Annotated in this window: 54 protein-coding genes (1 of these 54 only partly in view); 39 read left to right on the forward strand and 15 right to left on the reverse strand. The window is 35.9% G+C overall.

The genetic code is table 11. The features are described 5' to 3' along the window. From AC3EA5_RS01460 to AC3EA5_RS01475, 4 genes are all read left to right on the forward strand, one after another. Positions 1-573, forward strand: partial view of an amidohydrolase family protein gene (locus AC3EA5_RS01460; RefSeq protein WP_488606772.1) — the 3' end only. The gene continues 765 nt to the left of window position 1, outside the view; only the last 573 of its 1338 coding nucleotides appear in the window; the start codon falls outside the window, past its left edge; it ends in the stop codon at positions 571-573. A gap of 152 nt (positions 574-725) precedes the next feature. Then, positions 726-1187, forward strand: coding sequence for a GNAT family N-acetyltransferase (locus AC3EA5_RS01465; protein ID WP_488606773.1), 462 nt, complete (start codon positions 726-728; stop codon positions 1185-1187). Positions 1188-1782: 595 nt separating this feature from the next. Further along, a complete protein-coding gene (locus tag AC3EA5_RS01470) occupies positions 1783-2979 on the forward strand; it encodes a M14 family zinc carboxypeptidase (protein ID WP_488606774.1) in 1197 nt (398 codons plus the stop codon). A 58-nt stretch (positions 2980-3037) separates the two neighbouring features. Continuing rightward, positions 3038-4078, forward strand: a complete 1041-nt coding sequence (locus AC3EA5_RS01475) for a M14 family zinc carboxypeptidase (protein ID WP_488606775.1) — start codon at positions 3038-3040, stop codon at positions 4076-4078. A 151-nt stretch (positions 4079-4229) separates the two neighbouring features. Here AC3EA5_RS01475 and AC3EA5_RS01480 read toward each other — a convergent pair whose 3' ends face one another. Beyond that, a complete protein-coding gene (locus AC3EA5_RS01480) occupies positions 4230-4949 on the reverse strand; it encodes a hypothetical protein (protein WP_488606776.1) in 720 nt (239 codons plus the stop codon). 209 nt (positions 4950-5158) lie between these two features. On the opposite strand from AC3EA5_RS01480, the gene AC3EA5_RS01485 reads away from it, so the two are divergent. The 3 genes from AC3EA5_RS01485 (at position 5159) to AC3EA5_RS01495 (ending at position 7886) form a co-directional block, all read left to right on the forward strand. Next, complete coding sequence (locus AC3EA5_RS01485; protein WP_488606777.1) at positions 5159-5479, forward strand: hypothetical protein; 321 nt, start codon at positions 5159-5161, stop codon at positions 5477-5479. A gap of 432 nt (positions 5480-5911) precedes the next feature. Continuing rightward, on the forward strand, positions 5912-7228 hold the full coding sequence (locus tag AC3EA5_RS01490) for an ice-binding family protein (RefSeq protein ID WP_488606778.1): 1317 nt from the start codon (positions 5912-5914) through the stop codon (positions 7226-7228). Beyond that, the gene (locus AC3EA5_RS01495) at positions 7221-7886 is read left to right on the forward strand and encodes a class D sortase (RefSeq protein ID WP_488606779.1); all 666 of its coding nucleotides are present in this window, start codon (positions 7221-7223) and stop codon (positions 7884-7886) included. The genes AC3EA5_RS01490 and AC3EA5_RS01495 overlap by 8 nt, the downstream gene beginning before the upstream one ends. A 151-nt stretch (positions 7887-8037) precedes the next feature. Here the strand turns inward: AC3EA5_RS01495 and AC3EA5_RS01500 are convergent, their stop codons facing one another. Continuing rightward, complete coding sequence (locus AC3EA5_RS01500) at positions 8038-8334, reverse strand: hypothetical protein (RefSeq protein WP_488606780.1); 297 nt, start codon at positions 8332-8334, stop codon at positions 8038-8040. A 200-nt stretch (positions 8335-8534) separates the two neighbouring features. Between AC3EA5_RS01500 and AC3EA5_RS01505 the strand changes: the two genes are divergently transcribed. From AC3EA5_RS01505 to AC3EA5_RS01520, 4 genes are read left to right on the forward strand one after another with little or no spacing between them, the layout of a single operon-like run. After that, positions 8535-8876: a hypothetical protein gene (locus tag AC3EA5_RS01505; RefSeq protein ID WP_488606781.1), complete on the forward strand. Its 342-nt coding sequence runs from the start codon at positions 8535-8537 to the stop codon at positions 8874-8876. Then, the gene (locus AC3EA5_RS01510; protein ID WP_488606782.1) at positions 8866-9597 is read left to right on the forward strand and encodes a class I SAM-dependent DNA methyltransferase; all 732 of its coding nucleotides are present in this window, start codon (positions 8866-8868) and stop codon (positions 9595-9597) included. The genes AC3EA5_RS01505 and AC3EA5_RS01510 overlap by 11 nt, the downstream gene beginning before the upstream one ends. Positions 9598-9650: 53 nt before the next feature. After that, entirely contained in the window at positions 9651-10190 is a 540-nt protein-coding gene (locus tag AC3EA5_RS01515; protein ID WP_488606783.1) for a hypothetical protein, read from the forward strand. A gap of 44 nt (positions 10191-10234) precedes the next feature. Further along, entirely contained in the window at positions 10235-10843 is a 609-nt protein-coding gene (locus AC3EA5_RS01520; protein WP_488606784.1) for a zinc dependent phospholipase C family protein, read from the forward strand. A gap of 66 nt (positions 10844-10909) precedes the next feature. On the opposite strand, the gene AC3EA5_RS01525 is transcribed toward AC3EA5_RS01520, so the two are convergent. Further along, entirely contained in the window at positions 10910-12319 is a 1410-nt protein-coding gene (locus AC3EA5_RS01525) for a bifunctional metallophosphatase/5'-nucleotidase (protein ID WP_488606785.1), read from the reverse strand. Positions 12320-12623: 304 nt separating this feature from the next. On the opposite strand from AC3EA5_RS01525, the gene dnaN reads away from it, so the two are divergent. The 5 genes from dnaN to AC3EA5_RS01550 all read left to right on the forward strand — a co-directional run bounded on the left by dnaN (position 12624) and on the right by AC3EA5_RS01550 (position 18691). Then, a complete protein-coding gene (dnaN, locus tag AC3EA5_RS01530) occupies positions 12624-13757 on the forward strand; it encodes a DNA polymerase III subunit beta (RefSeq protein WP_488606786.1) in 1134 nt (377 codons plus the stop codon). A gap of 730 nt (positions 13758-14487) precedes the next feature. Next, complete coding sequence (locus AC3EA5_RS01535; protein WP_488606787.1) at positions 14488-15864, forward strand: MMPL family transporter; 1377 nt, start codon at positions 14488-14490, stop codon at positions 15862-15864. Then, positions 15851-17269, forward strand: coding sequence for an efflux RND transporter permease subunit (locus AC3EA5_RS01540; RefSeq protein WP_488606788.1), 1419 nt, complete (start codon positions 15851-15853; stop codon positions 17267-17269). Before AC3EA5_RS01535 ends, AC3EA5_RS01540 begins: the two co-directional genes overlap by 14 nt. Positions 17270-17273: 4 nt before the next feature. Further along, on the forward strand, positions 17274-17846 hold the full coding sequence (locus AC3EA5_RS01545) for a TetR/AcrR family transcriptional regulator (RefSeq protein ID WP_488606789.1): 573 nt from the start codon (positions 17274-17276) through the stop codon (positions 17844-17846). A 143-nt stretch (positions 17847-17989) separates the two neighbouring features. Next, on the forward strand, positions 17990-18691 hold the full coding sequence (locus AC3EA5_RS01550) for a YjjG family noncanonical pyrimidine nucleotidase (RefSeq protein ID WP_488606790.1): 702 nt from the start codon (positions 17990-17992) through the stop codon (positions 18689-18691). A gap of 287 nt (positions 18692-18978) precedes the next feature. Here the strand turns inward: AC3EA5_RS01550 and AC3EA5_RS01555 are convergent, their stop codons facing one another. Beyond that, positions 18979-19419, reverse strand: a complete 441-nt coding sequence (locus tag AC3EA5_RS01555; RefSeq protein ID WP_488606791.1) for a cell wall hydrolase — start codon at positions 19417-19419, stop codon at positions 18979-18981. A gap of 220 nt (positions 19420-19639) precedes the next feature. Between AC3EA5_RS01555 and AC3EA5_RS01560 the strand changes: the two genes are divergently transcribed. Together AC3EA5_RS01560 and AC3EA5_RS01565 are read left to right on the forward strand one after the other, a co-directional pair. Beyond that, positions 19640-19816 (forward strand): hypothetical protein, encoded by a 177-nt coding sequence (locus tag AC3EA5_RS01560; protein ID WP_488606792.1) that lies wholly within the window; start codon positions 19640-19642, stop codon positions 19814-19816. A gap of 102 nt (positions 19817-19918) precedes the next feature. Then, positions 19919-20554, forward strand: a complete 636-nt coding sequence (locus AC3EA5_RS01565; RefSeq protein WP_488606793.1) for a plastocyanin/azurin family copper-binding protein — start codon at positions 19919-19921, stop codon at positions 20552-20554. A 558-nt stretch (positions 20555-21112) separates the two neighbouring features. Here AC3EA5_RS01565 and AC3EA5_RS01570 read toward each other — a convergent pair. Beyond that, entirely contained in the window at positions 21113-22264 is a 1152-nt protein-coding gene (locus AC3EA5_RS01570; protein WP_488606794.1) for a YheC/YheD family endospore coat-associated protein, read from the reverse strand. Positions 22265-22522: 258 nt separating this feature from the next. Between AC3EA5_RS01570 and AC3EA5_RS01575 the strand changes: the two genes are divergently transcribed. After that, positions 22523-22753 carry a hypothetical protein gene (locus AC3EA5_RS01575; RefSeq protein WP_488606795.1) on the forward strand — a complete coding sequence of 77 codons (231 nt, stop codon included), beginning with the start codon at positions 22523-22525 and terminating at the stop codon, positions 22751-22753. A gap of 146 nt (positions 22754-22899) precedes the next feature. Here the strand turns inward: AC3EA5_RS01575 and AC3EA5_RS01580 are convergent, their stop codons facing one another. After that, entirely contained in the window at positions 22900-23484 is a 585-nt protein-coding gene (locus AC3EA5_RS01580) for a YdhK family protein (protein WP_488606796.1), read from the reverse strand. A 268-nt stretch (positions 23485-23752) separates the two neighbouring features. Here AC3EA5_RS01580 and AC3EA5_RS01585 point away from each other — a divergent pair, with 268 nt between their 5' ends. The 10 genes from AC3EA5_RS01585 (at position 23753) to AC3EA5_RS01630 (ending at position 32226) form a co-directional block, all read left to right on the forward strand. After that, positions 23753-24733, forward strand: a complete 981-nt coding sequence (locus AC3EA5_RS01585) for a c-type cytochrome (protein ID WP_488606797.1) — start codon at positions 23753-23755, stop codon at positions 24731-24733. Positions 24734-24976: 243 nt separating this feature from the next. Then, positions 24977-26248, forward strand: coding sequence for an ATP-binding protein (locus tag AC3EA5_RS01590; protein ID WP_488606798.1), 1272 nt, complete (start codon positions 24977-24979; stop codon positions 26246-26248). Positions 26249-26575: 327 nt separating this feature from the next. Further along, on the forward strand, positions 26576-27496 hold the full coding sequence (locus AC3EA5_RS01595) for a patatin-like phospholipase family protein (RefSeq protein ID WP_488606799.1): 921 nt from the start codon (positions 26576-26578) through the stop codon (positions 27494-27496). Positions 27497-27795: 299 nt separating this feature from the next. Then, positions 27796-28656 carry a hypothetical protein gene (locus tag AC3EA5_RS01600; RefSeq protein WP_488606800.1) on the forward strand — a complete coding sequence of 287 codons (861 nt, stop codon included), beginning with the start codon at positions 27796-27798 and terminating at the stop codon, positions 28654-28656. A gap of 64 nt (positions 28657-28720) precedes the next feature. After that, positions 28721-28990, forward strand: coding sequence for a hypothetical protein (locus AC3EA5_RS01605; RefSeq protein ID WP_488606801.1), 270 nt, complete (start codon positions 28721-28723; stop codon positions 28988-28990). A 115-nt stretch (positions 28991-29105) separates the two neighbouring features. Further along, on the forward strand, positions 29106-29504 hold the full coding sequence (locus AC3EA5_RS01610) for a hypothetical protein (protein WP_488606802.1): 399 nt from the start codon (positions 29106-29108) through the stop codon (positions 29502-29504). Positions 29505-29684: 180 nt separating this feature from the next. Beyond that, positions 29685-30125, forward strand: coding sequence for a MarR family winged helix-turn-helix transcriptional regulator (locus AC3EA5_RS01615; RefSeq protein ID WP_488606803.1), 441 nt, complete (start codon positions 29685-29687; stop codon positions 30123-30125). Positions 30126-30188: 63 nt separating this feature from the next. Then, positions 30189-30824: a nitroreductase family protein gene (locus tag AC3EA5_RS01620; protein WP_488606804.1), complete on the forward strand. Its 636-nt coding sequence runs from the start codon at positions 30189-30191 to the stop codon at positions 30822-30824. Between the two features lie 45 nt (positions 30825-30869). Continuing rightward, positions 30870-31166, forward strand: coding sequence for a putative quinol monooxygenase (locus AC3EA5_RS01625; RefSeq protein WP_488606805.1), 297 nt, complete (start codon positions 30870-30872; stop codon positions 31164-31166). Positions 31167-31428: 262 nt separating this feature from the next. Further along, complete coding sequence (locus AC3EA5_RS01630; RefSeq protein WP_488606806.1) at positions 31429-32226, forward strand: SurA N-terminal domain-containing protein; 798 nt, start codon at positions 31429-31431, stop codon at positions 32224-32226. Between the two features lie 449 nt (positions 32227-32675). Here AC3EA5_RS01630 and AC3EA5_RS01635 read toward each other — a convergent pair whose 3' ends face one another. Both AC3EA5_RS01635 and AC3EA5_RS01640 read right to left on the reverse strand, forming a co-directional pair. Then, positions 32676-32999 (reverse strand): YflT domain-containing protein, encoded by a 324-nt coding sequence (locus tag AC3EA5_RS01635; RefSeq protein ID WP_488606807.1) that lies wholly within the window; start codon positions 32997-32999, stop codon positions 32676-32678. Between the two features lie 459 nt (positions 33000-33458). After that, positions 33459-34823, reverse strand: coding sequence for an FAD-binding oxidoreductase (locus AC3EA5_RS01640; RefSeq protein ID WP_488606808.1), 1365 nt, complete (start codon positions 34821-34823; stop codon positions 33459-33461). A gap of 241 nt (positions 34824-35064) precedes the next feature. Between AC3EA5_RS01640 and AC3EA5_RS01645 the strand changes: the two genes are divergently transcribed. The 5 genes from AC3EA5_RS01645 (at position 35065) to AC3EA5_RS01665 (ending at position 39122) form a co-directional block, all read left to right on the forward strand. After that, a complete protein-coding gene (locus AC3EA5_RS01645; protein WP_488606809.1) occupies positions 35065-35544 on the forward strand; it encodes a hypothetical protein in 480 nt (159 codons plus the stop codon). Positions 35545-35890: 346 nt separating this feature from the next. Further along, on the forward strand, positions 35891-36526 hold the full coding sequence (gene trhA, locus AC3EA5_RS01650; RefSeq protein ID WP_488606810.1) for a PAQR family membrane homeostasis protein TrhA: 636 nt from the start codon (positions 35891-35893) through the stop codon (positions 36524-36526). Between the two features lie 45 nt (positions 36527-36571). Beyond that, a complete protein-coding gene (locus AC3EA5_RS01655) occupies positions 36572-37666 on the forward strand; it encodes a threonine aldolase family protein (protein ID WP_488606811.1) in 1095 nt (364 codons plus the stop codon). A 72-nt stretch (positions 37667-37738) separates the two neighbouring features. Further along, the gene (locus AC3EA5_RS01660) at positions 37739-38047 is read left to right on the forward strand and encodes a GRAM domain-containing protein (RefSeq protein WP_488606812.1); all 309 of its coding nucleotides are present in this window, start codon (positions 37739-37741) and stop codon (positions 38045-38047) included. A 283-nt stretch (positions 38048-38330) separates the two neighbouring features. Continuing rightward, entirely contained in the window at positions 38331-39122 is a 792-nt protein-coding gene (locus AC3EA5_RS01665; RefSeq protein WP_488606813.1) for an ion transporter, read from the forward strand. A 96-nt stretch (positions 39123-39218) separates the two neighbouring features. Here AC3EA5_RS01665 and AC3EA5_RS01670 read toward each other — a convergent pair whose 3' ends face one another. After that, positions 39219-39419 carry a hypothetical protein gene (locus tag AC3EA5_RS01670; RefSeq protein ID WP_488606814.1) on the reverse strand — a complete coding sequence of 67 codons (201 nt, stop codon included), beginning with the start codon at positions 39417-39419 and terminating at the stop codon, positions 39219-39221. 223 nt (positions 39420-39642) lie between these two features. Here AC3EA5_RS01670 and AC3EA5_RS01675 point away from each other — a divergent pair, with 223 nt between their 5' ends. From AC3EA5_RS01675 to AC3EA5_RS01690, 4 genes are all read left to right on the forward strand, one after another. Then, positions 39643-40581: an NADP-dependent oxidoreductase gene (locus AC3EA5_RS01675; RefSeq protein ID WP_488606815.1), complete on the forward strand. Its 939-nt coding sequence runs from the start codon at positions 39643-39645 to the stop codon at positions 40579-40581. Positions 40582-40982: 401 nt separating this feature from the next. After that, a complete protein-coding gene (locus AC3EA5_RS01680; protein ID WP_488606816.1) occupies positions 40983-42878 on the forward strand; it encodes a PrkA family serine protein kinase in 1896 nt (631 codons plus the stop codon). A gap of 129 nt (positions 42879-43007) precedes the next feature. Further along, on the forward strand, positions 43008-44171 hold the full coding sequence (yhbH, locus tag AC3EA5_RS01685; protein ID WP_488606817.1) for a sporulation protein YhbH: 1164 nt from the start codon (positions 43008-43010) through the stop codon (positions 44169-44171). Positions 44172-44225: 54 nt separating this feature from the next. Then, a complete protein-coding gene (locus tag AC3EA5_RS01690; protein ID WP_488606818.1) occupies positions 44226-45626 on the forward strand; it encodes a SpoVR family protein in 1401 nt (466 codons plus the stop codon). 370 nt (positions 45627-45996) lie between these two features. On the opposite strand, the gene AC3EA5_RS01695 is transcribed toward AC3EA5_RS01690, so the two are convergent. The 5 genes from AC3EA5_RS01695 to AC3EA5_RS01715 all read right to left on the reverse strand — a co-directional run bounded on the left by AC3EA5_RS01695 (position 45997) and on the right by AC3EA5_RS01715 (position 50401). Continuing rightward, complete coding sequence (locus AC3EA5_RS01695; protein ID WP_488606819.1) at positions 45997-46905, reverse strand: ABC transporter substrate-binding protein; 909 nt, start codon at positions 46903-46905, stop codon at positions 45997-45999. A gap of 17 nt (positions 46906-46922) precedes the next feature. Further along, on the reverse strand, positions 46923-47663 hold the full coding sequence (locus AC3EA5_RS01700) for an ABC transporter permease (protein ID WP_488606820.1): 741 nt from the start codon (positions 47661-47663) through the stop codon (positions 46923-46925). 4 nt (positions 47664-47667) lie between these two features. Then, entirely contained in the window at positions 47668-48660 is a 993-nt protein-coding gene (locus AC3EA5_RS01705; RefSeq protein ID WP_488606821.1) for an ABC transporter ATP-binding protein, read from the reverse strand. 18 nt (positions 48661-48678) lie between these two features. Beyond that, positions 48679-49332 (reverse strand): ABC transporter permease, encoded by a 654-nt coding sequence (locus tag AC3EA5_RS01710; protein WP_377732787.1) that lies wholly within the window; start codon positions 49330-49332, stop codon positions 48679-48681. A 430-nt stretch (positions 49333-49762) separates the two neighbouring features. Further along, on the reverse strand, positions 49763-50401 hold the full coding sequence (locus tag AC3EA5_RS01715; protein ID WP_488606822.1) for a hypothetical protein: 639 nt from the start codon (positions 50399-50401) through the stop codon (positions 49763-49765). A gap of 218 nt (positions 50402-50619) precedes the next feature. Between AC3EA5_RS01715 and AC3EA5_RS01720 the strand changes: the two genes are divergently transcribed. Next, positions 50620-50940 (forward strand): hypothetical protein, encoded by a 321-nt coding sequence (locus tag AC3EA5_RS01720; RefSeq protein WP_488606823.1) that lies wholly within the window; start codon positions 50620-50622, stop codon positions 50938-50940. Positions 50941-51521: 581 nt separating this feature from the next. On the opposite strand, the gene AC3EA5_RS01725 is transcribed toward AC3EA5_RS01720, so the two are convergent. After that, positions 51522-51611, reverse strand: a 90-nt coding sequence (locus AC3EA5_RS01725; RefSeq protein WP_488604258.1) for an IS3 family transposase, incomplete at its 5' end; no start/stop codon positions are given.

Below are 51611 nucleotides of genomic sequence, written 5' to 3' on the forward strand. Positions count from 1 at the left end.
GATCAGTTAAATCGAACTCCAAATGTGTGGAAACCAACTCGAGAAATGCCAATGTCATTACTAAATCCACAAAATCTTGTTGAACATTGGACAAGAATGGAGCCTTACAAAGAAGCATTCAATAAACAAGGAAAGCCCATACATATTATCAAACAGATAGTAAAAGTCTATCACGTACTTGGTGGGAAAATTGTGGCGGGTACAGATACGCCAGCAAGAGTTTGGACATTGCCAGGACTTGCTCTTCATCGAGAATTACAACTTCTAGTTGAATGTGGATTAAGTGAATTAGATGCACTTCAATGTGCAACTACACATGCAGCCACTTCATTAGGCCTTGAGAATGTTGGGGAAATTAAAGAGGATTTTATAGCTGACTTGCTAATATTAAATGAGAATCCCATAAAGGATATTGAAAACACATTATCCATCAATCGGGTCATTAAAGGCGGAACAGTATATGAACAGCAAGAAATTTTAGATTTAGTTCCAACAGATGAAGAAGATCAAACACTAATGGAGCAGTTTATTAATGATTTTCAAGACGGAAAGTTTACTGGAATTCTCGCCTAGTTCAATAATTAACTAAATTACATTAACGGGAGGCATTTTATGTTGTTATATCATTGATTTTTTCTGAACGTCCTTGGGCTTACAAGTTATCAGGAGCGGTCGGAAATAATACTTCGTCCGCTTACTAGTGTGTTTTTTAAGGAGTGTTTAGATTGAAGCTAAAATTAGAAAAAGTGAATGAAGAGGAATTTGATGAATATATGGAGTTTCTTATGCTAGATTATGCTCAAGATTTGTCTGAGAATTTTATTATTCCCTTAGATAAAGCAACAGAAGAATCTAAAGGCTTGATGAATGAGTTACTTTCGAATAAACAAAATTCAGATGATCAATTCTTATTCACTATTCATTGTCCAGAGAAACAAGAAAAAGTAGGAATGATTTGGTATAGTATACAGTCGGAAATTGATAGAGCTTATATTTATCATATCTATATTAATGAAGGTTTTAGAAAGATGGGCTATGCCAGTTCGGTACTTAAAGATTTAGAAGTGATGGTGAAGAGCTCAGGAATAACATCCCTAGGTTTAAGTGTTTTCGGAAATGGTGCTCACAGGCTCTATAAAAAGCTAGGATATCAAACATTTTCTATTTCAATGGGGAAGAACTTGTAAGTTAGAAGGGCAGGATTCGAAATAATATAACAACAATTGAATAATCAAAAAGACACCTCCACCCAATAAATTTATGGGTCTGGAGGTGTCTTTACGGACGATAAAGTAGACGCTGTTTTAGTGAGCTCCCTTGGCATATGTTACTTCATAACCGTGACTGTATACTTAGAAAATGATGCCGAACTGATCTTCTATGTAACATTTATTATTTACAATTATAAGAACCAACAGCTAGAAAACCATTGGTACTTTTTTGTGAATTTTCAAGCATCGTTCAGAATCAAGATGTTGCAAAGAGTGTGAAAAGCGCTGTTTTCTATTTTTTATGTAGTTCTAATGACTAAATACTTCGACCTACGAAGAAAACTATTTAGCAGGACGAAATGTTTATCGTTTGAGATGTCTTTTGGTATATACTTTATCAATTGGATTATAAATACATATTACGAAAGAACTGAATATTCAAAAAACATTTACTCTTCAAATTTTCTTTGCTATGATGTCTGCGAATCAATGACAAAAAATAGAAATAAGGAGGGGTGAATTAAGTACTAAGATTAATGAGGATTATTTCAATTTAAAAGGAGTGGATATTGTGAAGAATAAGTGGGCTAGTACAATTGGTATTTTAGGTTTATGTACGTTCTTGACTTTACCCGTATATGCGTCTGAGGCGGTTAGTAAACTAGAAACACATCATCACGACAATTCCATTTCAGGATTTATCAGCCACAGTGAATTACAAAAAACTCTTAGCCAAATTGAAGCAAGTAGCAAAGGAATTGTTCAAGTGGAAGTGGCTGGTCAGTCACATAATGGCTTGGATATTTTCACAGCAACGGTTGGCACTGGGGATAAAGTTATTCTTATACAAAGTGAAATTCATGGGAACGAAAAAACAGGTACGGTAGCACTCCTGAATATATTGAAAAATCTTTCAACTAACTCCAAACAAGCACAAGAAATACGTAAGGAATTGACACTTGTTTTTATGCCAATGATGAATCCAGATGCATCTGAGGCTGATAAACGGAGAAACAGCATGACATGGGATGAAGTACTAGACGATTTCCCACAACTCACTGATGCTAAACCATCATGGAATTATTTGGACCGAGGCATCAGCCAAAGTTATAACTATGGGGAAAATCCTGGTTTTGACGTAAACCGCGACTTCAATCCGAATCTAAATTATGTGCCTGAAGCACAAGACTTTCCTGGTGCTTCAAATACACCAGGTTGGTTCATTACACCAGAATCACAGACTGCTCGAGATGTATATAAATCATTAAAAGATGAGTACGGAAATGTAGATGTCTTCATCGATCTACATCATCAAGGTATGTACTACGTAGATGGTACAGATGATGAAGTAACGCTTTCCTTATCAGCACAGTTTGTTCCGGATCCAAATACTTCGGAAGGTGCTAAATACGCCGAATATGCGGAAAACTATAGGTACGATTATTCAAGACAATTAAATGTAGCTGCTTACAATGAACTGCAGTCTTACGGTGACTCTAAATTAACGAATATCTCACTTTATTCCCAAGGACTTGACCTTCCAGGAACAGCACTGGGTAGCTATGCATTAAATGGCAGCGGAACAGTACTTTTTGAAGTAAGAGGACAGACTCAAATGATGGGGCAGAAAGAAAAAGGACAACTTGTAAGATCAGTAGAACAAGGTCTTACTGGAATTATCGAAGCGGTAGCTGATGGTTCAGTTGAAACATTGAATCCGGAAGATTACGAGAATATTCCGCTTACATCTAATAAACCAACCAACTAATTATGAAAACGTTTGAATGATATTGGAAAAAATGATGAAAACAAAGGGAGGAAATTGTATGAAGAAAACGGTTCTTAATTTATCCATCGTTGGAGCGATGATGCTGAGCGTATCGTCTATCGGTACTCCTATTGCAAACGCGGTCGGAAATGGTCCTACTTATGGAGGGAATGAAACGATTAATACTTCTATACTCCATACCTATGATGAAATGGTAGACTACCTAAAAAAAGAAGAAGCAAAACAACAAGATATGGAACTTGAAGTAATTGGCCAAAGTATCAAAGGAAGGGATTTATATTTGGCGAAATATATGAAAAACCCTGAAAATCCTACGATTCTGTTTTTAACCCAACAGCACGGAAATGAACAACTTACAACTGAGGGTGCTCTTGAATTTATTAAACATCTAGGTACAAACAAGATGAAAGGTGTTACAGACGAGGTGAATATCTTAATTGTTCCTATGCTGAATGCAGACGGAGCTATGGGTGATGTGGACTTCTCTCTTGATGATTATATCGCAAAGGGAGATCGAAATTTAACTCGATATAATGCGGCGGAAGTAGATTTGAACCGTGATCATGTAACTAAAATCCAACCAGAAACAAAAGCACTGCATAATAATGTTATGAAGAAATATAATATTGACTATATGATTGATCTTCATCATCAGGGAGCAAGAAGTGAAAGAGACGGTAAGCTTGTTTCTGGGTCCATTCTATATCCGACAACTCCAAATGCTGATCCCGAAGTAGTAGAAAAGTCGAAACGACTAGGTGCAGTTGTGTTTGAAGCAATCGATGAAAAAGGCTGGGGCCACCTCGGTAAATACAGCGGGGGCTCTGCTGAAACAATCAGCAGAAACGGTATAGCCGTAGAATATGGTATATCGACACTGTTATTTGAAATGCGTGGAATGTCCGATCATGAGTACGACTCATATGTATTAGGGCAAAAGAGTAACGGCTATTTGATTAAACAAACTATTACTACTCTTGAAGCATCAGTTCAAGCAATTGCAGATGGTTCGATTGAAAATAAAGACACATCGTTTTGGGATTCACTGGCTTACCAAACAATACGTCCATCAGAGTAATTCAAAAAATACAACTGTAGGTCATTATGTTTAAAACAGCTTAGATTCTAAATTGTTTTGCCAATAAAAAATCAAAAAACAGGTATAAGGGAAAGACCTTAATACCTGTTTTTTTGTTTATTATAAATTATGATCTGATCGAATTTAGGCTTTACAGATCTTCGTATGAAGACATCTTGTCCATATTACTCGCGATCATAGCAATGATTGTGCTCGCCTCTTCTTTTGTAAACGATAAGGTACTTTCTTCTTTATAGAACTCGTTGTCTTCTGACCAGTATCGATTGACTCTTTGGAGAACGCCGTTACCAGTAGCACTGACAACACCAAATTGATAGGTTACTTCAACTTCATCGTCGATTTGGAAAGCAGTAACTTCAGGTGTTTCCCATTCAATTTCAACCTCTTTAAAAATGGTCTCATCATCGTCATCGTCTACTAGAATTTCACCGACGTAATAATCTTCGCCATCGTCAGCTTCTAAAAGGTAGTCATCTTCGTTATCAATTTCATCATCATCTTCTTCAACCTCATCAACAGCTACAAACATATCACTGTCACCGTTTATGAAATCATGGAAGCTGTCATGAACAGCGTCAATGACATCCTCAATATCTGCGAGAATAATTCTCGCTGGTTGTTCGAATTCATAATCAAAAGTTTCTACGTAAAACTCTTCATTATGTGGGTCAAAGAGGAGGGTACAGAAGTAATCCCTTTCGTTACCTTCCGTCTCGACAAAAAATTCGACTCGTGGATGTTTTGCACTTTGATCTATCGTCATCTGACCGACTTGATCATATTCTTCACAAATCGAATTCAGATGATCTTGAAGCTCACTAGTTACTCTGTTAAACCATTCCATCGACATGCTTGAGCCGCCCCTTTTAATTTTATTCTGCCTTCAATCATTTATGTTTGCCAAATTTGTGTATTTTATTACATGCCATTTAAATCCATTTAATATGGAGACCATTATTACGAGAAGTTACAAATTAATTATACGTATAATAAACTACCGGTTCCGAATACTAACGAAGCTGTGAAATTTCCAGTAAACGAATGAAGGAGGATGATTAAATGAGATTTTTTGCATGGAGTGCTGTCGGAGCTGCTATTTTTGGTGTTGTAAGAGGAATGAAGAATGGGAATATTCAACAATTAATTAAGAACTTCCCGAAAAATATGAAAGCAACGAACTTACAACAAATGATGCAGCCATTAGCAACAGGAATGACACAGCCATTAGCAGCAGGAATGACGCAGCCATTAGCAGCAGGAATGACACAGCCGTCAGCAACAGGAATGACGCAGCCATTAGCAACAGCAATGACACAGTCATTAGCAGGGAAGAGCAACAATTCTTCAACCAAAAACGCAACAAAAAAACAAGGCGTCTGATTTGTTCTGAAGTGGTCTGAATAACCATTTGCTAATAATTATTTCATTTAATCATAAAAAGTAACCCATCTTGAGTTAAGGCTCAGATGGGTTATTCCTATTTACGAACCAACCTGAAAATGTAAGGTTTTTGTAGTAGGAAATCCCAATTCATTGCCTATTATTCGACAAAAAATTCAATTCGGGATTCGGGATGTTATACTGAAGAGACTCTTCTCTATAACTAATCAAACGTATGAGGAGTTCTGAGAAGATTATTGATAGATAAAAAACTATCTTATTCTAATAGTTGAAGCTAATATTTTGTTAATTTTTCAAACATACTACTGTAATATCCTAGTTTTAGCATGTTTAACCCTTTCTCTAATTGACAGAATTTTCTTCAAATAGTATATTAGGTGAAGATATATATAAAAAATACAGAGGTGACTTATGAAATTGAATAATTATAAATCGACATCTTTCTTCCTTATTCTATTACTTTCCTTTATCGTTTTCACATTACCTGTTAGTGCAGTAGCCGTAGCTCCGGGTCTTGGAGCGGCAAGTCCATATGGAATTTTGGGTGCAACTACGACAGTAACTGAATCAACTCAAATATTGGGTAGTCTTGGAAGTGGAGGGGCTACAGGAACTGCTACTGTTACCGGTTCTACAGATGTAGCAAATGCAGCTTATAATTCAGCCTTTACAGATTTTAAGTCAGCTATGTCTAATGCCGATTCACAACTAGCTGAATTTACTCCATCAACATCGGACCTTGGAGGTCAAACATTAACACCAGGGGTATATAAATTTACTAATGCTGTGTCAATCGGATCAAGTATGACACTTAACGGCAATGGGATTTACATATTCCAAATTGGTGGTGCACTTACTACCGCTGCCAGTACACAGATTCAATTATTAGGTGGGGCACAAGCATGTAACATTTACTGGGTAGTCGATGTGGCAACCATTGGAGCAAACAGCGTTTTTGAGGGAACTTTAATGAGTAAATCAGCTATAACACTTGGTGCTGGCTCTTTGACTAACGGCAGAATGTTGGCGCAGACTGCAGTTACAGCTAATGCAGCCAATACTAGAATCAATGTGCCGCAAGCATGTGCTACACCAACACCAACACCGGTACCAACACCAACACCAACACCAACACCAACACCAACACCAACACCAACACCAACACCAACACCAACACCTGAACCAACACCAGTACCAACGCCTGAACCAACACCAACACCAACACCAGAACCAGAACCAACACCAACACCGGAACCAGAACCGACACCAACGCCAGGAACTGAACCAACACCAACACCTGTTACAGAACCGACACCAACACCAGAACAACCAACTGTTCCAGGTACTAAGGATGATTCTTCTTCAGTGGATGTGAAAATCAACTCTGAGGGAAGCATGATTATTCGTGCCGTGTTACCTAATGACGTTAAAGAAACAGGTACTTGGATTTTTAATATTGGTGGAAAAATATACAAAGTAAAAGGTAGTGAAGATATTACCTATACTGCAGATAATGTGCCTGTTGGAACTTACAAAGTAAATGTACAATTCATCGCGGATGACAATGGAGAAGTAATCGATCTTGGTTCGTTTACCGTGTCTGTACCTACTCTTACAGGAGGACAACTTCCAGAAACATCTACACCTTGGTATAACCTATTTCTTGTTGGAACTGTTCTATCGCTGATAGGCTTAGCAATCTTGATAAGAAGAAAAGTTTATGCATAGAAAACGTTCATTTATAAGTAAGATTAAAATAGCTCATATGCTTTCCCCGGGATTATTGATCCTGGGGATTAGTATTATTATTTGGGCATCGTTTCAAATTTATAATCATTCTGTCCCAACATCTGCCCCCATAACACTAAAAAAAGAACTATTCGATACGGTTACCCTCAACCCTGATACTAAAGATGTAAAAACAGAGGTAGTAACAGATGAAATCCTGTATCCGATAAGACCAACGGATGGTGAAAATATAGGAAACCTAACGATTCCAGCAATAAATCAAGTGATACCAATCTTTCATGGAACAGATGAGGATGAATTAAAGAAAGGTATTGGTCACTTTTCTGGCAGCGTTCTTCCGGGGGAAAATGACAATTCTGTTTTATCAGGACATCGGGACACTGTATTTAGGGAATTGGGTCAGCTGCAAATTAAAGATCAATTGATTGTAGAAACAACAGCAGGTACATTCACTTATGTAATCAGAGAAATTAAAATTGTTGATAGCAACGATAAAACCATTATTACGCCAACAAATAGTTCAGTCTTAACCGTAACCACTTGTTATCCATTTGATTTCATTGGAAGTGCACCAGACCGATACATCCTTATTGCTGACTTGATCACTAGCGAACAAGTCAAACCTGTTTCCCTATAGGCTAAAAATAGCACTATGGTATAACTTAATTTTTGAAAACGTCGAGAGTTCATAAACTGGTGGGCTAATCGGAAAAGCGATTAATTATTATGAAATATTCACTAATGTAAATAAAAAAAGGGGACTTCCTAAGCGGAAGTTCCCTTTTTATTCAACCAGGGTAAGACTCTAAAAATTCTTCATGGCTTACCATAAATACTTTTTGGTAGGTAGAAACTGCATTGATTCTTTCAACTATAAGAGGATCTGCCATCAAATACATTTTCATTTGATGTATTTCTTTTTTGTTTTCTAGATAATGCGCTTTGATTTTATCCATTGCAAAGCCAAATAACGTGATGATTTGTTCTTTATTTGTAGAAACAGGAATGAACACATAGTATACATATTCATCTCTAATCCCTAAATACTCTCCAACCTCGTCCTTAAAATATTTAAATAATAACATGTCGTAACCCCTTAAACTTAATACCTTTATTGTAATCATGTTAACTACTTTTTATTCCTACGGCACAAGCGGGATGGATGTTTAAAGATTTGAAATGAGAAATATTTTTTTGGTATTATTCCAAATGATGGAACTTTTTCTTTCCCGATTCGTAAATAACACATAACAAAAGAAATAGTAACTACAAAAGGGGAGTCCGATTGCTAAATATAACAAAATACATAGTTCTATTAGGAATGCTTATGTTCTCTTTCACAGCTTATTCGCCAGAAACGGATACAAAGCAAGATTATTTTCAAGATAAAGCCTTGGAATCCGCTGTTCTTCATGAGCTTGATAGTGAAGATGAAAATGTAACAGATGTTGATCTTGCACCTATTGAATCATTGGAAGTACCGGATGATGGAATCAAGGACCTTGAAGGAATTGAATCATTAACCACTCTTAATTACTTGGATGTGACAGGTAATGAAATCGACGATTTATCGCCCTTACCATCTTTGGAAACGTTAGAACCATGGAGGGAAATTAATGGAGTATAGAGGTGCATCAGCTTATAATGATGATCAGTTTTTCAAGAATTACATCACCAGAAGAAATCGTGAAGATAGTCCAAACAATATTATTGAAAAGCCCATCTTCCTTGAAATGATAGGTGATGTAAAAGGGGAAAAGGTTTTAGATCTGGGGTGTGGGGATGCAAAATTTGGTGTTGAACTTCTACAAAAAGGATGCACCTCGTATGACGGAGTAGAAGGGTCAGAAAATATGGCAAATGAAGCTCTGAAAAACTTAACTGGAACAGTGGGAAACGTCCATCTTTCTCCAATAGAAACGTGGGATTTTCAAACTGGAAGTTATGATTTAGTTGTTTCACGATTAGCGCTTCATTATTTATCCGAATTAAAGGCTATATTTCAAGAAACATATAAATCACTAGGAAGTCATGGAAGATTTATATTTAGTGTTCAGCATCCAGTATTAACTTCATCAATAAAAAGTGCAGCTGCTTCTTCCTCAAGGGCAGATTGGATCGTAGATGATTATTTTAATAGTGGAGAAAGAGCAGAACCTTGGATTGATAAAAAAGTTGTTAAGTATCATCGTACGATTGAAGAATATTTTCAACTATTAAAACAAGCGGGATTCATGATTGAAGATATTAGAGAAGGTACTCCAAGAGTTGAAGAATTTACTAGTGACAGTGAATATAAACGACGATTGAGAATCCCTCTTTTTTTAATGTTCGCATGTAAAAAGTAAGGAAGTTAAGTAAAAGTCCACGATAAAAAAACAAATAGACTTGAGGAATAAGCATGGAAATACAAGGGTATGAAGCAGTAATAATTTTTATCATTATTTTAGGTGTCTTACTATTAATAGGAGTAGCAGTTTCGTATATCCTATTTTCATTAGGTTTAGCCAACCTAGCAAGACGAGAGGATATAAAAAAAGCGCACTTAGCTTTCATCCCTATTGCTCAACTATATATCATAGGTGAAATATTAGCCGACAACAAACTAGTAAAGAGTGGAAAATGTTTAGTAACAATCGTAACAGCAGTAGCATTAGCTTATATCGGAATGCTTGTTTATGTAATTTCACTCCCACAATACGGCATGATAGACTCATTACTTAGTTCATTGATGTCTCTAGCATCTATTGCAGTAGGAGCATACTTATATATTGTTCTATTCCTACTACTAAAACGCTATACAAAACACGCACTGGTAATCACATTAGTGAGCGCATTCATATTCACCCCAATAGGATTACTAGCGGTATACATGATAAGAAACAATTCACTAACAATGGAAGAACATTACACAGTATTAGAAGAGCCAAAATCTATTTAAGGCGGAACTCTACTAGTAAGAAAGGATTTAAAATGGGATCACGAATGATGCATTTAATAATTGCCAATCAAGTTTTTGAAAAGCTGGAACTGTCTAATCAACAAAGGTTTCTTCTAGGTGGAATTGCTCCCGATGCGGCATTTACACCAGATAGCAAAAATATATCACACTTTTTTGAAGGACGATTGGATGATGGGACAAGATTTGTAAATTATAAAGCCTTTATTGAAAAATATCATTCTGAAATTCATGAGGAATATATGCTTGGTTATTTAACACATTTAATATCAGATGATGTTTGGATGAAGTTTATTTATTTTAAAAACGACTTTTATAATCGACTTGCAACTGACCCGGAGTTATTGGGGAGATGGCACGATGATTTTCGGAAATTAAACGGAAAATTAATAGAAAAGTTCGAGTGTGGAGAATTGAAAAACAAGTTATTTGGTGCCACTCTGGATAATATAGTATGCGAAATAGACTCTAAAGACTTGCAAAGCTTTACGATAGAAACTTTAAATGATTTTACTTATAACAAAGAAGATATAGGAAAAGAATTGCAAGTATATACTTTCAGAGAAATCAACGATTATATTGCGTTAGCAACTAACACTGCACAAGAAGTTTGCAGTTCAATAAAAAACAATTAACCATAAAAATAACCAATTCTCTTGAATTCAAACTCAAGAGGATTGGTTATTCTGGTTTAGTTATTATTAAATTATCTTGCTCTTCATCTTATTATATTGCTGTTTCAAGTAATCCATAAAAACATCTTTAACCATAAATTCCTTCGAATAATCAATTAGTGTATTTCCTTTGACACTAGGGTAACCGCACACTTCTTCGTATATAAGTGAAGAGCCAGTGGCTACAGTATACTTCTTAGTGAAATCAATCGGTTCATCATTTACTAGGATGTCAGATACTTTTCCCTCATGCTCTGTCCAGCGTACACCAGAGAATTGTAATTTCCCTATAGCAATTCCCTGAGGACGAAACCCACTGCCATATACTTTTCGATTCGTAATTTCTTCGTTGAATGTTTCATGAATAAGACCAGCTATTTGTTGTCCAGTTAACTCAATTAAGGAAGCGGCCTGCATACTTTTACAAGCGTTTAATACACTAGCTTTTGAGATTTTACCACTTTCTAAACCATTTGTTGCAGCTCCTCCGTACATAATTCCTACATCAGATTTCCAAAAATCTTTGACACTACAAGCCATTAACTCTACTAACTCCTCATGTGTAATAGCCTCATTCGAATAATAGACAACTTCAGATAAAAACTTCTCGGTTTCTAGTCGTCCTTTTTCAACGACTTCACTTAGTTTTGTATCACACTTATCATCCATTGATATTTCTGTTAAGTGCCCTGTATGTTCAACGACTTTCATTTCCTCAATATTCACAGTAATTCTTAGTTCGCCCAAGTATTTTCCGTATGATCCTGCTTGGACGATGATTACATTTTCCACAACCTCGGGCTGGCTTATCACGGTATGGCTATGGGCACCAACAATGACATCAACGAGCCCTGATAATGATTTAGCTAGTTCTATATCAGCACCATATCCCATATGCGAAAGGAAAATAATCAGGTTAGCGCCATCTTTTCTTAATTTCTCGATGGCTTGTTTTATTGCATTAAGGGTATCTCGATTTCGAAACCCATGTTTGTTTTCATATATATCTTCAAATTGATCGGTTGCTCCAAAAAGCCCGATGTTTAACTTGCTACCAACCTTAAGCATAAGGATCTCTTTTGTTCCACCTATTTGTGAACCATCGGACTCTTCCAGGTTTAAGAGGAGCCAAGGAACTTTTGAATCGTGACTTAACTGCCTAATTTTGCCCTTAGGTAAACGCAACAGTTCATTGTTTCCAACTGACATCGCATCATACCCAGTAACACTAAGCATATCAAGATGAATAGTACCCGAAGTGGCCAAACATTCATTCATGCTCATATCCATATGGTCACCACCATCTAACACAATTACATTTTCACCTTGTCTCAGTAAATCACTTTTTCTTTTTTTAATTAAGGCTGCTTGTCTGAGAGCTAAATCATAGTGACCGTGCAAATCATTCGTATGAAGTATCGTAAGTGTTTCTTTCATGTCAAACCCCCAACGTTATTAATATTCCAATTTTATGTAATTATACCATTTTTGAAATAAAACGACTCATCATTTACTGTGATATTTAATAGAGAAATAAGGTTATAAAATTTATCATTCGAGAAAAGTAGATTTCCTTTCCTCGAGGGCATTTTGTTCTAAAAAGAAGCTAGTGCATTTCGATTTTCATCGTGTTATATTAATCAATGTTGAAATTATATAATAATTCGGAAAAATGATTTATTGTGGTTTACTCCATATATTAAGTGGAGTTCAAATACTAATTTTTAAGTGAGGGAAAAAGATGAAATTTGAAATTATGCGTCACCGATTAATAGAGGGATTAAATGATGTAATGAAAGCAGTGAGTTCCAAAACAACCATTCCGATTTTGACGGGAATTAAAATAGAAGTTACAGAAGAAGGACTTCGACTAACAGGCAGTGATTCTGATATCACGATTCAAACATTTATTAAAACCGAAGAAAATGGAGAACAAGTCATTCGGGTTATTGAAGAAGGATCGATTGTCTTACAAGCACGTATGTTCAATGAAATCATACGTAAATTACCAACGAACGATGTGGAATTAGAAGTAACCGAGCATTATCAAACGCATATACGATCAGGAAAATCAGAATTCCATTTAATTGGACTGGATGCATCTGAATATCCACTGGTACCAGAAATTCAAGATGACCGTCAATTTGTCATTCCTGCTGATTTGTTAAAATCAATTGTGCGTGAAACAGTGTTTGCGATATCTACTTCTGAAAGTCGTCCTATATTAACAGGTGTTCACTGGAACGTGAAAAATGGAGAACTCGTATGTGTTGCTACTGACAGTCACCGTCTTGCTCGTCGAAAAACGATATTGGAGCAAATGCCTGAAGGAGAATACAGCGTAGTCATTCCTGGGAAGAGCTTAAATGAATTAAGCAAAATCATTGGAGATTCATCAGAACCAGTTCATATCGTGATGACGAACCAACAAGTGCTTTTTAAAACATCAGCTGTATTCTTCTACTCGCGTCTACTTGAAGGTACCTATCCTGATACATCTCGATTAATTCCAAATGAATTTAATACGAAGGTCACCATTGACGGGAAAGCATTATTTCAAGCGATAGACCGTGCTTCTTTATTAGCACGTGAAGAACGTAATAACATAGTTCGATTTACATCATTAAAAGATAATGTTGTAGAAATATCTTCTAGCTCAGCTGAAATAGGTAAAGTAGAAGAAGAAATACAAACCACATTAATCGAAGGGGAAGAGTTGAACATTTCATTTAGTGCGAAATACATGATGGATGCACTAAAAGCAGTTGGTGGGCAAGATGTGAAGGTTCAATTTATAGGTGCCATGCGACCATTCATAATAAATTCTGTTCATGATGACGCTGTATTGCAACTGATCGTGCCAGTTCGTACATAACTGTTAATTCAGCAATAATAAAATAAATAACTAACTTAATCACATCTTGTTAACTAACGGATGCCCAAGTTGAAGAATCTGCTGCCTATAAAGAGGCCACTGAAAAAGTACACTTTGATTATCAAAACCACCTAAACTCGATTTATCGAGTTTAGGTGGTTTTTCTTTTTAATCGAACTGTTAAAACGACTTAGTGATTTTCGTTACAGTCGGACGCTTTCCGCGGGCGGTCCGTGAGCCTCCTCGACGCAAGCGTCTGTGGGGTCTCACCAGGACACGCTTTTCCCGCTGGAGTCGCCGCCTTTCACTCCAATCACCTACTAAATTAATAAATAAAAGATTTTTAGGTAATATCTTTTGTATAAGGTGGTGTCCCGATGATTTACAATCAAGAATCTTTAAACCTTAGTCCAAATTACACAAGGTGGACGCACGAAAGAAGAGGAATTTGAGTTTAACAAGGCCATATTTGCGGTGAATCTCAAAGGAATACTGACCTTAAAAAACACAAGGTAAAGGCGAGATTTCGTTCAATTCTGAACGAAATCTCGCCTTTTTTTCAATCTAACCTGAGAATGGATTTTTTAATTCGAGTTTTTCAGTAGCCTCTTATAACGACATAAAAAAATTTTAATCTCCAAACTATTAAGTTGAATAAAAATAAAATAGGTGTATTATGTATGTAAGTACTCACTAACATAAACATATTCATGAAAAGGAGTTAATAATTATGTTCATTCTTAAGCGATTGTCCTCTTTATTAAAGAAAAAACCATTAAAAACGATCTTATTTACTGTTTTGCTTATCGTGGTTTTAGCAGTAGGCGCACAAAATGTAGAAATGGCAACTGGCAATGATACTTTAGTTAGCAGTGAATCGGATGTCTATCAAGACAATCTGGCATTAGAAAAAGAGTTCGGCGGTGAATCAATCATCGTAATGTACGAAAGTGACGATCAGAAGTCCTTACTTGCGATAGACAATCTAGAGCACATGGAAGGATTAGAACAACAACTTGCATTAAATGAAAATATCTACAGTATTATTAGCCCAGTGATGCTCATAAATCAAATGGCCGAGAAACAGTCAGGTAAGTATCAGGAAGGACTGTCTGAAATAATCACTGGCCTTGATGAAATGAGTGGGAAATTAAATGAAATAGGAAACAACCTCATCAGTAAAACCGATTCAAGCAGTCAGTCGCAGCAAGATGGGACAGAGAACTTATATGGAGAGAAAATCAGACAGTTCGGGATAGCAATTAATAAAACGACATCCGACATGACGACTGATCAACCTCAATTACAACAACAAATCAATCAATTAAAAGATTACAGTCAAAAGCTCATTCAACTATCTGAACAAGTGAAACAAAATGAGTCTAAAACTTCTGCACTTCAGACCACCACACGTATGACGAAAGATAAGTCACAGCAAGAAAAACAAGTACAACAGCAAGTTGAATTAAAGGAACTGAGCTTAGGGTTGAAGGAAATGGGAAAACAGTTGGAATCTATCAGTTTGAATATGAACAATATGCAAAAATACTCTGATACGCTATCTCCCGGACTTCCTAAAACGCAAAAAACCCTTGATTATATGATTTATGATGACGAAGGCCAGTTACTAGATATGTTCAATGAGCTGGTTATGGATGACAGATACATGATGATGTCGATTAAATTCAAAGGAGAAGTAAGTGATGTCGACAAAAGTGAGGTAGTAGAATCGATTAACTCCTATCTTGATCATCATGCATTAACAACGACACAAACGTTTGTATCTGGAAAACCGGTACTGGACGGTGAAATAGAATCTTCCATGAAGGATAGTATGAAAAAAATGATGATGCTTGCTCTCATCGTCATGATTATTGTTTTAATGGTTTCATTCAAAACAAGATGGCGCATTTTACCTTTAGGGATAGTACTGATAGCAATAGCTGGAACGATTGGAATTATGGGTTGGGTTAGCATCCCGATTACCATGGTGTCGATGGCAGTATTTCCTATTCTGATCGGATTAGGTATTGACTATGCCATCCAATTTCAAAGTAGATATACCGAAGAAATGGAAGAAGGAGAGGATCATTATGAAGCAGAATAAAAAGTTTAATAGTCACGCACATAAAAGTTTATACCGTACCGTTACAAAAATGGTGCCAGCAGTGTTGACGGCTCTGATAGCAACTTCACTAGGTTTTATTTCTCTATATACTTCACCCGTGCCTATGATTCAAGACTTCGGAAAAATGTTAACTATTGGAATGATTATTAGTTTCATAGTCGGTGTTTTTATATTGATACCACTCCTTTTTACAAGGGATTCCTTTTTCTCAAATGAAGCTTCTATTAAACGCTCGAAAAAGACAGGTAAATCTTCACGATTTGAAAATTTTCTTGATGGAATTACCAAAAAGGTGGTTGCTCTCAGATGGTGGATTATTCTCATAGCCACTATTACAGCTGGTTTTGGTATCTGGGTCGATTTAGACGCTAAGGCAGAGACTGATGTCGAGACATTTATGCCTCAGGATACCCAAGTACTTAAAGATATTCAAAAATTAAGAGGTATTGTTGGTACAACCGATCAAGTTTCCATCGTGTATGAGGGTAAGGATATCTTGTCTCCAAGTTCTCTAAACTGGGTAGATACAACAACAAACGAGATTGGAAAAGAGTTTTCACAAGTGGTGGTTAAGTCAAATTCAATTACAGAAGTGTTCAAAAAATTAAATGATGGGGAAATCCCAACAGGCTCAGGGGTAAAAGAAATAATGGAAGATATTCCGGATCAACAACAGAAGCTCCTTATTAACGAGTCTGGTACGAAAGGGGTAATCACCGTCGGGATCAAACATCTGGAAGCTGAGCCGTTGAAAAACTTTATTGATGATTTGAATCATTACCTTGACGACAACCAACCAGATAATATGGAAACTATGGTAACTGGAAAATCTGTGTTGGATGTTGAAATGGTTTCTGGTTTGACAACCGGGCGATATAAAATGACTTTACTTGGGATGGCCCTTGTATTTTTAGGTTTACTTGCAGTTTACCGACATCCGATTAAGGCTTTGATCCCTTTGTTACCGATTACTTTAATCATTGGTTGGTCCGGAGCCGTGATGTATTTTGCTGAAATAAGCTATACTCCTCTAACGGCGACGCTAGGTGCATTGATTATAGGGATTGGCACAGAATTCACCATTTTAATCATGGAAAGATTTTATGAAGAACGTGAAAATGGGAGTTCAAGCATCGATGCCATCAGAATAGCAAACCAAAAAACTGGAAAATCAATTTTCGCATCTGCCATTACAACTATTGGTGGCTTTAGTGCTTTGCTTGTATCAGATTTTGTCATCTTGAGTAATTTTGGTATGATGACCCTAATCAATATCTCACTAGCTTTATTCAGTACAATTGTCGTGATGCCAGCTGTCTTGATTATTTTAGATCGTTTTGTAAAAACAAAACCTAGAAGAGAAAAGGATATAGTAGTAAATTAGGGGGATGGAGTCAATAAGAGATAAAACTGAACAAATTTTGCAAGCAGCTGTAAAAATATTTATTAATAAAGGGCTTCAGGCAACCACTCAGGAAATTGCCAAAGAGGCGGATGTTGCCGAAGTTACTTTGTATCGTAAGTTTTCTACTAAGCAAAACTTATTTAAAACGGTCATTAAAAATGTGCTTGAAAAACAATTCAATTCTAAGGTGATGCAACTAGCTGATCAAGAAAATACAGAAGAATTTCTAAAGGGAACGATTGATAATCGCTTAAAGACACTTTCCAAAAATGCATCTTTAGTAAAGATGCTGATTTCGGAAAGTTTGAAAGGCAATTTGAGTCCCGACATTGATTTTCCTGTAATTATTCATGCTCATCTGAAAAAGGCAATGGACCACCATTTTGCTCAAAAGAATCAAAACGTGGACACTGAGCTATGTGCAAGACAATTAGTAGGGATTTTTCTGAGCCACATTGTCGTTCCGAACGAGCTACCTTATTACAAGCTAAGTGATGAAGATAAAGAAGTTTTAGTTAATAAGTATGTAAAGTCACTGTTAATATTATTAGGCTGACGAATAACAAGTACGAGCGCTCAATTGGAGAGATAATAAGAGGTTGGGACTTTGGGTATTTATCTACAACTCTCTCCCTGATGATTGTTAAACGATTGGGCTTTACCAAAGTTATAAAAGAACCACAAAAAGGATGAGTAGACTTGAAGTATGATGTATTAATATTTGATTTAGATGACACTTTATTTGATTTCGGTGAAACGGAAAAGCATGCCCTCGATCATTCATTTCGTGCATTTAGTTTCCCAAATGGTTTAACGGATTACAGAACAAGTTATAAGGAGATAAGCAAAGGACTCTGGCTTGACTTAGAGCAAGGACGTATCTCGCTTTCAGAGCTAAAAGTGGAACGATTCAAGCGCTTGTTCCTTCAACATGAACTGCTACTTAGTCCAGAAGATTTTGGGCAAATATATATGGAGAACTTAGGTAAAGAAGTACATATGATTGATGGGGTACAGAACATGTTGACTAATCTTTCTAGTTGCAGACTTGTCCTGTTAACAAATGGGTTTAAAGATGTTCAACATGCAAGAATTGCTCTTTCGCCACTGCATCAAACATTTGAAGTGATTGTTACTTCGGAGGAGACCGGATATCAAAAGCCACAAGCAGAAATTTTTGAATATGTATTTGAAAAGCTGCGTCACACTGAAAAGCAAAATGTATTAATGATTGGGGACTCTCTAACATCAGATATCCAAGGCGGCAATAATTTTGGAATCGATACTTGTTGGTTTAATCCTACTAAAAAAGAGAATCTTACAAGCATTAATCCAACATTTGAAATCAGTAATTATGAAGAACTAGAACACATCGTAAAAAATACGGTATTAGTAAAATAATTCATTGCCTTTGTTGGACAAAATACCACTTAGTAATGTTTGAAATTTAAAAAAGGGAACACCTGCAAACCAGGAGTTCCCTTTTTTTAATTCACCAGAAAAAGTTTAGAAAAATAGGCTGCGGTTAAGGTTTCGAGCTTTTATCAACCGACACCTGTTATATACATATAGGAGTTGCATCCAATGAATATGATTTGCTACCAGTAACTACGAATAAAATGTTGTATTCGTAACACAAAAAAGGAGAAGTTAAAAAAATCTAGATTTTATAATAGCCCCTAGACAACCTAACCGATATAAACACTTTCACATGTTCCAGCTATTGGTTCATAATAACAATGATTTTTATATTGACCTGCAAAAGGTTGATTGTACCATGTTGGAGGGCAAGGACCATATGGATTAAAGTACCAAAGAGCATATTTCCCTGGATGTTGTCTCCAAGAATCCAAATTCTGTTTGGCTAATCTTTTTTCAACTTCTCTCGCTCTTTGGTAAAATAGATTACCTTTTTGAACTGCTTCAAAAGAATAATTATTTCCTTGTACCTGAAAAATGACATCATTAATTGTCCTTACATCCTTAAAGTCCAAACAATCTGCTTTAGCACGATTAACAATTACATTTCCAACATATAACATTCCTTGCTTTCCTTCACCTTCGGCTTCTGCTCTCATCATCCTTGCCATTAAATCAACATCTGAACTTCGGTAATTTACTCTTGGCATTTATTCACCCCATAAATATTGTATGAAAAAAAGCCTACTTTGATGTCATTCTTTTTTTAGCTGTATTCAACTTCCTCTTTTGATTATAAAAAAAGAGCCGACTTAGCAACTCAAATCGTTCAGATTATATATTCCATTTTTTGGCATTATAAGAGTGCATAGTATGGATGAATCTTTTGAATTACATTTACATAGCATTTACCCATAGGGGGAACTAATATTGAGCGACTTTCATTTATATGTTGTTTGTTTAATAAGTGGTATAACTATTATTTCCATAATATTAGCTCTAAAGAGGAAGCGTCATTTCACTCATATGTCGGGAATGATTGTTTCAATGTTCTTAGGTATGAATGTTGGATTAACTGCTGGAGTTACGTTCGGTGTTGTATACTAAGGGAATTTATTTCTTTCAACGATTTTAGGGATGGTATTCGGTATACTGTCGGGTTCCTTTTGCGGAATTTGCTTTGGCTTACTCTCAACTCTCGAAGGGTTAATGTCTGGTTTGATGGGCGGTATGATGGGGGCGATGTTTGGAGAAATGGTTGCGGTTGAACAAGCAAATGTATTCATCAAGATTTTTTTACTCATCTTGATGTGTACGATTTTTCTATTGATTATACTAACCACACCGAACAAGGAGACTATTAAGAATAGGGGTTGGTTCTTAAAACCCGTTTCAACTTTGTTGTTAAGTGGTTTGGTTATATTTTTAGGGAATTCATTGAGTATGGAGAAGGCAGAATCAAAATCCATATCTCATGACCACGAAGAAGATACATATAATGATTCTGAACCACAAAAAGATATTAAAAAAATCGTTATTGAAACATCTGGTATGAATTACTCACCAGAGGAAGTGGTTGTGGAGAAAAATACGTCTATTACATTGGTATTAAAAAATTCGGATCAAATAGAGCATGACATTGAAATTAAAGGCGCGTCATTTAATGTGATGAGTAAATCTACACATCAGCATGATGTTAAGGAGAACGTGATACATCTGCATGCAGAACCTCAAACAACAAGTAATATTACATTTACTATAAATGAAGTTGGAGTATATGAATTTTACTGTACAATTCCTGGTCATAAAGAGAACGGTATGATCGGTCAGTTTGTAGTAAAGTAGACATAAACAGTTAGTTCACTTCTTATGTAGTGGAAAATAGTTCTTATACTTTTCATAACAATTTCGTATACTCCGACTACTTGTGGAGAAAAAGTGACCAACTATAACAGAAAGTGAACTGCTAGCTAAATTTAGTTTTTATTAATTGCTATAAATATTTGAAGACTTAAAAGAGCTTATTCCTTAAATGGATAAGCTCTTTCTACTTTGTTAAAACGGTTGAACAGTCCTTGCTAGAAAATGGTGTCATCTTTTATTCGAGAAGGAATAACGCAAAATCAAGCCTTTGAAGCAATTGGAACTATCCTTGTCGATTAGAAAGAGGCTTGAGGATTTAAGTGGAATAAGACATTGAGTAAACAATAGATGTGGGGTGGCCATTCATGAAGAACTACATGCTTATGAATTTATGAATTTATGAATTATGAGCCAACTCGATTAGTCTTAAAAAATCTTCTGTCTGCATTAGAACTGCTTGTTTTGATGAACAAATACTAGCAACAATTAAAAGAATAAAACAACCAGGAAGACTGAAAGAAACGTCAAAGCTCGTTCCTTTCAGTCTTCCTGGCAATCCCGAGGTAGGTATTCATCCAGTGATCCCCGCATTTCTGCTAATTTGTGTACATAATCCATAATAAATTTATTTGAATTAGCATAAATTTCGTCTTCTCCGGCATCGACTGCCATTTGATGACGGGGATTTCGATGGTTTATTTCAATAATCCATAGGTTTTGATTTCTATCTATCCCCAAGTCAATTCCTAAGTTCCCTAGATTCCCGTTCCAGCCTCCATACTTTTCCATTTCCTTAGCAGCATTTAATGAGACTTGTGTCATCTTTTTTCTAGTTTCAATAGCTTCATAACGTGGTATTGACAATAAGTTTCGTAATGCTAAATCTCCTCTTTTTACAATACCTACGTTACTTACAATTCCATTTTTAATGCCTTTTCGCGCGATCAAACCTAAATCCTTCCACTCTCCTATACCAACCTTTATCAAAATCAATCTAAAATCGATAGGGCTCTTCCCAACATATAGATTAATCACTTGTTGAATAATATATTTTCTCCTTTTTAATTTGGAACTTAAGTAAACCTCTAACTCATCATGATTTAAATATAATGAATTTTCTTGCTCCTGTTGACGACTAACATCCACTTTAAAGTTTTCTTCATGCTTAGAAACTTTAAAGATCCCTTTTCCATAAGTGCCACTAATCGGTTTAATAATTCCTTCATTATATTGTCCAAGAAAATCGATAATATCTTGAGGACAATTAACTAGGCGCGTTATCGGTAAATGTTTCCTTAGATCTGAATTGATGGACAGCCATTTGTACATTTCCCATTTATTAAATGTGAAATTATTCAACATTCTTGTACCTAATGTTTTTCTGAAAAAATTTTCCCATTTACGGTTTAATGAGATTCGATTAATAATGGCATCTGGCATCGAAAATGTTGATGGTCTCCATATCCCCGCATCATATAAAAAGCCTTTAATCATTTGTTTATCACGGTTTATACCTTCAAGTGAAAAAGCTCCCACCTGACCTTTTTTGTAGATTTCTCCTAAATCATTCAAATGATTTAGGGACTCCTTTAACTTCCGATTGTTCTTCGAAACCAAAATTCCTATCACAAATGAATTCTGAACTATGTCTTCTTTAACAGTTTCTTCTTTAAATCTACTTTCATCATTCAAGTACTATCCCTCCTCATCTATTTAATCTCCATTGCATTTCTTGTCACTAGTTAAAAGTTTTAAAATAATAACCTATTAAATTTCCCTTTGTATACTATATGTTTTCTATTTTAAGTTGAAGTAGGTAAGTAATCTCACATTTTAGCCTTTCCTTAATAGAATTGATCCAATAACTATAGTATCTTGGGCGAAAACACAACTACTCACAAGACTTGACCATATAGATAGTAATAGTTTACTGAAGAGAAGGTGAAAAAAATGGGAAATCAAGTTTGTCCGGATAGTTGTTGTACTGGTGACGAAATCTTATGTATTGGAATTCCATGCCCAATTGATATTGTTCTTTTAGGTATTGACCTCCAAATAGAGTTACCATGTGTACGAATAACTTCTAATCAAGGACCATTAACCGAAGAACAGGTTCAACAGTTAGTAGGAGTTATTACAAGAATTCTTGATGCAGTTGGAAATATTGGTGGTGCTGCATAAAAGTTTCACTTGTGAGGAAGATGTTTTACTTTCTCACTTACACCACTGTGTAATTATTAATACAAAAGCACGTTCACAGACATAGTTGTCTAGTGAACGTGCTTTTGTAGTTTTACCCTATCTTTGCATGTGTCTTATAGATTCCTTTATTTTGCTGATAGTTCACTTTCAGTTACCCATTTATGATTAGTTACTTCTTCTCCACCAGTAGTCGGAGTGTAATTAATCATATACACAGTCGTTTGTTCAGCCGAATCAATCTCAGCTTTTGCACCATCCATACCTTCCATGTGATCTGCCTCGAGGATAACTTCGGTTCCAACTTCCAAGGGTTCATCACCAGCATCTTCGATTTCTTCATGGACAACCCATTTGTGATTGGTCACTTTTTCTCCACCTGTTGTCGGAGTATACGAAACAGTGTAGGCTACAGTATCAAAAGCAAGCACAATAGTTGCTTCAGCACCCTTCATACCCTCCATGTGGTCATCCTTAATAATCGCTTTGTTTCCAACTTCAAAAGTTGGATTTTCTTCAACTTTCAAATCTTCTGGAACTTCACCTGATCCGGAGTGATTCATATCCATATTTTCTTCGGAACCAGATTCCATATCCGTGTTTTCATGATTCATATCATCCATTTCATCTTTTTCTGTAGATGAATCTGAGCAAGCACTTAGCGCTAGCACTAGAGTTGGAACAAGTAATATTTTTCTATAAGTATTTTTCATCAATAAGTCACTCCTTTAGCTAATGACAAGAGTATACCCAATAATTATGCAAAATCTATGCAGACCGACGTGACGTCAGATAGTTATTGAAAGTAACTACTTAGGCAAAATGCAATACGGAAAACTTCAAGAAATTTGAAATTCTTTGAGGTTTAGGGTAAATAGAAGCTTTATTAAATAGGGTGAGGGGTATATAATTAGGGGATAGTAATGGATTTAATAATCAATCCTATTGTGAATGGATTGAAGTGAGAGGGAAGTGCTAAGTATGGGTAAAGGTATAACTTTAACTATTGGATTTTTATTTATTTTATCACTCATTTTTATTGGTGCTTTAGGTAATAAGCTGGGGGATGAAAAAGAGAGAGCAGATAAAAGCTCCACTAATGTGCAGCAACCTGTTTCTGGTGAATTAGCCTCAGTAGCTACTTTTAATCCACCTTCACTTGAAAATGTTCCTGATGGACCTCAAGGTGAAGCAATAATAAGAGGACATGAGCTAGTGGACGATACATCAAATCAGTTACGAGGAGATACAGCATCTGCAGAAGATGGCCAACAGCGTGTGAACGAATTATCATGTTCTAGCTGTCATGCTGGTGCCGGATTAGAACAAGACTCTTCTCCTTTAGTGGGAGTAGCTGCGAAATACCCAAATTATATTTCACGTAATGGCGAAATCGTAACGTTAGAAGAACGTATTAATGGGTGTATGGTAAGAAGTATGAATGGTCAACCTTTTGCTGAAGATGACGAAGATTTGGACGCAATGGTCGCTTATTTCAAATACATTTCAGAAGGAATTCCTGTAGGAGCTGAGCTTCCATGGCTAGGGCAGAATGATATGAAAGAAGCGCCAATCCCAGATGTAGCTGCTGGAGAAGAGTTGTTCCAACAATCGTGTATTGCTTGCCATGCTCAGGATGGTGCAGGTACTGGAGCTAATACTGGACCAGCTTTATGGGGTGAAGGTTCTTTTAATGACGGTGCAGGTATAGCTCGATTCTCAAGAATGGCAGGATATATTCAAAACAATATGCCTAAAGGTCAGGAGAAATCCTTGACTGATCAGGAAGCAAGTAATCTTGCTGCCTTCGTTCTCTCTCAAGATCGACCTGAATGGCGAGATCATGCTGGAGATTGGCCAAGTGGTGGCGCACCAAAAGATTCGATGACGAAAGAACTGCGTCAACAAGTTAAAGATGGTACGATTAATTGGGAAGAAGTTCTCAGTCCTAATACTAAATAATTTGTAACAATCGAATAATGATCAAAGGGCTGCCGAAGTTGTATTTTCGGCAGCTCGTTGTATCTACACTGAATGTCTAATCGTCTGAACCTCTAACGAAATTTTAAGGTATAGTTACACTAATTATTACAATAGGGCTATAAGTTTCTCTCCACTATCCTGATTGTATTGCTCAATATTGGATAATATGTGACAATATAACTAATTGCAAACAAGCATACAATCATTTTAAGGGGTAGAACAATGAAAATTCGTACCAGTTTTTTTCGGATAATACCATTCTTATATTTAATAATAGGACCCATCTGGTTTATTGGAGCAGATTATTTATTAAGTGTTTCAAAGTTTTCTTCTGAAAAAGTCCTTTTCTTAGATATATTCATTAGTCTATTATTCGTATTCTTCACAGCTATTCTTATATTTTTTTTAATAAGGAATTTAAGAAATTCAAAACAAATCGAGGAAGAAAAAGAGAAGCTAAGTTTATTAATTGACACAATGCCCGACGCTATTTCATTTAAAGATGGAGAGGGAAGGTGGCTCCAAATAAATAAATTTGGTGCTCAGTTATTCGAACTAGAAGGCGTAGATTACAAAGGTAAAACAGACAAAGAGATGGCTCAATACACTGAATTTTACCATGATGCTTTGATTTATTGTATAGACACAGACGAAGAAGCATGGAAGGCAGGAAAGGTAAGTCGTTGTGAAGAGATAATCCCTTTAAGGGATGGATCAAGCAAAACTTTCGATGCATTTAAAGTACCTATTTTTAATGATGATGGTTCCAGAAAAGGATTGGTAGTTATCGGGAGAGATATTACCGCTTTAAAAGAAACAGAGAGTATGTTGCGACAATCAGAGAAAATGTCTGTTTTAGGTGAACTTGCTGCGGGTATTGCTCACGAAATCCGAAATCCACTCACTACTATTAAAGGGTTTATGCAAATGGGCCAAGAGAAAACAATTAAACTTGATCAACATATTGATGTGTTAGTTGATGAAATCGATCGAATTAATACGATAGTAAACGAACTTTTAGTAATTGCAAAACCAACAGATGTTATTTTTTCTAAGAAGAACATTAATACAATTGTGAGCGAAGTCGTTCAATTGTTATCGATAGAAGCATCCCTACAAAGTACTCAATTAAATGTGATTGAACAAGATCAATTCCATACATATTGTAATGATAGTAAATTAAAACAAGTGTTTATGAATATTATTAAAAATGCGCTGGAAGCAATCTCTACTGAAGGTGAAGTAAATATTACAATATATGATAAAAATGAGGATTATTTCGCCATTAAATTTGAGGATAATGGGTGCGGAATTGAAGAATCCCGTTTAAAACATATTGGGGAGCCATTTTATAGCGTAAAAGAAAAAGGGATTGGATTAGGAATGACAGTATGCTTTAGGATCATAGAATCACACAAAGGTTCTATCCATATCAAAAGCCAAGTAAATGTAGGAACTTCTGTAGAAGTATTATTACCTAAGTTAGAAGTTTAAATTAAAAAGCTTACCTTATTTGTGTTCTCTTATCTAAATGTTAGGGTGTTTCTGAAGACTATATAGAAATCTCAAAAGCGGCCGAATTCACATCGGCCGTTTTCTTATTTTGAAGGGATGTTGATTTTTAATCAACGTAACTAGCTCTCCATTCTAACTTGGAAACTAGTCACTAAAAATCTTTATGGCGACTAAAAGAACTACTCAACTGCAACAGCAATTTGATTTTTTGAATAAGTTAAGTGACCTTTTGTTAAGTGGGGAGTTCTAATTTTCTTTCTAACCTCCTACAGTGTAATAACGTTAAGAAAAGGGAGAGCGTCATGCATGTTAATTGATGGGGTGTTTTCAGGTGGTGGATTGAAAGATTTTTCCTTAGTTGGAGCTTATCAGGAGTTAGAGGAGAAGGGTTTTCGCTTTCATCGTGTAGCGGGAACAAGTGCAGGTGCCATTCTTGCCTGTTTCATAGCTGCTGGTTATACAGGTCAAGAAATTGAAGAAATGTTGAATGATCAAGATTTTCAAACGCTTCTTGATCCGCGTAAAACCATCCTTCCTTTACCGATTTTGAAATGGTTTCTACTTTATTGGCGAATGGGTTTATATCAAGGCAATGCATTGGAGAAGTGGTTCATGGAAAAGCTGGCATCAAAAGGGGTCTATACGTTTGGGGACTTACCGGACGGCAAGTTGAAGCTAATTGCTTCTGATTTAACGAACGGCAAGATGTTAGTTCTTCCTGATGATTTAGCCCAGTATGGGATATCTGTAGACACCTTTCCTCTTGCACGTGCTTTACGTATGAGTTGTGGGATTCCATTCTTCTTTGAACCAGTTAAATTGAAAGTGGGTTTTGGAGAGACAATTGTAGTAGATGGAGGTGTATTGAGCAACTTTCCGATGTGGTTGTTTGACGAACCAAATGGGAAGAGGCAACGACCAGTTCTAGGCTTGAAGATTAGCCGTGGCCATAAGGATACGCCACCACATATAATCAACAACGGATTGAATTTGTTCGAAGCGCTTTTTTCAACTATGCAAAATGCTCATGATGAAAAGTACATTTCTAGAAGACACGAAAAAGATATCATTTTCATTCCAGTGAATGATACGAGTACAACCCAGTTTGATTTAAGCCAGGAAACGAAAGCTGCCCTGATGGAAAGTGGACGCAAAAGTACCATTCAATTCTTGAAAACGTGGTCACCACCCATTGATAGAAAAAGCTATCAAACGGTGCATCGTTAACAACTACTAATGATTATGTATGCAATTATAAGATTTTGGACATTTTCTACCAATTGCATAGGAATTTTAAGAATCCAACAACTATCCGGTTGTGGATTCTTTTTAAAATCATAGACGGTTAGGGCACTTGATTTTTCTGGGAAATTATTTCAAGGAATAGCATAAAAATCGAAGAAGTTATTCAGAAATTCCTAGGATATTAAATAAAAACAATATATAGAATGGGAAGTAAATATCAGTAAAATAATGTTAAAATTAAATATCTGAAAAATATAAAAATTAAAAAGGAGGATTCTAATTTGCAAATTGATGAAGCAATCTATTTGGCTGGAAATGAAAAAAAGCTAATGTCATTGGAAGATTTGAATAGGAATGTTGCAACAAGCGAAATGAAAAACAACTTATATTGTGCCACACCAGGTTGTAAAGCAAGACTTCAATATATCAATGGCATAAAAAGAAATTATTTAAAAACTTGGCGGCTACAAGATCACTCTACTAACTGTTTGAATTTCTTTCAACGCAATCAGAATATGTTTAGCAATAGAGGAAGAAGACAAGTCGATTTTGGATTATCTAGGGATCATAAAAATCGTGTGTTAAGGGAAATGTACATCGAATCACAGATGTCAGATAAGGAAAGAGAAACTAGAAATCTTTTGAGAAGGAAACTAATTAGACGAAAATTCAACCCTATAGTTAATCGGGAGTTGAATACCTCTACACTATACAAAGTTCGGCCGCGAACGGGTCAAATAGAATTTGCTTTTAATGAAATATTAAGGCAACCACAGATTAAGAAAAGATATACACCTGACGAAATTTCAGATAGAGATAACGGAAATGCTGGATGCGTAATAGGCAAAATACTCAATATGATAATTGAAGAAAATCGAGCAGTATTAAAATATCAAATAAATAATGGTACTTGTAACGTTTATTTTGAAGAAGCATTTTTTGCTAATGCTCCGCTAAATACTGAAATCATGCTAAATTCTGTAAAGAATTTTGTTGAAAAAGAGAAAGAATTAAAGCTTATTTGCATTGGGAATATTGAAAAGTCAGTAAATGATATTCGAATCTTTGTGAATAACTATGAAGATATATTGTTGAACGGATATAACTTACAGGTGTTTACTAGGGAGGTTAGTTCATCTTAATTGTTCTTAACTTTTATTAGAAAAGGAGAATTTGAATGCCTCAAGTAGTAGAGTTGTTTAAAAGATGAAAAGATCATTAGTAAGTACTTTAAAACTAATGGCAATCTACGCAGTATTATCAGCATTATTTTCTTTTATCATACACGGGAATGTGGACTTGGCAGATTGGCTAGAACCATTCAAATTCATCGTACTCTTCGACCTCATACCCATTGAAGGATTTAATCAATCTAATGGGGTATACAGAGAATCACCAACAAGAGAAATCATTTGCAAAGTATTAAATATCACTTTAATGTTTTTTGCACATTTTCTATCACTTCTTGTAAAATGAAAGTGGTTAAGAAAAACCTTAGTTATCATATCATCGACAGTATTTATAGCATGGTATCTATTCTTAACCTATGCGTTAAGTATGTCTTCAGTAGCTTAAGAAAAGGGGATGTGGAATGAATTTGGTTTTGCTAAAGCTATTAAGGATAGTAGGAATATATGCAACGATATGCTTGTTTTTACTAATTGGATTTATAGCTAAAATAGAACTAGCCATTTTTTTAGAACCATTCAAATACATCATTTTATTTGATTTAATACATTTTTACGTACTGGACTCAGGAAAAGAAGTTTTCACTCCACAACGCGGGATGATTGCTTTCGGAGTAAATATTGTCCTGATTAGCACGGCGCTTCCTAGCCTTATTACCACAAAAAGAAAGCTTAAGAAAAGCGCTAAACATAACAGCAGCCAGTGTAATCGTTTTATGGTACATATTGTTTTTGCTGATGATGCTATACGCAGCTGCAGCAGGCGGATAATAACAGTAAACATCGCAAGTGAAATCCTGTAATCTAATTACATACGCACAAGAACCCCTCATTAATTCGTAAATTTAATGGGGTTTTTATGTGCATTTTTCTCTTAAGATATCCGAACACGATTCAATTAGTTGATTTATTGTATCCAATGTTATATATTAATTGACGGGTCAATGATTGACCCATCAACTACCTGGAAGAAGGTGGATTTTTTGTCCAACTCATGTTCTGAAGAAGGAAAAATTGTTTATCGACTATACGAGATAAGTAAGCAAACAAGTCCGAAGTTTGAGCGTTGTACGGGAATCAGTCAGTCTCGCTTAGATCTTTTGAACAAGCTATTTAAAGTGGATGAAATTAGTCAAACGGATTTACAAAAAGAAGTAAACATAGATCATGCAGCTGTAACTAGACACTTAAAGCAGCTTGAAGAAAAGGGAATGATCACACGACGTAAGAATCCCGCTGATAATCGATTTACGTTTGTTCGACTTACAGATGAAGGTCGCGAAAGAATAGTTGCTTACCAAGACGAGAAACAACGATTCATTTCTAAAGTTTTAGCAGGCTTTAATGAAATGGAACGTTCATCGCTTTTGGAAATGCTTACTCGAATTCAAGACAACGTTAAAAATATTGATCCAAACGAATAAGAATCACTTATTTAAATAACAAACTACCAATCAAATGACATTAGATATAGAGGAGAATAACAAATGAATCAAACACTAGTAAATGACTTTAATGAAATCGTAACAGGACGCCGCTCTATCCGGAATTATGACCCAACCGTAAAAATCAGTCGACAAGAAATGACTGAAATACTAACAAAAGCAACGCTTGCTCCTTCGTCTGTAAATCTACAACCATGGCGTTTTGTTGTCATTGACAGTCCAGAAGGTAAAGCTACATTAGCACCATTAGCAAAATTCAACCAAACTCAAGTATCGACATCTGCAGCAATGATTGCTGTATTTGCTGATATGAATAGTCTTGATTTTGCAGATGAAATTTACGGACTAGCAGTGGATGCAGGGTATATGCCTGCTGAAGTAAGAGATATTCAATTACCGGCTATTAAAGGATTAGTCAGCACTTTGACGCCTGAACAAATGAAGGATATGAATTTGATCGATGCTGGTTTAGTTTCCATGCAATTGATGTTAGCGGCACGAGCACATGGATATGACACGAATCCAATTGGTGGCTATGAAAAGGACCAAATTGCAGAAGCTTTTGACATGGATAAAGAGCGTTACTATCCTGTGATGCTTATTTCAATTGGTAAAGCTAAAGATATGGGCTACCAATCAGTTCGTCTTCCTGTGGTTTCCATCACACAATGGAAATAAAGAGAATTTGACTTGACCAAGATTTAATGAAAAGAGGAACATACGATGATTATTATTCACGCTGGATTTCATTTGCAAGCAGACAAAGAACTTGATTTTTTAGAAGTAATTTACCCATTGATTGAAGCTTCTAGAGCTGAAAACGGCAATGTGGCATATGACTTACTGAAAGATACAGAAAGAGAAAGCGTCTATACAATGGTTGAAGTTTGGGAAGATATGGTGGCTGTAGAAAATCATAATAAGAGCGATCACTTTACTGCATTTGCGAGTAAAGCCCCACAATATTTAGCAGCTAGAATAGAAGTTAAGCTTTATGAAGGTAAAGAAATTAACAGCTAAATTAGTACTTGAGTTAATAATATCTTGATAAATACTGTCAAAATCCAGCAACTACTAGTTGCTGGATTTTTTGATTTAATCCTTCTGGAAGCTAGCTCTAATAAAAATTTCAGTAATAATTTCAATTTCCTAACATGACAAAAAGATGTCAATTTGATGACATGGAGGGCTATTGGTTTCACTTTGCGACAATATTCGTTAAGATGCACACTAGGCTTTAATTAAAAAGAGAAGTTAAGATTTGAAAGGGGTTTATATTGATATGAAATTCAAAAAAATATTACTACCATTAGTAGCAGGAGCATTAACATTAAGTTTGGCAGCTTGTGGTGATGAGGATAAAGCAACAAAAGAAGAAGCACCAAAACAAGAAACAGCAACAAAAGATACTGAAAAAGAAAGTGCTAAAGCTCCAACTGAAAAAGAAGCTGCAGCAGATGCTAAGGAAATGCAGGCTAAACTAGATGAGCAACAAGTAGATAAGAGTGAGACTGTTGCCGTTGTAAATGATGAAAAACTTACAGGAGATCAATATAATCAAGCGTTGATGTCAATTCAAGGTCAAATGCAACAAATGGGTCAAGATCCAACAAGTAAAGAAGCGGCTGAACAAATAAAAACACAAACGCTTGATTCTCTAGTTAATCAAACATTGGTTCGCCAAAAAGCAGCTGAAGCTAAATTGACTGCTACAGAAGAAGAAGTGAATAAAGAGTATGCAACATATGAAGAACAATTTGGTGGAGAAGAAGGAATGGCTAAAGCTCTTGAAGCACAAAAAATGGATAAAGAGACTTTAAAAGAACAAATTGCTGACTCTATTGTATTTGGTAAATATCAAGACAAAGTAGCTCCAGCGAAAGAAGTTACAGATAAACAAATTCAAGAATATTATGATCAAGCTGTAGCTCAAGCAAAAGAAGCTAAACAAGAGATACCTCCTCTGGAAGAAGCAAAAGTGGAAATCAAAGGAATTCTTGAACAAGAACAACAACAAGAAATTTTCGCTGCTCACGTTGAAAAGCTTAAGGCAGATGCGAAGATTGAATTAAAGATTTAAAATAGATTACAAATCATAGAGCACCTTCCATAACGGGAGGTGTTTTATTTCTACGAATTTTCACTAAGATGCAGTGAAGATGATTTAAATCATTGTCTACAATTGCGTAAGGAATGAGCGCCTCATACTGCTTTCCCTTTCTTAAGATTGCACAGAGAGATGATTATGACGATAGACCGTGATGAATAACCATATAAGTAAGACGGCGTCGTTCCCCTATGCTTAAAAACCAGCAATCTTTGTAAAAGATTATTCATAATGACGTTTGTATAAATGAAAAATGGAAACCAGCAGCTTAGATAGCTACGGGATTCCATTTTTTTATTTATGATGAAATATCTATTCAATTCTTCAAAAGGAAAGGTACTAATTTGATTCAAGATCGCATTCATAACGAAAAAGGACATCTCAGGCGTTTGCCGTGAGATGTCCTTTTTCGATTTCATTTATTATTTTTTGTGTGCTACAAGAACAAGTTTCCCTTTATCGAGTTCTTTTTCATACTGTTCCGCTTCTTGAACGGTTAAACCGACTGAAGCCATTTTAGTGCGTAATTCGTCACCACGAGAACTTGTAATATTTTTCATGCTATCGAGAAAGCCTTGCTCTTTCATACCAACACTTTCCGTATCCAAAGCATCCGTGATATGTTTCGAGCGATCTTTGTCGTGTGCAAATATATAAATATCATCATGTGTAAATCCTTGTGCCTCTAATTTTTCAATTTCTGTTTTCGCTTGTACTGCATTTTCTACTGTTAGTTTTACTGTCAAAGTAATCCCTCCATTAATTGTTTCTTATTACTCTACATACCACTTATGTTGGGCATTTAAACTAGAAATACGCGTAAAAATAATACCAAGGTTATAAAAAGACGAAATTTCCTGGCTTTTCGGGGATAATCAATTAAACAAAACGTGAGGGGATTAGTGTCATGAAAGAATTTAAAATAACGTACTTCTTCGATGAAATGCTATTCAAAACGAGAGATACCAATACATATCTTTTCGGGATAGCAGAGGAATTTATCACGAGCAAAATACACGAAATGTTTGGATGACCCAGTTATCCGAATACTTCAGAATCGACAAAAGTAAAAATGTTTCGAAAAATAATTAATGTCGAGAGATTAAACCGACAATAGCATAAGGAAAAAATCCAACATTTAAGATGATGTTGGATTTTTAACAGTAAATATATATTAATTTATTAAAAGTTTTAGAGGGTTTAACTTATAAAAAAATTTTACCTGGGTTTAGTAAATTTTCTGGATCGAGCAATTGCTTCATGCTTTTCATAACTTCAACTGCCGCACCGTGCTCAGCTAACTGATATTTCCGTTTACCTATTCCGACTCCATGTTCTCCAGTACAAGTACCCCCTAGGTCAATGGCTCTTTCAGCGAGTCTCCCATTAATATGTTCAGCTTTAGCGTATTCTTCTGTACTAGACGTTTCATACATAATAATGGTATGGAAATTACCATCACCAACATGCCCAAATATGCCGCCAGTTAAGCCGCTATCGGCTATAAGTTCCCTTGCATAATCAACTAGATGAGGAAGTTTAGAAATAGGTGCACAAACGTCTCCTCCAGTTGACGTCATTCCTTTAATATGACGAAATGCGTGAGACATTTCATGGCGGGCTTTCCATAACCGGGCACGTTCTCCGGAGTCGGTAGCAATTACCCAGTTTTCACAGCCCATGTCCTTTAATAGACCTTCGGCAAGAAGACTTTCTTCTTCTACTGCTTTTTGCATTCCAGCAAATTCAAAGAACAGAGAGTGTTTTTCTGGTAAATCGTAACTTCCATAAGCATTCACAAAACTAATGCTTAAAGCATCAACAAACTCCATACGCAAAATAGGGATACCACTCAATAAAATCGCATGAGCAGCTTCAGTGCAAGCCCGAGGAGTGTCAAAAGTGCATGTGGCCGCAATCGTATGCTCCGGAATGCCATGTAGTTTAAGTGTGATTTCCGTTATCAGCCCAAGTGTGCCTTCAGACCCGGCAAATAAGCCAGTTAAATGTAGGCCAGAAGAAGATTTTTTTGCCTTTGTCCCTGTATGTATAACAGTTCCATTTGCTAATACGATTTCGAGATCAAGCAACTGATCCCGCATGGAACCATATCGAACTGCAGTAGTTCCGCTCGCGTTTGTTGCAACCATACCGCCAATTGATGCGTCCGCACCTGGATCAATTGGGAAATATAGTCCATGCTTATTAATGATACTATTCAATCCCATTCTAGTAATACCTGGTTGAACGGTAACAAGCATATCTTCTGGAGAAAATTTTATCACTTTATTCATTCGCTCGAAGTTAACAGATATCCCTCTTTTTAATGGAATCACTTGACCTTCAAGACCAGACCCAATACCAAATGGAGTTATCGGAATTTGAAATTGACGAGAAATCCCCAAAATGTTTACAACGTCATCAGCACTCTCAGGGAAAAAGACAAGATCCGGTTCTACACTGGCATGATGTGATTCATCATGACTATGGCGAAATAATTCATTTTCGCTAGTAGTTATTTGATCGGGGTTGAATGATTGCTTACAGACTTGAATGAATTCTTTTTCCACTTTGTCTACCTCCATAAATAAAAAAACTAAATTTTTTGTTTATAACGACAGTAGCATACAATCTGTTAATTAAATACGCTGTTTATAAAATTGTAAGGAAGTTGCGTTCAATTAGACGTTTTTTATGGCTAACTTTAAAAACAATTATTCAGCTTGCAAGGATTAACGGGGGAAATCTTATGCCGAATGTTCCATATTGAATACCTGAAGAATATGATGAAATTGTAGAAGGGGGATGTTGATGAAATATAAGGTAGTAGTCGTGTTTTTGTTATTGATGTCTACATTAGTAGGTTGTGGAAGTAACCAGGTACAGGATGATTTGATTACGTATATCAATGACAGTTTGCCGTCACTTGCTGAGCAAGAACTTGAGGCAATCGAATTATACGAAAGTGTTTCAGGACCCAACTATATCGATGACGAAACGATGTATTACACAATATTTGATGAAGTAATACCGAAATATGGAGTTTTTATCGATGATTTAGAGAAGATTGAAGTGAAAACCGATGAATTAAATGAAATACATGAACTATATATTAAAGCCGCAAATCTCCAAAATAGCGCTTTTCTAACTATAATTACTGCATTGGAAGAGCAAGATTCAGAAAAAATCAACGAAGCTAATGGCAAACTAACGGATGCTAGAAAAATGATTAGAGATTATCAAAAGAAACTTTCTGCTTTGGCTGAAGAGAATGATGTGGAAATAGAATAAAATGCGTCATTTTTTAAAGTGAAGACCTACCTATACTCCCGTTGGAAAACTAGGCTGATGAGAAAATCGAATTACATTTAATGTAAATATGATAATGGTACCTTCCATAGTGGGAGGTGCTTTTTGATTGGGTTTTTACCAATATGCTATTAGTATTTAAACTCATTACTCATGTTTAAGAATAAAAAGACCTTCGGTAGTGGGGGTTTCAAGATATAGCACGATTGCCACTGTGATAAAATAATATACATATAAAAATTAATAACAATTAACCGAATCATGAGCAATTAACTATTATATACATCCATCAATTATGAATGAAATGGAGGTAGTAACCATTAAAAAAATGGATCAAGATTTTTCAAAAGGAGAAGAACTAGCCAATTCCATCACCCATGGGCTTGGCGTAATATTAAGCATAGCAGCATTAGTACTTCTCATTGTTTTCGCCTCTATGAAAGGCGATGGTTGGGATATTGTCATATTCATTATTTATGGTGTTACCATGACTTTCTTGTATATGTCATCAACACTTCTACATAGTTTTCCAAATGGCAGAGCAAAAGATTTCTTTGAATTTTTAGATCATTCAGCCATCTATTTTTATATTGCTGGGAGCTATACGCCTATTTTGTTGTTAGTCATTCAAGGTGCTTTAGGTTGGGTTTTGTTTGGAATCATATGGTTTTTAGCTATAGCAGGTACTGTGTTTAAAGCTTTTTTTGTAAAAAGATTTATTGTACTATCGACCGTACTATATGTAGTAATGGGTTGGATTATTATATTTGCATGGAATCCACTTATTGAGAATTTATCAAAAGAAGCGCTGATTTTATTGGTTTCTAGTGGATTATTATATACACTAGGATCCGTATTTTATGTGTGGAGAGGTTTTAAATATCATCACGCAGTATGGCATTTGTTTGTAGTCGCAGGAAGTGTTGCTTTCTTTTTCTTTGTGTTATTTTATTTAGTCTTTTGAATACTATTGTATTAACCTATTAAAAAGATGGAGGTCATAATTCAGATGAGTGAAAAGAATCCTTTATTAGAAGCGTTTAAACAAACGAAGTATCAGGTGGCAGGTCATGGGAAAAGACAAATTCAATTATTAAAAGAGGCATTTAAAGACGTTGATGGAGAACTTGAAAGTGATATATACGGTAAAGGGAAAGTTATCGAAGATTTCCAAAACAAAATGGCTGCGTATTTAGGAAAAGAGTCGGCCGTATTTTTCCCAAGTGGAACTATGGCGCAACAAATCGCGTTGCGCATCTGGTGTGATAAAAAGGGCATTAGGAAAGTTGCGTATCATCCATTATGTCATTTAGAGATTCATGAGGAAGATGGGCTAAAGGAGTTACATCATATTGAGCCAGTGTTGCTAGCAGATGAGAGTCGCGTGATTGAATTAGAAGACGTGATTAGTATGGAAGAAGAAATTGCTTGCTTACTGCTCGAATTGCCTCAACGTGAAATTGGTGGTCAATTACCTGAATACGAAACACTTGAACAGATTTCAAGTTATTGTCGAGATAAGGGAATTAAGTTGCATTTAGATGGTGCTCGTCTACTTGAAATTGTACCCTATTACAAAAAAACAGCAGCTGAAATTTGTAGTCTATTTGATAGCGTTTACGTGTCGGTTTACAAAGGGATTGGTGGAATCGCAGGAGCAATTCTAGCAGGTGATTGTGATTTTACCGAGGAATCGAAAGTTTGGAAAAGACGACATGGTGGTGACTTAATCAGCCTTTATCCTTACATAATCAGCGCTAATTACTATTTTGATCAGCACTCACATAAAATGGTACAGTATTACGAAAATGCGAAAGACCTTGCTGAGCTTTTCAACTCATGCAAAGGCGTATCGACTAAGCCACTTCAGCCAGTGTCGAATATGTTTCATGTTCATTTCCATGCATCTAGAGAGCAAATTGAACCCATATTAATTGAAATATATGAGGAGACATCAATTGGCTTAACTAGTTATTTAAGAGAAACAAGTGAAGTGGCCTGTTCCTATGAAGTAAGTATTGGCGATCAGTATGCGGCTCTGCCAATAGAAAAAGTGAAACGAGCATTTAAACTGCTTGATGAAAAATTGAGAAAGTTCAATTAATTCGCCCGTTCCAGTGGAAAATGTGAGATAATTTACCAAGAAACAATAAACAGATGAATGGAGGGAACACGTATGACTATACATGAGACCAACCAAGAACAGTTTAATGTTGCTGCAAATTTATTTAGAGGACTGGAATCAGTAGGTGGGAAAATGAAAATTACTGATACAGAAATTATTTTCACCCCTCATAAGGTCAATATTCAAAGCAATCCATTAACGATTAATATTAGCGATATTAAGGAAGTAGACAAACGAAATACATTCTTTATCGTACCTAATGGAATATCGGTTGTAGTGAAAAGTGGAGAAGAGTACAAATTTGTTGTAAATAATCGTCAGAAAATTATCACGCATTTAAATGAACAACTAATTGTATAAAATTTATTAGATGACTGGGCAGGAGAGGTTTTCGGCCTAAATGTAAAACAACTACATACGAATTGAAGCACCGCAATAATCCATAGATTATTGCGGTGCTCTTTTGACATAAAAGGAATAAATTTAATAAGGACATTGATTCAAGGTTGCTTTAAAGAATAATTCAAGTTGTTAAAATTTAATAAGCAAGTTCAATCTCATGGTAGAATACACTAACAATCAATAATCTATAGTGAGTAATATGATTAATTTTAATGAACAATAAGGAGTCGACTATTTTATTATGGAGCAGATCAAACGCCTTATTGAAGGTGCCAAGTTTAATCACTTTATTACAGGGTTAATTCTAGTCAATGCATTATTAGTAGGGCTAGAAACATATCCAACCATTGAAAATCAATACGGGTCATGGCTTGTGACTCTCGATATTATTATATTAAGTTTATTTTCAGTTGAATTATTATTAAAACTTATGGTATATAGAACGAGCTTTTTTAAAAATGGATGGAATAACTTCGATTTTATCATAGTTGTGGGAAGCTTGATTTTATACGGTTCATCATTTATTAGTGTTCTTCGGATCTTTAGAGTTCTAAGGGTTTTACGTACGATAACGACAGTTCCATCACTTCGTAGAATTGTAACTGCGCTCTTTATGGCGATTCCTACCATTACTAGTGTAATGGTACTAATGTCGATTATTTTTTACGTATATGCTGTAATCGGGACATTCTTTTATGCGGAAGTTGAGCCAGAGTACTTTGGCGATTTGGGTTTGTCATTCATTACATTGTTCCAAGTGTTCACATTGGAATCTTGGGCGAGTGGGATTTTTCGTCCCATTTTTGAGGTAGTACCATGGTCATGGCTCTATTTTGTTTCCTTTATTGTGATCGCCACATTTATCATGATTAACTTGATTGTCGGAGAAATCGTCAATAATGCTCAAAAGATTTCTGATGAAATTGAGTCGGAAACTAATGAAATTAAAGAAGATACTAGTGAGATCCAACTACTTAAAACAGAAGTTGGCGAACTAAAAAGCATGCTTCAAACTTTAATTGATCGAAAGTAAGGTATGATAATTTTTTTCTAAGATCAATATTATTTCGAAAAAGCACTCCCAATCATCTGTAAAGATGACTGAGAGTGTTTTTACGTATTACCAATTTTATAAATACGTCTTCTCTGTTTCACTCTTTTTGCGTTGATTCGGAGTCATGGGTTCATGCTTAGGTTTTAAATTACCCATTTCAGCTAATTCTAGAGAAATCTCTTCTCGTCCTTGGCTAGGCTGAGTTTTCACAGTGTTTGACGTTTGTTGCATAGAACCAGAATTTTTATAAGCTCCACCAAGTTTATCTTTATCCATTAAAAAAACTCCTCTCAACGATATCGTGCCTACTTAAGATGGTTCAAAAAGACGTAATGATGTACAAAAATTATATATAAAGTTCAAACTAATTTATTTGGTCTCAGTGTGAAACTTGTGCAGGTATACAAAGAAATTTTCTGCCAATCATATAAAATGACTTGATTCTTTATGTTTGTTAGACTTACTCTCTATTCGTAATACAAAAAATGGAGGTTTTTAAATGAAAGCAATTGTTATTGATCAATACGGTGAAAAAGAAGTACTACAAGAAAGAGAAATCGCGCAACCAATTATTCAAGATGACCAAGTCCTTCTTGAAATTCATGCAACATCGATTAATCCAATCGATTGGAAATTACGTGCTGGTTATTTAAAAGAGATGCTTCCTTTTGAGTTCCCAATTATTCTTGGTTGGGATGCTGCGGGAATTATTGCTGAAAAAGGAAAGAACGTTTCATATTTTGAAGTCGGCGACAGAGTATTCAGTAGACCGGCGACGACAAGACAAGGAACGTATGCTGAATATGTTGCGGTAGAAGAAAACTTACTTGCTCATATGCCATCTTCTATGAGCTTTGAAGACGCGGCAGCTATTCCACTAGCCGGACTAACTGCTTGGCAGTGTTTAGTGGATTTTAGTGGAATTAAAAAAGATGATAAAGTCTTGATTCATGCAGGAGCAGGTGGTGTTGGAACCTTTGCTATACAAATTGCCAAGTCATTCGGTGCTTACGTGGCAACGACGGCTAGTGAGAAAAATGTGGAATTTCTTAAGTCATTGGGTGCAGATGTGGTCATCAATTATAAAGAAGAAGATTTCAGTGAAATTCTTACTGACTTTGATATTGTTTTAGATTCAATGGGTGGAGATATTCAATCAAATAGTTACAAGGTGTTAAAACCAAACGGCAAATTAGTTTCGATTGCTCAACCACCTTCAGAAGAAGAGGCACAAAGACACCAAGTAGATGCTGGATTTGTTTGGCTAGAACCAAAAGGTGAACAATTGCAGCACTTAGCTCATATGTATGAAACTGGAGAACTTAAAGTTGTGATTGGTGAATCATTTGATTTTAATGAAAAAAGTCTTAAAGAAGCACATGCATTAAGCGAGACACATCATGCTCGTGGAAAAATTGTTATTCAAATTAAAAAATAAAAAAATATGTATTGATTGCACACAAGTGATTCAATTTTATACCTACCTTTTGATCGATGCTTCACGAAAATTTGAAGGGGCATGACTTTGAATTTGTTAAGAATTTCATTTAATTTGAAGGACAGTACCAATCCGTAAGGAAAATCGACAGATTCTGTATTTTAAAATGTTTGTGTTTTCATCCGGTTTTATGAATGGTGATTTGACTCAAACCAGTATTAAAAAAGGAAGCCAGCAACTAATTCGTTGCTAGTTTCCTTTTTTACGTATGTATACATAATTACTAATTCTAATGGGGAAATTTTATTTTGCTACCTGTAATATCTCTAAGTATTCGGTATCATAAGTTGTCTGTTTTCATACTATGAAGAAGAAACCAAACCCTGACTGGAGGGAATAGCTTGGATATTTTAAGTAAGGTGAAGAGCTACCGCGAAGAAGAAAACAACCTTAAGTGGGAAGGCACGTTTGCTGATTACTTAGCCATTGTGAAGGAAAGACCAGTTGTTGCCCAGATGGCTCATTCTCGCGTATATAATATGATCAATAGCTCTGGTTTAACAGAAAGAGACGGGCAAAAATTGTATCATTTCTTCGGGGAAGAAATATTTGGCCTCGAAACATCAATTGAAAGACTTGTCGAAGAGTATTTTCATCCCGCAGCCAAAAGATTGGATGTTCGTAAACGAATTCTCTTATTAATGGGACCTGTAAGTGGAGGAAAATCTTCAATTGTGACATTGCTGAAAAGAGGACTTGAAAGATACTCTAAGACAGATGATGGAGCGGTTTACGCTATAAAGGGCTGTCCGATGCATGAAGACCCTCTACACTTAATTCCTCAGCATTTACGTGATGATTTTACTAAAGAATTTGGAATTCGTATTGAGGGTAGTTTATCTCCATTGAATACGATGAGGCTGGATAAGGAATATGAAGGACGTATTGAAGATGTTTTGGTTGAACGCATTTTATTCTCAGAGGATAAACGAGTTGGGATTGGAACCTTTACTCCGTCAGATCCGAAATCACAAGATATCGCAGATTTAACAGGAAGCATCGATTTTTCTACGATAGCTGAGTTTGGATCAGAATCAGATCCACGAGCATATCGCTTTGATGGTGAATTGAATAAAGCAAACCGTGGAATCATGGAATTTCAAGAAATTCTGAAACTAGATGAGAAGTTTCTTTGGCATTTATTGTCGTTGACACAAGAAGGGAATTTTAAAGCTGGCAGGTTTGCTTTAATAAGTGCAGACGAGATGATTGTAGCTCATACCAATGAAACAGAGTATCGTTCATTCATTTCCAATAAAAAGAATGAGGCACTTCACTCTAGAATTATCGTTATGCCCATCCCTTATAATCTGAAAGTGAGTCAGGAAGAACGTATTTATGAAAAAATGATTCGTGATAGTGACATGACGCATGTTCATATTGCTCCACATGCACTTAGAGCTGCTGCGATTTTTTCAATCTTAACAAGACTTGAAGTCCCTAAAAAACAAGGGATTGATATTGTGAAGAAAATGCGTCTGTACGATGGTGAAGCCGTAGAAGGATTTAACCAAATTGACGTTGAGGAATTAAATAAAGAGTTTCCGAACGAAGGCATGAACGGAATTGATCCGCGTTATGTCATCAACCGAATTTCTTCTGCCATAATTCGTAAAGATGTCCCATCGATTAATGCACTAGATGTTTTACGCGCACTGAAGGATGGACTTGATCAACATGCGTCTATTTCTCAAGAAGATCGTGACAAATATTTAAATTATATTGCCATTGCGAGAAAAGAATATGATGAAATTGCTAAAAAAGAAATTCAAAAAGCCTTCGTCTATTCGTACGAAGAGTCTGCCATCACACTAATGGATAACTATCTGGATAATGTAGAAGCGTTCTGCAATAAAAACAAACTCAGAGACCCTTTAACTGGGGAAGAACTGAATCCAGACGAAAAATTAATGCGTTCTATCGAAGAACAAATTGGTATTTCTGAAAATGCGAAAAAAGCATTCAGAGAAGAAATCCTCATTCGCCTGTCTGCTTATGCGAGAAAAGGAAAACGTTTTGAATACAATTCCCATGAACGGTTACGTGAAGCGATTCAAAAGAAACTGTTTGCGGATTTAAAAGATGTTGTCAAAATTACCACGTCATCTAAAACCCCAGATGAATCACATCTTAAAAAGGTTAACGAAGTAGTGGCAAGACTTATTGATGAACATGGGTATAATTCTATTTCAGCCAATGAATTATTACGCTATGTGGGTAGCCTGCTTAATCGGTAAATTTTCGAGACAAGACTAATTTTCATTAGTCTTGTTTTTTTATTTATTAGGTGATGGCAATAACTTGTTTGCCATAGCATAGTATAAGGAAATTAAAAACTTTCTAATAATAGATGGGTGTGGATAGAAATGAACGACAAACAAGAGAATCATTATGTCATTTCACAGGAAAACTGGTCTCTCCATCGTAAAGGGCATCAAGATCAGCAACGTCATATAGACAAAGTAAAAGATGCCATTAAGAATAACTTGCCTGACCTAATTAGTGACGAAAGCATTATTATGTCGAATGGACGAGATGTAATAAAAATTCCCATTCGTTCATTGGATGAATACAAAATTCGATACAATTACGATAAATCAAAACATGTTGGCCAAGGCAATGGTGATAGTCAAGTAGGCGATGTAGTCGCTCGGGGTTCAGATGAAGGGGAAAATGGTGCTGGAAAAGGAAAGAAAGCAGGGGACCAAGCTGGAGAAGATTTTTATGAAGCGGAAGTCACCATGGCAGAATTAGAAGAGGTTCTTTTCAAAGAGCTAGAATTACCGAATTTAAAACAAAAAGAGCAAGCTGAGATTACAACAGATAAAATTGATTTTAATGATATCCGGAAAAAAGGACTTATGGGTAATATTGATAAAAAGAGTACGATATTAACCGCAATTAAACGGAATGCAATGAAGGGTAAAGCTGAAATTTCACCTATTCATAATGAAGATCTGCGTTTCAAAACGTGGAATGATGTAGTAAAACCTGAATCCAAAGCGGTTGTATTAGCGATGATGGATACCAGTGCTTCTATGGGTGCTTTTGAAAAATATATGGCTAGAAGTTTCTTTTTCTGGATGACTAAATTTTTACGTTCTCGATACGAAACAGTCGAAATTGAATTTATTGCCCATCATACACAAGCAAAAGTGGTAACAGAAGAAGCGTTTTTCACCAAAGGAGAGAGCGGCGGAACAACTTGTTCGTCCGCCTATCTGAAAGCATTAGAACTGATTAAACAAAAATATAGTCCTGCACGATACAATATTTACCCTGTTCACTTTTCGGATGGTGAAAATATGCCAAGCGATAATGAGAAATGTGTAAAGCTTGTAAATGAGCTCATGGAAGTTTCAAGTATGTTTGGTTATGGCGAAGTGAATGCACATAGCCGATATTCAACATTAATGTCCACCTATAAAAACATCTCCAATCCTAAATTTCGTCAGTATGTTTTAAAAGATAAAAGCCATGTTTATGATGCATTGAAAAGCTTCTTTCAACCAGACAAAGCCCCAGTATAATCCGGGTGTTGTGATGCACTAGTCAACGAAAAAACACTCGGAGGGATTGAGTTCATGGAAAAAAATATTCATCATGCTATTGCTGAAATTACGGAAATTGCATCTGGATTTGGCCTTGATTATTATCCGATGCGTTACGAAATTTGTCCCGCTGATATTATTTATACTTTTGGTGCATACGGAATGCCAACCCGTTTTACACATTGGAGTTTTGGAAAGCAATTTCATAAGATGAAGTTGCAATACGATTTTGGGTTAAGCCAGATTTACGAACTTGTTATAAATTCGAATCCTTGTTATGCATTTCTGCTTGATACCAACAGTCTTATGCAAAATAAACTCATCATTGCGCATGTGCTAGCGCACTGTGATTTCTTCAAGAATAATGTCCGTTTTTCCAATACGAGACGAGATATGGTGGAAAGCATGACCGCAACTGCTGAGCGAATTGCCAGCTATGAAATGCTCCATGGAAAAGATGAAGTTGAAAGTTTTTTAGATGCTGTTTTAGCGATTCAAGAACATATTGATCCATCCATTATCAGACCCAAATTACCAGACTATAGTTTAGATGAAGAAGAAGATGAAGAAGTTGTACGGAAAACACCGTACGATGATTTATGGAATGTAGGTAAACCACCAATCGATAAGAAGACCATAATCCAAAAGCGAAAAAAATTCCCACCGAAGCCAGAAAAAGACCTCTTACTATTTATCGAAGAGTACAGTCGAGAACTTGAAGACTGGCAACGTGACATCTTAACCATGATGCGAGAAGAAATGCTCTATTTTTGGCCACAGTTAGAAACAAAAATCATGAATGAAGGATGGGCAACATTCTGGCATCAACGGATATTAAGAGAGATGGATTTAACGACTGACGAAACGATTGAGTTTGCTACATTAAATGCGAACGTTGTTCAACCTTCTAAAACTACCATTAATCCATATTATTTAGGATTGAAAATTTTTGAAGACATTGAAAAGCGATACAATCATCCAACTAAAGAAATGATGAAACATGGGGTTAAGCTGAATTCCGGTCGAGATAAAATGTTTGAAGTAAGAGAAATTGAATCAGACATCTCTTTCATTCGAAATTATTTAACGAAGGAATTAGTTAAGCAAGAAGATCTGTATTTGTTTGAGAAAAAGGGCGGGAATTATCAAGTTACCGACAAGGATTATGAACATGTAAGAGACCAACTTATCTCTATGCGGGTAAATGGAAGTTTTCCATATATTGTCGTTGAAAATGGAGACTATTCGCGAAACGGAGAACTTTATTTAAAACATGGCTATGAGGGAACTGAACTAGATCCTCGCTACTTAGAAAATGTGTTGCCATATATTTATCAATTGTGGGGACGCTCTGTACATGTGGAAACGTACGTTGAGAATAGACCCATTATATTTTCGTTTGATGGGAAAAAAATTCAACGGCGTTCTCTTTAATAGCCATAGAAAAAAGGTCACAAGGATTCTTGTGACCTTTTTTAATGTATTTATACTTTAGTCAATTTCATAAATGCTTTTGATGATACACGAATAGTTGAAGTGTATTCATTTGAATTTGTTAAGAATTTCGGTCATTTGATTGGAGTGAAGGGCGGCGACTCCAGCGGGAAAAGTGTGTCCAGGTGTGACCCCACAGAGAGCGTAGCGAACGAATTGTGCGCAATTCGTTTGCGACGAGTAACCGCAGGAGCATAGGTTTTTCGAGGAGGCACACGGACCACCCGCGGAAAGCGTCCGCCCGTAACGGAAATCAACAGAATTTCTGTGTTTACATCCGATTTTATTAATTATGAAATTGATTAGCTTCTTATTCTTCTTCCAATAAGCCGTTTTCGACTAGCCACTCATAAGCTACTACAGAGACACTCTCGCCTTTAATATCAACGCGATAATTTAAATCTCTCATGATGTCACTAGTGAGCTTGTCAGATAGTCGAGCTGTGATTTCTTCAATTTCAGGATACTTTTTGTGCATTTCCTGGCTAATGGCAACAGCTGCTCGATAGGGTGGAAAGAATTGTTGGTCATCTTTCAATGTCACTAAATCATAGTTTTTAATGGTTGCATCTGTTTCAAAGGCAACGGAAACTTCGACTTGCTCATTGTTAAGAGCTCTTTGGGTTAAGCCGATATCCATTTGTTTAATCTGGCTAGAACCAAATTCAAATCCATACAATTTTTCAACACCTTTTAAACCATCTGGTCGATTAGCAAATTCCGCATCCGATGCAATTGTTAACTTGCCAGGGTTTTTATTGATGTAGTCTGCTAAGTCATTTATTGACACTATGCCAAGTTCTTTTGAAGTTTCACTTCTTAATGCCAAGGCATAAGTGTTATTGACTTTGGACATGTTCATCCAATGAATGCCTTCCTTGCTATCAATGTCTTTAACAATTTCATAAGCTTTATCAGGGTCCGTTACAGGTTCTTGGCCCATGTACGTGATGAGTGCTGTTCCTGTATATTCCCACATCAAGTCAACTTGTCCATTTTCTAACGCTGAACGAACGACACTACTACCTAGGTTATTCATTTGATTTACTTTAAAGCCTTCTTCTTTTAATAAGAAGCCAGTCATTTCGGATAATAAATATTGCTCGGTAAAATTTTTACCCCCTACGGTAATTTCTTTTCCAGCAACTCCAAAACTAGAACAGGCCGAAAGTATAACAGTTATCATTATTAGGGGGATAAGTTTGAGTAATTTATTCACAAAATTAATACCTCCTATCAGTCCATTTTCGCAATACGTCTAGAGCCTTTTGGTACAATCACATTTTCTAACTTTCGAAGTAAATAATCAGCAAATATTGCTAATAAAGTTACTGGAATGGCTCCAGAGATTAAGAAACCATTATCAAATAATTGAATGCCAGTGAAAATCCAAACTCCTAAGCCACCGCCGCCAATTACATAAGCAAGAGCTGCTGTACCTATATTCAATACGACCGCAGTTCGAATTCCTGCAAGAATCGAGTAAGCGGAATTTGGAAGTTCAATGCGAAATAAAATTTGATGCGGTTTCATACCCATACCTTTTGCAGCATCGATTAGGTTTTTATCAATCGAATCAAGTCCAGCCACCGTATTTCTGAAGATTGGCAGAATCGAATAAATAAACAACGCAAAAACGGCTGTTTTAAACCCAATACCTAAAACACTTATCATCAGTGCAAGGACTGCCAAACTTGGTATAGTTTGAGCCAGGTTCGCAATGTTTGAAACAAGCCATTCAGCTTTTCTAAATCTTGGTCTGGTAATAAGAATTCCTGCTGGCAACGCAATAATAAGAGCGAGTAGGGAGGATACAACAACGAGTGAAATATGTTGTCTTAATAACACTAAAAAGGTGCTTGAGTCACTAAAGATATAATTAAAATATTGATTCTTAATCGCCCAAACAAAGAAGACAATTACCAATGCTAAAATAGAAAATTTAAATATATTGGCTATTAATTTTTTACTATTCACCGAATCACCCTTCCTGGGATACGGATAGTTTCCCTTTTATTTCAAAATGAAGATACTTTTGTACGAGATCAATCGTTATCGACCCAATATTTTCACCTAGGTCATTTGTTACGACAACTTGATCAGCTTCTTGATTCATCAGCATAGACAAAGTATTACGCAAATCTTGATTGACATTAATTGTTTTTGTATCTTGAATTGTTTCATCGATTGGAGCAAGTCCAATAATGTCTTGTAAATTTTGAACGGTGTGAAGGCTTAAGCTCTTTATGGCACGATCTTTACCAAAGAATTGAGAAACAAACTCGTTCTTCGGATGAGCAAGCATTTCTGAAGGGGTATCATATTGCATAATTTCCCCGTCTCGTAAAAGCACAATTTTATCAGCCATTTTAATGGCTTCATCAATATCATGACTAACAAAAAGAATCGTCTTTTTCACTTCTCGTTGAATTTGCAAGAACTCATCTTGAATTCTTTCACGAATGATTGGATCAAGTGCTCCGAAGGGTTCATCCATTAACATAACTGGAGGATCTGCCGCAAGTGCGCGCACCACTCCGATACGTTGTTGTTGACCACCTGACAGTTCATGAGGGAAGCGTTTTCGGTAATCTGCAGCGTCAAGACCGATTAGTTTCATTAAATACGTAAATCGTTCTTTCTTCTGTTTTTTACTCCAACCAAGAAGATCTGGGACAAGCATGACGTTCTCTTCGATTGTCATATTCGGGAAGAGGCCATTACTTTGGATGACGTATCCGATTTTTCTTCTTAATTCAATTGCATCTAAATCCATTGAATTTTCGTTACCAATAATGATTTCTCCATCCGAAATGGACTCTAATCTGTTAACCATTCTTAATAATGTAGTTTTCCCACAACCAGATGGTCCAAGCAAAACCACGATTTTTCCTTCTTCAACAGTGAAGTTAACATCTTTAACCGCAATTTTATCTTCACTATATGATTTTGTTACATGATTAAATGCTATCATTTGCTCACCTCTTTACAGTTATTCGACTAAACCTTTTGTCGTGAATCTTTTTTGAATCATTAATAAAATCGCATCTGCAATAATTGCCAACAACGCTACAGCTATGGAACCACTAATAATTAAGTAGTTGTCACCTCTGCTAATTCCTTGCGTAATCAACACACCAAGTCCACCAGCACCAATATAGGCAGCAATGACGCCAATTCCTATATTAAGAACAACTGCGGTCCGTACACCAGCCATAATGACAGGTAAAGCATTCGGAATCTCAACCCGCAATAATCGTTGATGAGTTTTCATTCCCATGCCAATCGCTGCATCACGCATTTCTGGGTTGACGTTTTTAATGGCCGTATACGTATTGCGTATAATCGGTAGCTGAGAATATAGTACAAGTGCTACGAAAGCCGGTAAAAAACCAATGCCTTGATTAATGAGAGAAAAAATAGGAATCATTACACCAAAGAGCGCTATACTCGGAATCGTTAATGTAATAGAAGCAACTTGAAGAACTGACCCTGCTAAGTATTCGTTCGTAGTTAAATAAATCCCAAGCGGGACACCGATTAAAAGCGCAACGATAATTGCTAAAGTAACCAGTACTGCATGATCAATCGTTAATTCTAAAATACGAGGTGCATTTACCTCGAGAAATCGTAACCATTTTTCCAATGTTATACCTCCCTTTCTAGAGTGAGAAAAGTCTGGTAAAAACGAACCATTCTAGATGGAATATACCCACAATAAGTAGTTGATAAGCTCTATAAAACAGACTTTTTTAATGTTTTTTCACTATAATAGTATAACATAGCCTATTTTTCTCATTTAAATGCCCAAAAAGCGACAAGCCCTTTTAGGTTAAAAGGCCGTCGCTTTTTCTTAGATAAAATATGAATTAGTTTCTTCATGCACACCTTCGAACTTGGAGTAGCTATGTCTAGCTCCGCACGCCAGCTCGCGGGACCCTTTATAGGAAAAAGAAAGGCGTATTAGCCATCCATTCTTCCAGCACAGGTGTCGAGCTAGAAGACGCTTTACGATTTCTTATGCAATTTCTGAGCTAAATAGGTTGGTGAAGATTCCATAGTCGTTAAGGTAAGTACTAACAAATGGTAAATAATTTTCTCTGTAATTCTTCTGCAGATAAATGGCCTGCAATCGATTCACCGATCCATGTAAGGTTGTGATGTATTTTGTACAATAAACGATCTAAATTGGATGTCATTGCCTGTAGGTGAATATGAGGAAATAAATCGAACGCTTTTATTGTTTGTTCACCAGCGTCGTATTTAGCCAAAACACGGTGATTCCCGTCAATTACCACTTTTGATTGAGGACATAGAGGATAATAAGCCATAATAATTGGTTGCTCATTTTTTAATGCAAAGGGTAAATAATTTTGATCTATTTCATTCCTCCTAACTTGATCAATGATGCCATTTAAATCGATATCTTCAGGTTTAAGCTGGTGTTCTAGTATCAATCTCTTAGCTGTAGGGATACACCAATTAATAAAGTAGTAGTTATATTCATCAATAAAAAATTCTTGGTTAAATACTTCTCCATTTATGGTAAGGACGTTTGTAGCAAGGGTGTCCTTTAAACATTTTTTATAATTCGAAAATTCCTGTCCAAGATTCGCTGGGATGTATTTAATTCGAGCACCTCTAGCCTCAATGGATTTCAAATAATAACGTTCATTTAAAATGGCATCCAAGTTAGGATCGTAGTTAGTATTCATGTTATCCACCCCCTATGCTTTCGTTATTAAGAATGTATGTAAGGATGTTTAAAGTTTAGTACAAAAAGGACTATTCCTGTGGCTTTCTAAAAAATTCTCTTAATGAAATAATGGGTATTTTTTATCGGGAAAATTGTTATTATTTAGATATTTACGTATAAAGTAACTGGAATGAATGATATATTAAATAGAAATTCTTCAGAAAGGATGTGGTTGAAATGTCTACACCTAAGATTTTAAAATGGGTAAGTGGTGGACTAGAAGCCCTCTTAGGGATTCCTATATTAGGCGGCATAATTGTCGTTAGTTTTTTATGGATACCTCTAGGTGTCATGTTAGCATTGCACATTGTTACTTTAGTCTTGACGAAAAATAGTGGTGGATCTTCAACAGGTAGTATTTTAGGGATAGTAACTTCTTGTATCGCATGGATTCCTTTTGTTGGAATGGTGATGCATATTCTTACTGCAATTTTTCTTATGCTTGATGCTGCAAAACCGGAAATTGATTTTAAGGATCATCATATTGATGTTGTCTAATATGGAAAGCAAAAAGGATTAATCTCAGTTGATGAGATTAATCCTTTTTTTATTGCGATATAAATTATAGCTTTTTCTAGCTGCCAGGGTGCAGTAGACAAAGCTTCCTGAAAACCTTTTTGTTAATGCTTTTGCTTTCAATCGAAAGGGCAATATAATCAATTCGATCAAGCTTGTTTCACATCTAGTCAACATGGTTAATGAGACGTTTGTGGAGCGTACTTTTGATTGTGAAAAATTTATCGCTCAAACAGAATGGTTTATCGCTCAATCTGGAGATTTATCGCTCAAACACATCTCAAATCCAAGTTAACTTATTGAAACAAACAAGGTACTAAGTGGGTAGTGGGTTGAAAATAACAAAAGCAGAAAGAGGCCGAAATAGTATCTTCGGCCGAATATCTACATAAAAAGAGCAACGATTCTCTAGTAAACCTAATGATCATAACTGTGAGCGTCCAGGTTGCAAGGGAGCGAAGGACGCACGACCGTCGCAGGATGATCTGGAAAAAGAGGTGGGCAAGTGACGAATGAACTGAGCCCTTATTAACGGACAGTTTAATAAAAAGGTACCTTGTAATTCAAGTTGCGATTAGATGACTTCGGTATTGTGCCGGAGTCATCTTTTTTAAATCCCATTGTTTACGGGTTGTATTATAATGTTCCATATA

The organism is Paenisporosarcina sp., from assembly GCF_057785155.1.

What these genes read in the sequence shown, in the direction of transcription:
- AC3EA5_RS01475 (WP_488606775.1), top strand. Translation starts at nt 3,038, where the DNA reads ATGAAGAAAACGGTTCTTAATTTATCCATCGTTGGAGCGATGATGCTG.
- AC3EA5_RS01480 (WP_488606776.1), bottom strand. Translation starts at nt 4,949, where the DNA reads ATGTCGATGGAATGGTTTAACAGAGTAACTAGTGAGCTTCAAGATCAT.
- AC3EA5_RS01485 (WP_488606777.1), top strand. Translation starts at nt 5,159, where the DNA reads ATGAGATTTTTTGCATGGAGTGCTGTCGGAGCTGCTATTTTTGGTGTT.
- AC3EA5_RS01490 (WP_488606778.1), top strand. Translation starts at nt 5,912, where the DNA reads ATGAAATTGAATAATTATAAATCGACATCTTTCTTCCTTATTCTATTA.
- AC3EA5_RS01495 (WP_488606779.1), top strand. Translation starts at nt 7,221, where the DNA reads ATGCATAGAAAACGTTCATTTATAAGTAAGATTAAAATAGCTCATATG.
- AC3EA5_RS01500 (WP_488606780.1), bottom strand. Translation starts at nt 8,334, where the DNA reads ATGTTATTATTTAAATATTTTAAGGACGAGGTTGGAGAGTATTTAGGG.
- AC3EA5_RS01510 (WP_488606782.1), top strand. Translation starts at nt 8,866, where the DNA reads ATGGAGTATAGAGGTGCATCAGCTTATAATGATGATCAGTTTTTCAAG.
- AC3EA5_RS01515 (WP_488606783.1), top strand. Translation starts at nt 9,651, where the DNA reads ATGGAAATACAAGGGTATGAAGCAGTAATAATTTTTATCATTATTTTA.
- AC3EA5_RS01520 (WP_488606784.1), top strand. Translation starts at nt 10,235, where the DNA reads ATGATGCATTTAATAATTGCCAATCAAGTTTTTGAAAAGCTGGAACTG.
- AC3EA5_RS01525 (WP_488606785.1), bottom strand. Translation starts at nt 12,319, where the DNA reads ATGAAAGAAACACTTACGATACTTCATACGAATGATTTGCACGGTCAC.
- dnaN (WP_488606786.1), top strand. Translation starts at nt 12,624, where the DNA reads ATGAAATTTGAAATTATGCGTCACCGATTAATAGAGGGATTAAATGAT.
- AC3EA5_RS01535 (WP_488606787.1), top strand. Translation starts at nt 14,488, where the DNA reads ATGTTCATTCTTAAGCGATTGTCCTCTTTATTAAAGAAAAAACCATTA.
- AC3EA5_RS01540 (WP_488606788.1), top strand. Translation starts at nt 15,851, where the DNA reads ATGAAGCAGAATAAAAAGTTTAATAGTCACGCACATAAAAGTTTATAC.
- AC3EA5_RS01545 (WP_488606789.1), top strand. Translation starts at nt 17,274, where the DNA reads ATGGAGTCAATAAGAGATAAAACTGAACAAATTTTGCAAGCAGCTGTA.
- AC3EA5_RS01555 (WP_488606791.1), bottom strand. Translation starts at nt 19,419, where the DNA reads ATGCCAAGAGTAAATTACCGAAGTTCAGATGTTGATTTAATGGCAAGG.
- AC3EA5_RS01565 (WP_488606793.1), top strand. Translation starts at nt 19,919, where the DNA reads ATGTCTGGTTTGATGGGCGGTATGATGGGGGCGATGTTTGGAGAAATG.
- AC3EA5_RS01575 (WP_488606795.1), top strand. Translation starts at nt 22,523, where the DNA reads ATGGGAAATCAAGTTTGTCCGGATAGTTGTTGTACTGGTGACGAAATC.
- AC3EA5_RS01580 (WP_488606796.1), bottom strand. Translation starts at nt 23,484, where the DNA reads ATGAAAAATACTTATAGAAAAATATTACTTGTTCCAACTCTAGTGCTA.
- AC3EA5_RS01585 (WP_488606797.1), top strand. Translation starts at nt 23,753, where the DNA reads ATGGGTAAAGGTATAACTTTAACTATTGGATTTTTATTTATTTTATCA.
- AC3EA5_RS01590 (WP_488606798.1), top strand. Translation starts at nt 24,977, where the DNA reads ATGAAAATTCGTACCAGTTTTTTTCGGATAATACCATTCTTATATTTA.
- AC3EA5_RS01595 (WP_488606799.1), top strand. Translation starts at nt 26,576, where the DNA reads ATGTTAATTGATGGGGTGTTTTCAGGTGGTGGATTGAAAGATTTTTCC.
- AC3EA5_RS01605 (WP_488606801.1), top strand. Translation starts at nt 28,721, where the DNA reads ATGAAAAGATCATTAGTAAGTACTTTAAAACTAATGGCAATCTACGCA.
- AC3EA5_RS01610 (WP_488606802.1), top strand. Translation starts at nt 29,106, where the DNA reads ATGAATTTGGTTTTGCTAAAGCTATTAAGGATAGTAGGAATATATGCA.
- AC3EA5_RS01620 (WP_488606804.1), top strand. Translation starts at nt 30,189, where the DNA reads ATGAATCAAACACTAGTAAATGACTTTAATGAAATCGTAACAGGACGC.
- AC3EA5_RS01625 (WP_488606805.1), top strand. Translation starts at nt 30,870, where the DNA reads ATGATTATTATTCACGCTGGATTTCATTTGCAAGCAGACAAAGAACTT.
- AC3EA5_RS01630 (WP_488606806.1), top strand. Translation starts at nt 31,429, where the DNA reads ATGAAATTCAAAAAAATATTACTACCATTAGTAGCAGGAGCATTAACA.
- AC3EA5_RS01645 (WP_488606809.1), top strand. Translation starts at nt 35,065, where the DNA reads ATGAAATATAAGGTAGTAGTCGTGTTTTTGTTATTGATGTCTACATTA.
- trhA (WP_488606810.1), top strand. Translation starts at nt 35,891, where the DNA reads ATGGATCAAGATTTTTCAAAAGGAGAAGAACTAGCCAATTCCATCACC.
- AC3EA5_RS01655 (WP_488606811.1), top strand. Translation starts at nt 36,572, where the DNA reads ATGAGTGAAAAGAATCCTTTATTAGAAGCGTTTAAACAAACGAAGTAT.
- AC3EA5_RS01660 (WP_488606812.1), top strand. Translation starts at nt 37,739, where the DNA reads ATGACTATACATGAGACCAACCAAGAACAGTTTAATGTTGCTGCAAAT.
- AC3EA5_RS01665 (WP_488606813.1), top strand. Translation starts at nt 38,331, where the DNA reads ATGGAGCAGATCAAACGCCTTATTGAAGGTGCCAAGTTTAATCACTTT.
- AC3EA5_RS01670 (WP_488606814.1), bottom strand. Translation starts at nt 39,419, where the DNA reads ATGGATAAAGATAAACTTGGTGGAGCTTATAAAAATTCTGGTTCTATG.
- AC3EA5_RS01675 (WP_488606815.1), top strand. Translation starts at nt 39,643, where the DNA reads ATGAAAGCAATTGTTATTGATCAATACGGTGAAAAAGAAGTACTACAA.
- yhbH (WP_488606817.1), top strand. Translation starts at nt 43,008, where the DNA reads ATGAACGACAAACAAGAGAATCATTATGTCATTTCACAGGAAAACTGG.
- AC3EA5_RS01690 (WP_488606818.1), top strand. Translation starts at nt 44,226, where the DNA reads ATGGAAAAAAATATTCATCATGCTATTGCTGAAATTACGGAAATTGCA.
- AC3EA5_RS01705 (WP_488606821.1), bottom strand. Translation starts at nt 48,660, where the DNA reads ATGATAGCATTTAATCATGTAACAAAATCATATAGTGAAGATAAAATT.
- AC3EA5_RS01715 (WP_488606822.1), bottom strand. Translation starts at nt 50,401, where the DNA reads ATGAATACTAACTACGATCCTAACTTGGATGCCATTTTAAATGAACGT.
- AC3EA5_RS01720 (WP_488606823.1), top strand. Translation starts at nt 50,620, where the DNA reads ATGTCTACACCTAAGATTTTAAAATGGGTAAGTGGTGGACTAGAAGCC.